General features: G+C 70.6%; 45 protein-coding genes (2 of these 45 only partly in view). 26 read left to right on the forward strand and 19 right to left on the reverse strand.

Annotated elements, in window-relative coordinates:
- Positions 1 to 723: the 5' portion of a tRNA (N6-isopentenyl adenosine(37)-C2)-methylthiotransferase MiaB gene (gene miaB / locus WME98_RS03940; RefSeq protein WP_437950034.1), read on the reverse strand. Its footprint begins 759 nt before the window's first position; only the first 723 of its 1,482 coding nucleotides appear in the window; it begins with the start codon at positions 721 to 723; its stop codon lies beyond the left edge, outside the window.
- A gap of 276 nt (positions 724 to 999) precedes the next feature.
- Here miaB and WME98_RS03945 point away from each other — a divergent pair, with 276 nt between their 5' ends.
- From WME98_RS03945 to WME98_RS03970, 6 genes are all read left to right on the forward strand, one after another.
- Positions 1,000 to 2,835: an AMP-dependent synthetase/ligase gene (locus WME98_RS03945; protein WP_437950035.1), complete on the forward strand. Its 1,836-nt coding sequence runs from the start codon at positions 1,000 to 1,002 to the stop codon at positions 2,833 to 2,835.
- A gap of 149 nt (positions 2,836 to 2,984) precedes the next feature.
- Positions 2,985 to 3,947, forward strand: coding sequence for a prolyl aminopeptidase (pip, locus tag WME98_RS03950; protein WP_437950036.1), 963 nt, complete (start codon positions 2,985 to 2,987; stop codon positions 3,945 to 3,947).
- 76 nt (positions 3,948 to 4,023) lie between these two features.
- Entirely contained in the window at positions 4,024 to 4,593 is a 570-nt protein-coding gene (locus WME98_RS03955) for a hypothetical protein (RefSeq protein WP_437950037.1), read from the forward strand.
- Between the two features lie 593 nt (positions 4,594 to 5,186).
- Positions 5,187 to 6,821, forward strand: a complete 1,635-nt coding sequence (locus WME98_RS03960; protein WP_437950038.1) for a glycoside hydrolase family 43 protein — start codon at positions 5,187 to 5,189, stop codon at positions 6,819 to 6,821.
- A 243-nt stretch (positions 6,822 to 7,064) separates the two neighbouring features.
- Positions 7,065 to 8,129 (forward strand): sensor histidine kinase, encoded by a 1,065-nt coding sequence (locus tag WME98_RS03965; protein ID WP_437950039.1) that lies wholly within the window; start codon positions 7,065 to 7,067, stop codon positions 8,127 to 8,129.
- The gene (locus WME98_RS03970; protein ID WP_437950040.1) at positions 8,126 to 8,881 is read left to right on the forward strand and encodes a LytR/AlgR family response regulator transcription factor; all 756 of its coding nucleotides are present in this window, start codon (positions 8,126 to 8,128) and stop codon (positions 8,879 to 8,881) included. Before WME98_RS03965 ends, WME98_RS03970 begins: the two co-directional genes overlap by 4 nt.
- 7 nt (positions 8,882 to 8,888) lie before the next feature.
- Here WME98_RS03970 and WME98_RS03975 read toward each other — a convergent pair whose 3' ends face one another.
- Both WME98_RS03975 and WME98_RS03980 read right to left on the reverse strand, forming a co-directional pair.
- The gene (locus WME98_RS03975) at positions 8,889 to 9,959 is read right to left on the reverse strand and encodes a serine hydrolase domain-containing protein (RefSeq protein ID WP_437950041.1); all 1,071 of its coding nucleotides are present in this window, start codon (positions 9,957 to 9,959) and stop codon (positions 8,889 to 8,891) included.
- A gap of 145 nt (positions 9,960 to 10,104) precedes the next feature.
- Positions 10,105 to 11,061, reverse strand: a complete 957-nt coding sequence (locus tag WME98_RS03980) for a LysR family transcriptional regulator (RefSeq protein ID WP_437950042.1) — start codon at positions 11,059 to 11,061, stop codon at positions 10,105 to 10,107.
- Positions 11,062 to 11,217: 156 nt separating this feature from the next.
- Here WME98_RS03980 and WME98_RS03985 point away from each other — a divergent pair, with 156 nt between their 5' ends.
- Entirely contained in the window at positions 11,218 to 11,910 is a 693-nt protein-coding gene (locus tag WME98_RS03985; RefSeq protein ID WP_437950043.1) for an O-methyltransferase, read from the forward strand.
- Positions 11,911 to 12,354: 444 nt separating this feature from the next.
- Here WME98_RS03985 and WME98_RS03990 read toward each other — a convergent pair whose 3' ends face one another.
- The gene (locus WME98_RS03990; protein ID WP_437950044.1) at positions 12,355 to 12,561 is read right to left on the reverse strand and encodes a hypothetical protein; all 207 of its coding nucleotides are present in this window, start codon (positions 12,559 to 12,561) and stop codon (positions 12,355 to 12,357) included.
- Between the two features lie 362 nt (positions 12,562 to 12,923).
- Here WME98_RS03990 and WME98_RS03995 point away from each other — a divergent pair, with 362 nt between their 5' ends.
- The 3 genes from WME98_RS03995 (at position 12,924) to WME98_RS04005 (ending at position 17,449) form a co-directional block, all read left to right on the forward strand.
- Positions 12,924 to 15,629 carry a cyclic nucleotide-binding domain-containing protein gene (locus WME98_RS03995; RefSeq protein ID WP_437950045.1) on the forward strand — a complete coding sequence of 902 codons (2,706 nt, stop codon included), beginning with the start codon at positions 12,924 to 12,926 and terminating at the stop codon, positions 15,627 to 15,629.
- Between the two features lie 67 nt (positions 15,630 to 15,696).
- Positions 15,697 to 16,353, forward strand: coding sequence for a pyridoxamine 5'-phosphate oxidase family protein (locus WME98_RS04000; RefSeq protein WP_437950046.1), 657 nt, complete (start codon positions 15,697 to 15,699; stop codon positions 16,351 to 16,353).
- A gap of 595 nt (positions 16,354 to 16,948) precedes the next feature.
- Positions 16,949 to 17,449, forward strand: coding sequence for a host attachment protein (locus WME98_RS04005; protein WP_437313682.1), 501 nt, complete (start codon positions 16,949 to 16,951; stop codon positions 17,447 to 17,449).
- 43 nt (positions 17,450 to 17,492) lie between these two features.
- Here WME98_RS04005 and WME98_RS04010 read toward each other — a convergent pair whose 3' ends face one another.
- Both WME98_RS04010 and WME98_RS04015 read right to left on the reverse strand, forming a co-directional pair.
- Positions 17,493 to 19,004 (reverse strand): OmpP1/FadL family transporter, encoded by a 1,512-nt coding sequence (locus WME98_RS04010; protein WP_437950047.1) that lies wholly within the window; start codon positions 19,002 to 19,004, stop codon positions 17,493 to 17,495.
- A complete protein-coding gene (locus tag WME98_RS04015) occupies positions 19,001 to 22,894 on the reverse strand; it encodes a hypothetical protein (protein ID WP_437950048.1) in 3,894 nt (1,297 codons plus the stop codon). Before WME98_RS04015 ends, WME98_RS04010 begins: the two co-directional genes overlap by 4 nt.
- A gap of 164 nt (positions 22,895 to 23,058) precedes the next feature.
- On the opposite strand from WME98_RS04015, the gene glmU reads away from it, so the two are divergent.
- From glmU to WME98_RS04050, 7 genes are all read left to right on the forward strand, one after another.
- Positions 23,059 to 24,483 (forward strand): bifunctional UDP-N-acetylglucosamine diphosphorylase/glucosamine-1-phosphate N-acetyltransferase GlmU, encoded by a 1,425-nt coding sequence (glmU, locus tag WME98_RS04020; protein WP_437950049.1) that lies wholly within the window; start codon positions 23,059 to 23,061, stop codon positions 24,481 to 24,483.
- Between the two features lie 101 nt (positions 24,484 to 24,584).
- Positions 24,585 to 27,500, forward strand: a complete 2,916-nt coding sequence (locus tag WME98_RS04025) for a monovalent cation/H+ antiporter subunit A (protein ID WP_437950050.1) — start codon at positions 24,585 to 24,587, stop codon at positions 27,498 to 27,500.
- Positions 27,501 to 27,845, forward strand: coding sequence for a Na+/H+ antiporter subunit C (locus WME98_RS04030; protein WP_061628451.1), 345 nt, complete (start codon positions 27,501 to 27,503; stop codon positions 27,843 to 27,845).
- Positions 27,842 to 29,500 carry a monovalent cation/H+ antiporter subunit D gene (locus WME98_RS04035; protein WP_437950051.1) on the forward strand — a complete coding sequence of 553 codons (1,659 nt, stop codon included), beginning with the start codon at positions 27,842 to 27,844 and terminating at the stop codon, positions 29,498 to 29,500. The genes WME98_RS04030 and WME98_RS04035 overlap by 4 nt, the downstream gene beginning before the upstream one ends.
- Positions 29,497 to 29,994 (forward strand): Na+/H+ antiporter subunit E, encoded by a 498-nt coding sequence (locus WME98_RS04040; protein WP_437950052.1) that lies wholly within the window; start codon positions 29,497 to 29,499, stop codon positions 29,992 to 29,994. The genes WME98_RS04035 and WME98_RS04040 overlap by 4 nt, the downstream gene beginning before the upstream one ends.
- A complete protein-coding gene (locus tag WME98_RS04045) occupies positions 29,991 to 30,269 on the forward strand; it encodes a K+/H+ antiporter subunit F (RefSeq protein ID WP_061628449.1) in 279 nt (92 codons plus the stop codon). The genes WME98_RS04040 and WME98_RS04045 overlap by 4 nt, the downstream gene beginning before the upstream one ends.
- Complete coding sequence (locus WME98_RS04050) at positions 30,266 to 30,619, forward strand: Na+/H+ antiporter subunit G (RefSeq protein ID WP_437950053.1); 354 nt, start codon at positions 30,266 to 30,268, stop codon at positions 30,617 to 30,619. Before WME98_RS04045 ends, WME98_RS04050 begins: the two co-directional genes overlap by 4 nt.
- A gap of 166 nt (positions 30,620 to 30,785) precedes the next feature.
- Here the strand turns inward: WME98_RS04050 and ribA are convergent, their stop codons facing one another.
- From ribA to WME98_RS04065, 3 genes are all read right to left on the reverse strand, one after another.
- Complete coding sequence (gene ribA, locus WME98_RS04055) at positions 30,786 to 31,472, reverse strand: GTP cyclohydrolase II (protein WP_437567008.1); 687 nt, start codon at positions 31,470 to 31,472, stop codon at positions 30,786 to 30,788.
- A gap of 272 nt (positions 31,473 to 31,744) precedes the next feature.
- On the reverse strand, positions 31,745 to 32,251 hold the full coding sequence (locus tag WME98_RS04060; protein WP_437950054.1) for a sirohydrochlorin chelatase: 507 nt from the start codon (positions 32,249 to 32,251) through the stop codon (positions 31,745 to 31,747).
- Positions 32,252 to 32,291: 40 nt separating this feature from the next.
- Positions 32,292 to 34,094, reverse strand: a complete 1,803-nt coding sequence (locus WME98_RS04065; RefSeq protein ID WP_437950055.1) for an acyl-CoA dehydrogenase — start codon at positions 34,092 to 34,094, stop codon at positions 32,292 to 32,294.
- A gap of 589 nt (positions 34,095 to 34,683) precedes the next feature.
- On the opposite strand from WME98_RS04065, the gene WME98_RS04070 reads away from it, so the two are divergent.
- Together WME98_RS04070 and WME98_RS04075 are read left to right on the forward strand one after the other, a co-directional pair.
- Entirely contained in the window at positions 34,684 to 36,189 is a 1,506-nt protein-coding gene (locus tag WME98_RS04070) for an FAD-dependent monooxygenase (RefSeq protein ID WP_437950056.1), read from the forward strand.
- A 414-nt stretch (positions 36,190 to 36,603) separates the two neighbouring features.
- Positions 36,604 to 37,515 (forward strand): hypothetical protein, encoded by a 912-nt coding sequence (locus tag WME98_RS04075; protein ID WP_437950057.1) that lies wholly within the window; start codon positions 36,604 to 36,606, stop codon positions 37,513 to 37,515.
- Positions 37,516 to 37,865: 350 nt separating this feature from the next.
- Here the strand turns inward: WME98_RS04075 and WME98_RS04080 are convergent, their stop codons facing one another.
- The 4 genes from WME98_RS04080 to WME98_RS04095 all read right to left on the reverse strand — a co-directional run bounded on the left by WME98_RS04080 (position 37,866) and on the right by WME98_RS04095 (position 44,423).
- On the reverse strand, positions 37,866 to 38,663 hold the full coding sequence (locus WME98_RS04080) for an alpha/beta fold hydrolase (protein ID WP_437950058.1): 798 nt from the start codon (positions 38,661 to 38,663) through the stop codon (positions 37,866 to 37,868).
- Positions 38,664 to 38,915: 252 nt separating this feature from the next.
- A complete protein-coding gene (locus WME98_RS04085) occupies positions 38,916 to 42,107 on the reverse strand; it encodes an efflux RND transporter permease subunit (RefSeq protein ID WP_437950059.1) in 3,192 nt (1,063 codons plus the stop codon).
- Positions 42,104 to 43,414, reverse strand: coding sequence for an efflux RND transporter periplasmic adaptor subunit (locus WME98_RS04090; protein ID WP_437950060.1), 1,311 nt, complete (start codon positions 43,412 to 43,414; stop codon positions 42,104 to 42,106). The genes WME98_RS04085 and WME98_RS04090 overlap by 4 nt, the downstream gene beginning before the upstream one ends.
- Positions 43,415 to 43,586: 172 nt before the next feature.
- Positions 43,587 to 44,423 (reverse strand): hypothetical protein, encoded by an 837-nt coding sequence (locus tag WME98_RS04095; RefSeq protein WP_437950061.1) that lies wholly within the window; start codon positions 44,421 to 44,423, stop codon positions 43,587 to 43,589.
- A 937-nt stretch (positions 44,424 to 45,360) separates the two neighbouring features.
- On the opposite strand from WME98_RS04095, the gene WME98_RS04100 reads away from it, so the two are divergent.
- Together WME98_RS04100 and WME98_RS04105 are read left to right on the forward strand one after the other, a co-directional pair.
- Positions 45,361 to 45,765, forward strand: coding sequence for a hypothetical protein (locus tag WME98_RS04100; protein ID WP_437950062.1), 405 nt, complete (start codon positions 45,361 to 45,363; stop codon positions 45,763 to 45,765).
- Positions 45,762 to 46,799 carry a hypothetical protein gene (locus tag WME98_RS04105; protein WP_437950063.1) on the forward strand — a complete coding sequence of 346 codons (1,038 nt, stop codon included), beginning with the start codon at positions 45,762 to 45,764 and terminating at the stop codon, positions 46,797 to 46,799. The genes WME98_RS04100 and WME98_RS04105 overlap by 4 nt, the downstream gene beginning before the upstream one ends.
- A 38-nt stretch (positions 46,800 to 46,837) precedes the next feature.
- On the opposite strand, the gene WME98_RS04110 is transcribed toward WME98_RS04105, so the two are convergent.
- Entirely contained in the window at positions 46,838 to 47,533 is a 696-nt protein-coding gene (locus tag WME98_RS04110) for a hypothetical protein (RefSeq protein WP_437950064.1), read from the reverse strand.
- A gap of 629 nt (positions 47,534 to 48,162) precedes the next feature.
- Here WME98_RS04110 and WME98_RS04115 point away from each other — a divergent pair.
- Positions 48,163 to 48,345 (forward strand): hypothetical protein, encoded by a 183-nt coding sequence (locus tag WME98_RS04115; protein ID WP_437950065.1) that lies wholly within the window; start codon positions 48,163 to 48,165, stop codon positions 48,343 to 48,345.
- 610 nt (positions 48,346 to 48,955) lie between these two features.
- Here WME98_RS04115 and WME98_RS04120 read toward each other — a convergent pair.
- The gene (locus tag WME98_RS04120; RefSeq protein WP_437950066.1) at positions 48,956 to 50,029 is read right to left on the reverse strand and encodes a hypothetical protein; all 1,074 of its coding nucleotides are present in this window, start codon (positions 50,027 to 50,029) and stop codon (positions 48,956 to 48,958) included.
- Between the two features lie 630 nt (positions 50,030 to 50,659).
- Here WME98_RS04120 and WME98_RS04125 point away from each other — a divergent pair.
- Positions 50,660 to 51,343 (forward strand): HAD family hydrolase, encoded by a 684-nt coding sequence (locus WME98_RS04125; RefSeq protein WP_437950067.1) that lies wholly within the window; start codon positions 50,660 to 50,662, stop codon positions 51,341 to 51,343.
- A gap of 116 nt (positions 51,344 to 51,459) precedes the next feature.
- Positions 51,460 to 52,215, forward strand: coding sequence for a class I SAM-dependent methyltransferase (locus WME98_RS04130; RefSeq protein WP_437950068.1), 756 nt, complete (start codon positions 51,460 to 51,462; stop codon positions 52,213 to 52,215).
- A 268-nt stretch (positions 52,216 to 52,483) separates the two neighbouring features.
- Here WME98_RS04130 and holA read toward each other — a convergent pair whose 3' ends face one another.
- A complete protein-coding gene (gene holA, locus WME98_RS04135) occupies positions 52,484 to 53,545 on the reverse strand; it encodes a DNA polymerase III subunit delta (RefSeq protein ID WP_437950069.1) in 1,062 nt (353 codons plus the stop codon).
- A 96-nt stretch (positions 53,546 to 53,641) separates the two neighbouring features.
- Positions 53,642 to 54,187: a hypothetical protein gene (locus tag WME98_RS04140; protein ID WP_437950070.1), complete on the reverse strand. Its 546-nt coding sequence runs from the start codon at positions 54,185 to 54,187 to the stop codon at positions 53,642 to 53,644.
- A 150-nt stretch (positions 54,188 to 54,337) separates the two neighbouring features.
- Here WME98_RS04140 and WME98_RS04145 point away from each other — a divergent pair, with 150 nt between their 5' ends.
- Positions 54,338 to 55,660 (forward strand): SLC13 family permease, encoded by a 1,323-nt coding sequence (locus tag WME98_RS04145; protein ID WP_437950071.1) that lies wholly within the window; start codon positions 54,338 to 54,340, stop codon positions 55,658 to 55,660.
- Positions 55,661 to 55,693: 33 nt separating this feature from the next.
- On the opposite strand, the gene WME98_RS04150 is transcribed toward WME98_RS04145, so the two are convergent.
- Positions 55,694 to 55,882 (reverse strand): hypothetical protein, encoded by a 189-nt coding sequence (locus tag WME98_RS04150; protein WP_437950072.1) that lies wholly within the window; start codon positions 55,880 to 55,882, stop codon positions 55,694 to 55,696.
- Between the two features lie 299 nt (positions 55,883 to 56,181).
- On the opposite strand from WME98_RS04150, the gene WME98_RS04155 reads away from it, so the two are divergent.
- Positions 56,182 to 56,943 (forward strand): SDR family oxidoreductase, encoded by a 762-nt coding sequence (locus WME98_RS04155; RefSeq protein WP_437950073.1) that lies wholly within the window; start codon positions 56,182 to 56,184, stop codon positions 56,941 to 56,943.
- Between the two features lie 42 nt (positions 56,944 to 56,985).
- Here the strand turns inward: WME98_RS04155 and WME98_RS04160 are convergent, their stop codons facing one another.
- Positions 56,986 to 57,201, reverse strand: the 3' portion of a protein-coding gene (locus WME98_RS04160; RefSeq protein ID WP_437950074.1) for an ArsR/SmtB family transcription factor. The gene runs 327 nt beyond the window's last position; only the last 216 of its 543 coding nucleotides appear in the window; the start codon falls outside the window, past its right edge; its stop codon occupies positions 56,986 to 56,988.

Raw genomic sequence — 57,201 nt, forward strand, 5'->3', positions numbered from 1 at the left:
GACGTCGGCGGCGACGCGCCGGAGCAGCGCCGCGAACTCGCTCTCGTCCGGGTCGTCCGCGCTCGCGCCGGGGGCCCGCGGCAGCGCGCCGAGCGGATCGCGGTAGCTGTTCACGGTCTGGCCGAGGAGGGTGACCTCGCGCGTCCCCGCGGCCACGAGCCCGGCGATCTCGGCGACGATCTCGTCGCTCGGCCGGTAGCGCTCCGGCCCGCGGGTGTGCGGGACGATGCAGAACGAGCACCGCTCGTCGCAGCCCTTCATGATGGTCACGAACGCCGTCGGCGCGGCGCGCGATGCGGGCGGCGGCGACGCCACGAGGAACCGGGGCGCGTCGAGGTCGAACACCGTGCGCGCGACCGGCAGGCCGCCGAGCGCGAGGTCGCCGAGCAGGCCCGGCAGCTCCGGGATGTTGTCGGGCCCGACCACGACGTCGATCGTCCGCAGCTGCTTGAGGAGGCGCTCCCCTTCCTGCTGCGCCACGCACCCGGCGACGACGACCACCCGACCCTCGCCCTCGCGCTTCCAGCGCGCGAGCCGCCCCACCTCGCTCCGCAGCTTCTGCTCGGCCTTCTCGCGCACGCTGCAGGTGTTCAGCACGAGCACGTCGGCCTCGTCCGGGCCGCCGGCCTCGGTGTAGCCGGCGCGGCGGAGCACGTCGTGCATCCGCTCGGAGTCGTGCACGTTCATCTGGCAGCCGAACGTCGTGATCGAATACCGGGGCATCGAAGCGATGCACCCTCTAACAGAAGGGGCCCGAGGCCGCCACCTCGCGCGCCCGGCGCCCGCTCCCGCGTGCCCCCGCCTCCCGCGGCGCGGCGCGGCGCGGCGCGGCGCGACGCGGCGCCCTCCCCGCGCGCGACGCGGCCGGGATCCGCGGACGGATGCGGACGGGCGGGACAGATCCAGCGCTGGCCCGAGCAACGCCGGCGCCGCGCACCGCCAAAAGGACGCAGAGCCGGCCGGGGCATCATGGTAAAAATCGCCCCGGGAGGAGACCCGATGGCGAAACTGGAAAACCTGGTAGAACTGCTCGATCGCTCGCTGAAGCAGCATGGGCCCCAGCCGATCTTCGGCACGAAGACCGAGGGCCGCTGGGACTGGATCACCTATGCGGAGTTCGGGCAGCTCGTCGCCAGGTTTCGCGGCGGCCTGGCGTCGCTCGGCGTCCAGCGGGGCGATCGGGTGGCCCTCATCTCCAACAACCGTGTGGAGTGGGCGGTCACGGCCTATGCCTGCTTCAGCATGGGCGTCGCGGTCGTGCCGATGTACGAGGCGCAGCTGCCGAGCGAGTGGGCGTTCATCATCAACGACTGCGAGGCCGTCGCCGCGATCGTCGCCACGCCGCAGATCTACGGCAAATGCAAGGATCTCCCCGAGAAGGCGCCCTCGCTGAAGCACGTCGTCTGTCTGTTCGAGCCCGCGGGGCCGGCGGACGGCGTCCCCGGCGCGCGGACCACCTCGTACAAGGAGCTGCTCGCCGCGGGCGAGAAGAGCCCGGCGCCCGCCATCCAGCCGACGTCGAAGGACACCGCGTGCCTCATCTACACCTCGGGCACGACCGGCAATCCCAAGGGGGTGATCCTCTCGCACGGCAACATCGCCTCCAACGTCTGCGCCGTGGTGGATCTCATCCCGTTCGGCAGCGGCGACCGGAGCCTGTCGTTCCTCCCGTGGGCCCACTCGTTCGGCCACACCGGCGAGCTCCACGTGATGATCACGGTCGGCGCGTCGATGGCGCTGAGCGAGTCGGTCGACAAGATCGTCGCGAACCTCGCCGAGGTGCACCCCACCGTGCTGATGAGCGTCCCGCGGATCTTCAACCGCATCTACGAGGGCGTGCAGAAGCAGATGACCGAGAAGCCCGCGGTCATCCAGAGCCTGTTCCGCGCCGGGCTGCGCGCCGCGACGAAGCAGAACAAGGGTGAGCCGCTCCACCTCGTCGAGCGGCTCACCCTCGCCGTGGCGGACCGGGTCATCTTCTCGAAGATCCGCGCCAAGTTCGGCGGCAAGCTGAAGTACGCGATCAGCGGCGGGGCGGCGCTCTCGTACCAGGTGGCCGAGTTCGTCGACGCGCTCGGCATCACCATCTACGAGGGCTACGGCCTCACCGAGACGTCGCCCGTCGCCTCCGTGAACTACCCGGGGGCCCGCCGCCTCGGCAGCGTGGGCAAGGCGATCCCGGGGGTGCGGGTCGTCATCGACAAGTCGGAGACGCACGATCCGAAGCAGGGCGAGATCGTCATTTACGGCCCGAACGTCATGATGGGCTATTACAAGCGCGACGAGGAGAACAAGGCCGTCTTCACCGAGGACGGCGGCTTCCGCACAGGCGATCTGGGCTACCTCGACGACGACGGCTATCTCTACGTCACGGGCCGCATCAAGGAGCAGTACAAGCTGGAGAACGGCAAGTACGTCGCGCCGGCCCCGCTCGAGGAGAAGATCAAGCTGTCTCCGCTGATCAACAGCGCGATGATCTACGGCGACAACCGCCCCTTCAACGTGGCGCTGATCGTGCCCGAGATGGCGGCGCTCACCGAGTGGGCGCGGGGCCAGGGGCTCACGTTCGAGTCGCCCGACGCGATGCTGAAGCACCCGCGCGTGGTCGCGCACGTCCAGGAGGAGGTCGACCGGTACGCGGCGGATTTCAAGTCCTTCGAGAAGATCAAGAAGATCGCCCTCGCGGCCGAGGACTTCACCGCCGACAACGGGATGCTCACGCCGACCCTGAAGCTGAAGCGGCGCGTGGCGCTCCAGAAGTACGGGCCCGCGCTCGAGGCGCTCTTCGGCGGCGCGTCCAAGGCCGAGCCGCGCGAGGCCGCGCCGGCCGGCTGAGCGGCCGCCGCCCCCCGGGCCGGCGCGCCCGCCGCTCCCCGCTGTTCCCCGCCGTTTCCCCTCCACGCCCTCTCCCCTCCCGGCGCGCCTTGGCGTAGGCTGACGCGCGCTGGCGCGGGCAGGACGCCGGGTCAACGGACGGGAGCGGCATGACGATGACAGGCACCCAGAGGCGAACGCTGTATCCCGAGATCGAGCCGTACCGCGCCGGCAGGCTCCGCGTCTCCGATCTTCACGAGATCTATTTCGAGGAGTCCGGCAATCCGCGCGGCAAGCCGGTGATCTTCGTGCACGGCGGCCCCGGGGGCGGCACGGAGCCGAAGCAGCGGCGCTTCTTCGACCCGGCCGCCTACCGGATCGTGCTCTTCGACCAGCGGGGCTGCGGCAAGAGCACGCCGTACGCGAGCCTGGAGGAGAACACCACCTGGCACCTCGTCGCGGACATGGAGGCGCTCCGCGAGCACCTCGGGATCGAGCGCTGGCTGGTGTTCGGCGGCTCGTGGGGGAGCACCCTGTCGCTGGCCTACGCCGAGAAGCACCCGGAGCGGGTGACGGAGCTCGTGCTGCGCGGCATCTTCCTCCTGCGGAAGCAGGAGCTCGAGTGGTTCTATCAGCGCGGCGCGAGCGCCATCTTCCCGGACGCGTGGGAGGAGTACCTCGCGTTCATCCCCGAGGCCGAGCGGGGCGATCTGCTCACGGCCTACCACCGGCGGCTCACGAGCCCCGATCCCCAGCTGCGGCAGCAGGCGGCGCGGGCGTGGAGCGTGTGGGAGGGGCGGACGAGCTGCCTGTTCACGAACCAGGAGCTCGTCACGAAGACGTCGGGAGAGGAGTTCGCCCTCGCGTTCGCCCGGATCGAGTGCCACTATTTCGTGAACAAGGGGTTCCTCGCGTCGGAGACGCAGCTGCTCGACGACGTGCACCGGATCCGCCATGTCCCCACGGTCATCGTGCAAGGCCGCTACGATGTCGTCTGTCCGCCGGAGAGCGCGTGGGCGCTGCACCGCGCGTTCCCGGAGGCCGAGCTGCGCATCGTGGCGGACGCGGGGCACTCGGCGATGGAGCCTGGCATCCTGCACGAGCTCATCGAGGCGACCGACCGGTTCCGCTGACGCGCGGCGGCCGGCCCTCTGCTCGGACGGGCGCTCGGACGGGCGCGCGCAGGCCCGCGTGAGGTAGGATGGCGGCATGAGCACCGGAGCGCCCTTCCTGCGAGCCGCCTTCGTCCGCGTCCCCGGCCAGCGCGATCGCATCTACGTGCATCGCCGCGACGGCACCGAGACCTCCTGGGTGTTTCCGACCTACGGGGACCACCTGCCCCACGACCTCATCCACCTCGTGGTGGAGTCCGCGTTTGGCCTGCGCCACGGCTTCTGGGGTCGGGTCGACGCGGGCATGGATCCGGCGCGCATCAACGCCGAGGCGACCCGCGCCGGCGGGGCTGACAAGTACCGCGGCTTCGGCGAGGACCGCCGGGAGCTGCTCCTCGCCGAGGCGCTCGCCAACGCCGGCTGGTACGACCCCCTCGTGTCGAGCGAGGCGCGGCGCGCCTCCATGCTCGAGGGCGCTGCCGGGGCCGGCATCGCGCCGCCGGTCGCGATCACCGAGGAGCGGGTGGCCTCGACGCACGCCGCGCTCGAGGAGCTCCGCGGCCGGTGGCGCGCGTTCGGCGCGACGCCGAAGGGGACGCTGGAGCTCCGCTTCTTCCCGGACGATCCCGAGCGCGGCTTCGCCGAGCTGCTCGCCGCGCTGCGGTAGGGAATGAAGCCGAGCGCTCGGCGCGCCTCATCGACATCCGGCGTGTCCTGATCCGGTGAAGGGCAAGCGCAACCACCCCACCGCAGCCGCAAACATGTGAGCGCTCACATAAGCGACGTCGCTCCGAATCGGCCGAGGGTGGGGCGAGCTCGTGGCCGGAGCGCGCGCTCGAATCGCCGCGCACGAGAGGCGATCCCAGGGCGCCGGCCGCCTGCGGCGTCGAGCGCCGGCCGTCGCTGCGCAGGTCGGCGTCGAGCGCATCGGGCCGGCGATCCGCGCTCGCCCCCTGGTGGCGGGGCGCTCCGGAGGAGCCCGCCAGCGTTGTCCTCCCCACAGGCTCGAGGATCCGGCTCGGGCCGTTCGATTGGGTTTGACACACGAAATGTGATCGTTCACATTTCGAAGGGGAATACTTGTTCTTTGTCCTGGGTGGGTCGCCCTGCGTGCCTTTGCGCGGGCCATCCGCTCATTTGATGGCGCCTCCGTCGAGTCAGCACCAGGGGTGCGGGGCGCCGGCAATTCCGCTCGCGAGAGGATTCAACGTGCGCCTGAACACAACGTGGAACCGAGCAAGAAGCATTACCCTGTCGGGGATGGCGCTGGCCATCGTCGCCGCGATTCCGTCCCTCGCTCGGGCGGACAACCCGATCGTGCAGACCTTCTACACGGCCGACCCCGCTCCCATGGTGCACGAAGGCAGGTTGTACCTCTACACGTCCCACGACGAGGACGTGACGGTGAAGGACTTCTACACCATGAACGACTGGAGGTTGTACTCCACCGTCGACATGGTCAACTGGACGGACCACGGCTCGCCCGCGGGCTACAAGAGCTTCCGCTGGGGGACCGACAATGCGTGGGCGCCGCAGGGGATCGCCAGGAACGGCAAGTACTATCTGTACGTACCGCTGAACAACAACACCGGCGCGAAGATCGGCGTTGGCGTATCGGACAATGTGGCAGGCCCGTTCATGGACCCGCTGGGAAGGGAGCTGGCCGTGGCGCCCGGAGGCGGCAACATCGACCCGACGGTGTTCGTCGACGACGATGGACAGGCCCACATGTACTGGGGGAATGCCAAGCTCCGGCACGTGAAGCTGAACTCGGACATGATCAGCACCTCGGGAAGCATCACCGAGGTGCCGTTGAACGGCTTCACCGAGGGTCCGTGGTTCTACAAGCGAGGGTCGCTGTACTACCTCGTCTACGCCGCCATCGCCGGGAGCGAGAAGATCAGCTACGCGACCAGCAACAGTCCGACCGGGCCCTGGAACATCCGCGGCGACATCATGGACGCCGGGCGCACCTTCACCAATCACGCCGGCGTCGTCGACTACAAGGGGCACTCGTATTTCTTCTATCACAACAGCGCATTGCCAGGCGGCAGTAACTACAAGCGCTCGGTCTGCGTGGAGGAGTTCACGTACGGCGCCGACGGCAGCATTCCGAAGATCACGATGTCCACGAGCGGGCCGTCCGCCGTCGACACGCTGAATCCGTTCAGTCAAGTCGAGGCCGAGACCATCGCCTTCTCGTCCGGGCTCAAGACCGAGGTGTGCACCGACACCGGCGCCGGCATGAACGTCACGTCCATCAGCAACGGCGACTACATCAAGGTGAAGAACGTCGATTTCCTGGACGGCGTGACCTCCTTCGAGGCTCGGGTATCGTCCTCGGCCGGCAACGCGAAGATCGAGCTCCACCTCGACAGTCAGGACGGCACCCTGCTCGGGACGTGCGACGTCTCGGGCGCGTCGTCCTGGACCACCAAGACCTGTGCGGTCAGCGGGGGCAGCGGGAAACACGACTTGTTCCTGAAGTTCGTCGGCGGCAACGGCGACCTCTTCAAGTTCAACTGGTGGCGGTTTACCGGACCCACGATGCCGGGTGACGGGGGTGACGGAGGCGGCGGAGGCGGTGCCGGCGGCAGCGGCGGCGCCGGGGGCGCGATGTCGGGCAGCGGCGGCTCGGCCACCGGAGGCACCGGCGGAGCGACCGGCACCGCTGGCTCGGGCAGCGGCGGCAGCGCCGATCCCTCCGGTGGGCCTGGCAGCGGTGGCAACGACAGCACGCAAGCTGCCAGTGGCTCGGGTGGGAACGACGCGGCCGGCGACGATTCAAGCGGCTCGTGCGCTTGCCGGACGGGCGCGGGCACTCGGAACGGCGGGCTCGCCGCCGCTCTCTCGCTGGTCGCTTCTGCGCTCGTTCTCCGGCGTCGGCGCCGGTAGGCGCTCGCGATCCGGTCGCGGATCACCGCGAACGGCCGGACGCGCCGCGCTCGCGGCGTTGCTGGCGCGTGACGCACGGCGGCGACGAACGTGGGAGCGCCGGTGAGCGCCGTTCAGGGCGCCTGACAGGACACGCGGGGGCACGGCGCCTCTCCTTCGCCGATCGTCGCGCGCGGCGATGACGTTGCGGACGCCACGTTCCCGTGATGTCGTTTCCCACGAACCCATGGCCCAGCCCGGACCATGCTAGCCCAGACGGGTGGCGCCGCGGCGGCGGCGCACGAGCCCTCCAGCCACGGGAAGGCCCACCTCGGCAAGGCCGTGCTGATCACGACAGCCGTGCTCTGGCTGCTCGACTGGGTCAGCACCAGCAGGCTCGACGCCCGGGAGGCGCTGGGGATCGCGGCGTGGGTGTCGGCGGTCCTCGGCGCGCTCACGGCGGTGGCGCACAGGCTCGACACGCAGCGCACGCCGGTCTGGCGGCAACTGCTGACCCTCGCGCTCACGGCCGGGATCGCCAGCTCGCTGATCCACCTCGCCGCCCTCCTGCTCGTCATGGCGCTCCCCGGCTCCTTCGCCGAAGGCCCGCGGCAGACGTTCGGGGCCACCGCCGTCGTCGGCTTCTTCGACGGTGACGCGCTGTTCGGCTTCTGGGCCCTGCTCGTCGAGCTGCCGCGCCGGATCGGCGCCGAGCGAAGGCTGGAGCAGGAGCGACACGCGCTCCGCCAGGAGGCCGAGCTCGCGCGCATCCGCGCCGCGCTCGAGCCCCATTTCGTGCTGAACACCCTCAACACGATCGCAGGCCTCGTGACCGAAGAGCCGCGCGAAGCCCGCGACCTCATCGCGACGCTCGGCGACCTGCTGCGAGACGCCATGCAGGAGTCGCGACGGCACCATCACACGGTGCGCGAGGAGGTGAGCTGGCTCCGGGGCTTCGCTCGGATCCTGGAGTCTCGGCACGTCGGGCGGCTCGCGTTCGAGTGGGACGTGGACCGGTCGGCGGAGGACTGCGTCCTTCCGGCATTGCTGCTGCAGCCGCTGCTGGAGAACGCGGTTCATCACGGCGCGCTCCGTCGGCCGGGCCGCGGCCGTGTCGCCCTGCGGATCGCCGACGACGCGGACCGCTTGCGCTGCACCGTCGAGGATGACGGGCCCGGCTTCGACCCGGGCGCCGCCCGGCCCGGGGGCCGGGGTCTGGACCTGGTGCGGCGCCGCATGGCCCTCGAGTCCGCCCACGCATCGCTGCGGGTCGACGCGAAGCCAGGCCGGACACGCGTCGAGATCGTGTTGCCAAGGAGGAGCGCATGAAGCCCCTGTCCGCCCTGATCATCGAAGACGAATGGCCGGCGCGCAACTTCCTGGTAGAGCTGCTGCGCGACACTGGAAGCTTCGGGGACATCGCGGCGGTGACGAGCGTCGAGGATGCCCGAGAGGTGCTCGAGCGCCCTGAGCTCGGCATCGAGGTCGCGTTCGTCGATGTCCGCCTCGTCGATCGGCCCGGGGATCGCTCGGGGCTCGACTTCGCCCGGTCGCTCGCCGGCCTGGCGAGCCCCCCGGCGGTGGTGCTCGCCACCGCCTCGGCGCAGTATGCGCTCGACGGGTTCGAGCTGGGCGTCGTCGACTATCTCCTGAAGCCCTTCGCGCTCGATCGCGTCACGACGTGCGCGGCACGGCTGCTCGAGCGGCGCCGGCCGCCGACCCATGGCGCCGCGCGGCGGCGCCTGGTCGCCCGGAAGAGCAACAGCCTCGTCTTCCTGGACCTCGATGGCATGTTTGCATTTCAGACCGAGGATCGCCTCACCTACGTCCACCACGTCGATGGTGTATTCTCGATGGACCTCTCCCTCAACGCGCTCGGGGCCGCCCTCGGCAGCCGCGTTTTGCGCGTGCACCGCAACTGGCTCATCGCCCCCGCGCACGTGCAGGGGCTGAGCCGGCTCGCGGGAGAGCTGTTCGTCGAGGTCGGCCCCACGCTCCGCGTCCCCGTGTCGCGCGATCGGGCGCGGGAGGTCCGGCAGCAGTTGCTGGAGAACACCGTGGGCATCCGTCAACCAGGCTGAGCTCGTCCTATTTCGCCGAGAGAACGAATTTGGCCAGCTCGCCCCCGAGCTGCTCGATATCGAACGCGTCGGACGCGTTCGTCCCGAGGATCACGCGGGTGTTCGCCTCCGGGCAGTCCGCCGCGTACCCCCCGAAGCCGAAGTCGCTGCCCCCGGCGTAGCCGTACACCGTCTTGCCCTCGAAGCTCGCGCCCGAGAGGTACAGCGTCCGGTAGGCGTCGAGCGCGGCCGGGGCCAGCACGTCCCCGCCCCAGACGGCGACCAGCCAGCGCTCCAGATCGGAGACCGTCGTGACCAGCCCGCCGTTGCCGACCAGCGACCACGTGTACGGCCACGCGGCCGGGTCGTTACTCCCGAACGTCGATTCGCCGTACCCGATGGCGGTGTCGACCCGCTCCCACACCGGGTCGCCGAAGAAGCCGCTGTGTTGCATCCCGGCCGGCGTCAGGAGCTCGTCGCGCACGTAGTCGGTGAACCCTCGCCCCGAGACGGTCTCGACGATGTCGGCCAGCAACGTGTAGCCCGAGTTCGAGTACTCGACCTCGCTCCCCGGCTCGAACCGCAGCTCCTGCGCGAAGATCCGCCGGCGGGCTTCGAGGCGCGCCATGGGCTCGAAGTCTCCCTCGGTGTCGTGGTACTCGTCGAACCCGGCGCTGTGCTGGACGACTTGCAGGACGGTGATCTCGGCCTTGTCGGCGGGCACGTCGTCGAAGAGGGTAGCGAGCGAGTCGGTCACCCTGAGCTTGCCCTCGCCTTCGAGCTTGAAGATGGCCGCCGCCGTGAGGTCCTTCATGACGGAGCCGAAATCGTACGCGGTGTCGGTGACGTTGGGCACGCCGTCGTCTCGGTCCGCGAGGCCGTAGCCGCGCGCCAGCACCGTGCCCCCGTCCACCGTGACCAGCGCCGATCCGGAGAACCCGGCCATCGCCGCGGCGTCGAGGCGGCGCTCCAGCTCGCCGCGGAGGTCGTCAGGCGCGTCCGGCGTACCGGAGCTCGATCCGCATGCGGGGTTGAGGGCAGCCAGCGCGGTGAGGGCGACGACCCTCGGCAGAGGATCTCGTCGTGTACGGGATGTCATAGGGCAGCCACGTTGCCAGACGACGTGGCGGGATCGAGCGACGGATGACCAGGCAGGGGTTTTGCCCGACGAGGGGCGGGTTCTCCGGTACGAGGCGCGGGGCGGTGCCGGCGGAGCGCGCCCTTGCTGGCGCCGCTCACCGCACCTACCCGCGTCGCGGTCGCCGCTGGCGCTCGCGCTCATGTCTTCGCAGCCCCGTCTCCCGATCGCGAGGAGCGACGCCGAGCTCGCGCACCAGGTCAATGAGCGGCTTTAGCAGGAGAGACGGCGCGTCGGGTCGCCACATCGCGATGTTGAGCATCTCCAGACCGAGATCGCTGACCGGCCTCCAGATCGCGGTGCCGACCGCGAGGAAACGAGCCGCGGGCTCCGCGCCGAAGGTCAATCCGAAGCCGCTCGCCACGAGCGTCAACAGGGCTTCTCCGTCGAGGATCTCCGAAGCCACGTTCAGGGTCACGCCGCGCGCGCGGACGGCGGCGATGATGTCGTCGTACAGACGAGGGTTGCTCTTCCGCGGATCCATGAGCACGGGCTCGGTCGCCAGGTCCTTGACGTTGATCGTGGATGCGGTCGCCAGCGGGTGCTGCTTCGGCACGACGATCCCCAGGCGATGCCGGGCGAGCACGACGCTCTCGAGCGAGGAGTCATCAGGGACGTAGTTCCCATAGCCGAGCGAGATCTGCCCCGCGCCCAGGGCGTCCCACTGCTGGGCGCTGCTCATGGGCACGAGCTCCACGTTGACTCGAGGCGCCAGCTCCCGAAACCGCGAGAGGATCGTCGACAGCGGGCCTATATACGCAGAGCCGCTCTCGAACCCGATCGTGACGGTTCCGATCTGGCCTTCGGCCGTCTCCCTCACCTCTTTGGCCGCAGCGTCCACGTCGGAGAGGATCGTCTTCGCTCTGTCCAGGAGCAGCCGCCCGGCGGTCGTGAGCTTCACGCCGCGCCCCGATGGCTCGAAGAGCTCCGCGCCGATCTCCTCTTCGAGCTGCTGCATCTGACGGCTCAACGGCGACTGTGATACGCGCAGCTTCTCTGCCGCGCGCCTGAAGCTCTCCTCCTCGGCGATGGCGATGAAGTAGCGCAGGTGGCGGAGTTCCATCGGCTTGCTCCTCGATCCCGGGGCTGGCCGCAGCCCTTCATCGATGCTCCATAGGTCTCAAACCGAGCCCAATATTGTCCTGGACGACTCGGTTGTCAAACGGTACCAACCTCACATGGTCATGGTCGTTCATTCAGAAAGAAAGGGAACGCAGACATGAATTCAATCAGCAACGGCCAGGTCGCAGAGGTCCTCGAGCGTCTTCATCAGGAAGCGGAGGCGGCCGACGCGCCGCTGGCCGCCAGCGCCCAGAGCGAGGCGGCCACCCGAGAAGAGATGATCACCCAGGTCCTCGAGGACGAAGCCAGCGATCTGAAAGGCACGTATGACGGGTTCGCGGAGAATTTCCTCAATGTCTCCCCGGAGTTCGGACGTTTCCTCTACATGTGCGCCCGCGCGTGCAAGGCCAAGCGCATCGTGGAGTTCGGCTCCTCGATGGGGGTCTCCACGATCTATCTGGCTGCCGCGCTCCGCGATATGGGCGGCGGCCGCTTGATCGGGACCGACCTCGTGCCCAGCAAGGTCGAGCGGGCGCGGGCGAACGTCGCCGCCGCCGGGCTGTCCGAGTTCGTCGAGCTCCGGGCCGGCGACGCTCGGGAGACCCTCAAGTCTGGCATCGCCGGCGATGTCGACCTGGTGTTGCTCGACGGCGCCTTCACCCTTTATCTCGACGTCCTCAAGCTGCTCGAGCCGCACCTGAAGCCTGGCGCGATCATCATCGGCGAGAACGCGTTCGAGCAGGCCTCGGGCTATATCGACTACGTGCGCGACCCGCGGAACGGCTATCTCTCCCAGTCGCTCCCGTTCGAGGCGGGGCGCGGCAACGAGCTCACGATCAAGACGAGCTGAGCCCCCTGGCCCGAGGCACGCCGAGCCCGGCAGGAACGCCGCACGCCCGCCCTCGAACGGCAGCGGCCGCGCTCTCCGCCCACCCCGGAGGCCCACCGCGAGCTGGTGGCGCGCTTCGCCTACAGCGTGGGCTCGGGCGATCTGCGCGGGCTGGTCGACCTGCTCGCGGAGGACGTCGCGCTCGACGCCGACGGCGGCGGGCGGTTTCCCGGCGCCGTGCTGGCGCCGTTGCGCGGCCGCGAGGCGGTGGCGCGCTTCGTCGCCTCGACTCCGCGGCTTCCGGCCGGCCCTTTGACGGGGCGAACGGCGACGTCAACGGCGAGCCGGCGCTCCTCCTGCGCGGCGGCGCGGACGCCGCGATCCGCGTCGTCATCACGCTCGAGATCGACGGCGGCGTGGTGCGCGCCATCCGGGCGATGGCCAATCCCGACAAGCTGCGGTGGCTCAACGCCAGGCGCGATCGGTGATCGGGGAGATCGGTTTCGATCGGCCTGGCTGCGCGCCCATCGATAGCTCGACGAACGTCCGGCCGAAGATCGTTCCACGGAGCGGCCGGCGGGCACTGCCATCGAGGCATATGCCGCTCTCTTCCTGCGTGGTGGCACTTGATTTTTCTAGGCGGATCGGTGGATCGTACTTCTTGTACGCCACGTCAACTGTCGGTCTTGGGCGGAAATTTCCTGACAGGTCGGAGTCACCTTGTGCGGGCGAACCTCTCACGGTCGCGCACCTCGAAGCTCTCGGCTGCATCCAGTTCGCCGTCTCCGCTCTCATGACCTCAGCACACTCCATCCCCAGGGGGAAGACTCATGTCGTCCGTGTCCGACCGTTCGTTCGTCTCGTTCTCTCCCCGTAGCGCCGTCCCCAGCAACTCCCCCCTTTGGCAGCGCGCCCGCAGGGGCGAGCCGCTGCGGCGAGACGCGGCCCCGCTTCCGTCGCCCATGGAAGAAGGCGTTTCGATCCTTTCCACGCTCCATGAGGCGCCGCCCCGCACCAGTCACAGTCGCGCGCTCGTGCGCAGCAGCCCGCTGCCGCCGGAGGTGCGCGCGATGCTCGAGTCGCGGGCGTTCGGTCGCCCCTTCGATGCCGTGCCCATGGACCTCGACGCGATCGGCGACCGGCTGCCCGCGCTCGCATGCCCGTCCGGCGACGTGGCGTTCCTCGCCTGCGACGACACTTTGGAGGAGCTGAGCTTCTCGGTCGACGGATTGCTCCGCCACCGCAAGCGCCTCGTCTCGGCCTCGGTCGATCCGGGCATTCCCCGCAAGCGCGTGCTCATCCTGGGCGCAGGGCCTGCGGGCCTCATGGCGGCGATTCAGCTTCGGCTCCGGGACCACGAGGTCGTCGTCTGCGAGCAGCGCGAGGTGTATGGCCGGAACCGCCTGATCGGCGTGTACAAGGAGGTCGCGCACCTCATGGCTTCGCTCGGAATGCCCGAGCGCATGACCTACGACTTCTCCGAGTACCGCGGCAAGCGCGGGATCAAGCTTGCCGACATCCAGACCTTCCTGCACGGCGTCGCGCTCAAGCTCGGCGTCGTCATTTACATGGGCGCGGTCGCGCGGCGAATCAGCGCGGCGGTGGTGCGGTCGGGCGAGATCGAGCTGCACTGCGCGGACACGCTCAGCGCGGCCGATACCGCGGTCGGCATGATGCGCTGGCAGCACGACACGATCGCGCGCGTGCGCTCCGGCGTGATGATCCGCTTCGAGTCGATCGTCGAGGCGACCGGCGGGCGCTCGGGCCTGCGGGAGGCGCTCGTGGGGCAGGACAACGTGGTGCGGATTCGCACGCTCGGCCGCGCGGCGGTGGCGCAGGACCCGACGCTCGACTCGTTCTTCGCCGACCCCGAGGACCACACCGCCGAATATGTCGAATCCAATTACGGCTGCCCGCCGGGAATGCGCGAGGCCTTCGCGGCGGCGATCCTTTCGGACGGCCGCGATCAGATTCCCGATTCGCTCCCGTGCTTCGTATCGAACATCGACGCGTCGATCTTCACGCGGCCGATGCAGCGCGCGGACGATTCGCCCGTCCTCGCCTGGCGCGTGGGCGACCGCGAGCTCGCCATTCCGCACGACTGGCTCGTGGTGGAGTGCCGCCTCCCGGACCAGTCCATCACGCGCTACCACATCGAGGGGCCGCTGCCACAGACCTTCGAGTTCGGCGGCAAGCGCCTCGCCACGCGCGACGTGCTCGCGAAGCTGAGCCCCGTGAGCTTGCTGCTGAAGATCCTGTACGCCATGGGCGTGCCGTTCGACGCCGTGGATCGCCGCCGGCTCGTGGACTTCTACCACGAGGAGAGCTCCAGCCGCGATGCGACCGACATCGTCGCGACGTGGGTCGGCGGTTTCCAGAGCCTGCGCCTGGGCGGCGAAAAGCCCGTCTGGTGCGGGACCGTTCCGGGCAACGACGCCATCGAATACGCCATCATCGGTGAGGCGCTGCAGAACGCCTGGTATCGCTTCGGCGTCGGCGTGGACGATGCGTTCGCCGGAGCGACGCTGCTCGCGCAGGGCATGGACCTCGCGGGCGAGGCGCGGCTCTCCAGGGCGCGGCGCTTCGAGCACGTCATGATCGCGAGGAGCGTGCATATCCTTTATCATCTCTTCGCGGTCACGCGGAATACCGAGCAGGGCGTGGTGGGCGCGGTGCTCACCGAGTACTACATGGGCGAGCAGCACGGCGAGGACGTCGCGGATGCGCGGCTGCGCGACGTATCCTCGCAGGGCGCCGAGATGCTCGCCGCCGCCTGTGACGTGTGGACCGACGATCCGGGCTCGCTCGTGGATGCCGCGCTCGACCACCTGCGCGATGGCTGCTGCCGGCGCGTGATGTCGCTCCTCGGCGCGTTCTCGTATCCCGCGGAGGTCCTGGATCGCGCGAGCCTGCCGATGAAGGTGGGCGACCCGCGATGGCGCTCGCATGCGCTCGACACCCTCGCGCCGGCGCTCTCCTCCGAGCACAACGAGCTCGTCGCTCAGCTCTTTACCTCACCCGAGGTCCTGCTGCGCGGCCGGACGCTCTCCGAGCGCCCGCGCGCCGAGCGCCTGGTGGAGCTCGCGATGGGCCGCTACGCGTGGGTGAGCCCGTGGCTTCGCGCCTGCGCGTTGCGCGCGCTCGACCCGGAGTCTGGCGCGGCGCGGGGAGCGATCGAGCGGGCCGTGAACGATCCCGACCCGCTGGTCGCAGAGACGGCGGCCGCGCGGCTGGGCGCCCCGTCGAAGACGGCCGGTTACACGACCATCGACAAGGTCATGGTGCTGCATCAGGCGAGCCTGTTCCGCGCGATTCCCCACCAGGTGCTCGCAGGCGTGGCGGCGCTCCTCACCGAGCGGGAGGTCGAGCCCGGCGAGCGCGTCGTGGAGAAGGGCGAGCTCGGCGACTGCCTTTACGTCGTCGCGTCGGGGCGCGTGCGCGTGCACGACGGCGACCGCACCTTCCAGCAGCTCGGCACGCACCAGGTATTCGGCGAGCTCTCGCTCCTCGACGCGAGCCCGCGCGCCGCGAGCGTGACCGCCGTCGAGAGGACGCGCCTCTTCCGGCTGGAACAGGGCGACTTCTATGCGCTGCTCAGCGAACGTCCGGACATGACGCGGGCGATCAACCGGGCGCTCTGCGCGATGGTGCGCGCGGCGAACGCCGCCGCGAGCGGCGCCGGCTCAGACCGCGATCATGCGCGCGCCGACGCGCGGCGTGTCGCCGTGGAGCTCGAATGAGACGGGGCGCAAGATCGCGCGTGTATCTTCGTATCGGGACGAAGAACGAAACAGAGAGGAGAGAACGATGAGCCGATTCTACGGTGAGCAGCATCGCGCCTTGCAGGAGCGATTCAACACCAGCAAGCTGGCGGACCGCGTCGAACAGCTCGTGGTCCAGCCCGAGGTCACGGACGACAACAAGGCCTTCATCGAAGCGCGGGACATGTTCTTCCTGTCGACGATCGATCACCAAGGCCGGCCCACCGTTTCGTACAAAGGGGGGGCCCCCGGGTTCGTGAAGGTGATCGATCCCAAGACCGTCGTGTTCCCCAGCTACGACGGCAACGGCATGTTCTTCTCGATGGGCAATATCGCGGGCAACGCGCAGATCGGGATGTTGTTCATCGACTTCGAGAACCCGCTGCGCCTGCGTCTTCAGGGGGCGGCGTCGGTGCACACGGACGATCCGCTGCTCGCGGAGTACAAGGAAGCCGATCTCATCGTACGGGTCACGGTGTCGGACGTATGGATCAACTGCCCGCGTTATGTTCACCGGTACACCAAGGTGGCCCCGTCTCGGTACGTGCCGAAGGACGCGTGTGAGACCCCGCTCGCCGAGTGGAAGCGCATCGATCTGATGCAAGACGTCCTGCCGCCCAAAGACCACGGACGGCCCGAACAATCAGGGGGTGTCATCACGATGGGAGAATGGATGGAGAAGGTCAAGGTAGGCGAAGGTTAGGGCGGGTAGCGGGTCCATACGACGGCGACTACGACGCCCGGGCGCCCGGGCGCCCGGTCACCGGGCGCCCGGTCTACCCCGTGCTCGCCCCCCGTGTGCTGGCACCAGACCGAGCAGCCCCGCCGGAGATTGCTGGCGCGCGGAGCTGCGGCGGCGGCGGCGGAGCGGACGCCGGGGTGCGGAGCGGGGCGGAGGTCCCAGGAAACAAGGCTGAGGCCGCCGGCGCGAGGCCACCGCGAAGCTGCCGAAGCCCGGCCCCCCGGCAGGACATCGGGCGGACAGAGCTTCTCGGCGCGGCGGCCGGCGCGCAGCGTGAGGGCGAGCACCTCTGTCGCGCGACAACCCGAGCCACCCGCCGCGGCCTCGGCTAGTACACCGAAGGCCGTATTTCTCACTCAACAACTTCCTGAGCCGCTCTCGCCCTCTCCCGTTCTCCTCGAATTCACGCACATCAAAGTGGATGAGCCCGCTCGATCCCGCGCCCTCGCGTGCAATCCGGTCGAATCTCGTCGGTTTGGGCTCTCTGGCCGCTTGCGATGGAGGGGGTCGGTCTTTAACGTAACCCAAGGGAAGCGTTGATTCCCTGTGGAGGCTTATGGCAAGCAAGGCAGCACGGAAGACGTGGATCCTGGTCTCCGACGCAAGCCGTGCCCAGCTCTATCGTGAAGAGCCTGCGGGCAAGGGCTTTACCCTGCTCGAGTCCTACAGTCACGACGAGAGCCGGGCGCGCGTGCGGGATCTGATGGCCGACGCGCACGGGCGGAAGCCGAACGGCACCCCGGGCGGGAACGGCAACATCAGCGGCGGCGGGGGCGGCACGTACCTCGGCCGGCCCGGCGCGGCGCCCGATACCGATCCCAAGGAGGTCGAGAAGCAGAAGTTCGCCCAGGAGCTCGCGGAGGTGCTGGAGAAGGGTCTCAACGAGCACGCCTACGACTCGCTGGTGCTCATCGCGCCGCCGCACTTCCTCGGCCTGCTCCGCGGCACGGTGAGCAAGCAGGTCAGCAACCGCATCGAGACGAGCGTGGACAAGGACCTGAGCTGGCTGGACGAGCCCCGGCTCACGGAGCGCCTGCGCGAGCTGCGGGCCGTCTAGCGACGCTCGTCCCCCGGCGGCGCGGCGCGGCCGTCACGGCACGTCAGCGCGGCGCCTTCGGCTCGCTCGTCGTCTGCGCCTTCGGCTCGCCCGCCGCGTCCTCGAACGTGTACGCCACCCCGAGCCCGACCACGTTCGCGCGCACGCTGTACGCGCCGCCGTTGATCATGTTCGGGTTCTCCGGCGGATTCCCCTGCACCGGGCTCATCTGCGGGAGCCGCGCCTCCCTCGGATCGACCCGCACGTCCGCGGCGAACGCGTGCGCGTAGGTCGCGTCGAGGCGCCATCGACCGAGGTGTACGCCCAAGCCGAGCGCCGTCGTCAGCTTCGGCGCGTCGATCGTGAGGACCGACACGTACTCGGGCGGGACGGCGCTCTGCTCGAGGCTCACGCCGGCGCGCAGCGCCCACCGCTTGCCGGCGGCCTCGAACGCGTACTCGCCCCCGAGCCTCGCCGAGAACGACGCCTCGAACCGCCGCGGGAGCGTGACCGGAGGCACGCGGAACTCCTCGGGAAAGCCGGCGACGTTCCGGAGCACCACCCCGTCGGGCTCGACCACGACCTCGTCGTGCATGCCCCACCCCTCGACGCCGAGCCCGAGCTCCACGCGCAGGTCCTCCACGGGCCGCGCCTCGACGCCGGCGCGGAGGATCCAGGGCAGATCGAACGAGACGTCGGCGTCCTCGCCCTCCTGGACGGCGCGCTCGAAGACGGGCGCCGCGGGGAGCCGCGCCCGGAAGGTGGCGGGCGCGCGCACCCAGGCGGGCAGCTGGAAGGCCAGGCCGATGCGCCACGCCGGGGTCGGGATGAAGAGCGCCCCGAGCTGGCCCGTCGGCGCCACGATCGGGGCGACCGCGAGCTCGGACTCGATGTCCCACTCCGGATCCTCGGGCGCACAGAACATCCGCTCCGGGACGCACCCGGAGACGATCACGCGGCTGTTGAACGTGCCGACCACCGCGCCGATCCCTGCGCCGAGGCGCCACCTGGGCGACGGCGCGTACGCCGCGCCGACCCCGACGAACGCGAGCGCCGAGCCCTCGAGGGTGAGCAGCGCATACCGCTGCGGCGCCGGCGCGCCCTTCACCTGCTCCGGGTAGCTGGAGAGGGCCGCGTACGGCGTCCACACGCCGCCCCAGACCACCCACCGCGGATCGACCCGGAACGACGCGCCGAGCGTGGGGATCGGCAGCACCGGCGCGCTGCCGGTGACGGGCTCCATCGTCTGCACGAAGCTCGCGGCCGTCGGCTCGCCGGTGTTCGGGTCGACCTGCCGCACGATCGCCTGGCGCGTGTGCTCGCTGCGCCACTCGAAGAGCCCGGCGTCGACCAGGATCTGCGTGCCGGCCTCGAAGACGCCCGCGGGGTTGTAGGCGATCGCCCCGAGGTCGTCGCCGCCGGCGATGTATGCCCCGCCGCGCGACAGCGGGCGGACGCCGCGATCGGTGAAGTACAGCCCGGCCGCGCCCGCGTCGCCCGGGAGCAGCGCGAGCGCCCCGGCGGCGGACGCCGCGGCGAGCGCGGCGCGGAGCGCGGTGTCGTGCGCGCGGCTCACTCGACGGGCCGCTTCCGGAGGATGGCGTAGATCTGCTCGAGCCCGCGGGTCTCGTCGGTGAGGAAGTCCCGGAGCGAGACAAGGACCTGCCGGTAGTCCTCCGCCGCCAGGGGCTCGCCGCTCGCCGCCTCCACGCGGTGCACGTCCGCGAACGCGTCGACGAACACCTCGAGCGGCGCGCGGCCGTCGTCCTTCATCGGCGTCACGAGCCCGGGGAGGACGTGATCCATCGCGTGGTACCGGTCGTACCGGTCGTCGTTGAGCGCCTTGAGCGCCGCGAGCCCCGCGTCGGCCGCGCCCGGGCCGCCGCGGTCGCCCTCCGGGGTCAGCGCGGTCGACGCGGCCTTCAGGACCGGGATCAGGGTGTCCTCGTCGCCGAGCAGCTGCAGGACGTCGGCCAGCGCCGGCAGCAGCGCGCGGAGCGGGGCGTCGTCGGCGCCGGCGTCGAGCAGGTAGGTGAGGAACCGCTCGAGCTCCCGCCGCGCCGGCTCGTGGGCGCGGATCGCCTCCGACACGTCGACCGCCGCGGCGAACAGCGGGTGGCTCACGAGGTCGCTCACCTTCGCGCCGAGCTCCTCCTGGGCCCAGGCGCACCGCCCGGTCCTCTCGCGATCGGGGCAGCGCGCGTTCAGCTGCTCGCGGAGGACGCGCAGGGCGACGGCGCCCATCCTCGGGAGCGCGCGGTTCTTGAACCGGGTCTCCGGCCCCGACCCCTCGACCGCGAGGAGCGCGTCGACGAGCTCGCTCGTGGCCCGCTCCCACTGGCCCTTCCGCGCCGCGGCGTCGGGCGCGGCGCTCTCCGCGAAGCGCGCGTCGATGCCGTTCAGCGCGTCCGCGAGCAGGGTGAACCCGGTGAGCTGGTCCTGGGTCCGACCGTCGGCCCACGTCGCCTGCTTCTTTCCGTGGCGATCGACCATCCCCACGTTGCCCGCGTAGCGGGTGCTGAAGAAGATCCGCGCGAGCTTCTCGATCGCCTGCGCCTTCGTCCAGGTCTGCCGCGGCTCGGCCGCGGCCCCGGGGCCGCGCTGCACCGTCACCGGGGCCGATCGGTCGGCCAGCGTCCGGGCGAACGCCACCGACGACGCCAGGACGTCCTCGGCCTGGAGCGCGTCGGCCATGAGCGGCTCGTACGTGTTGGCCCCCGCCTCCGAGCAGTACGCCGTGTTGGTCGCCGGCGAGCCGGCCTTGATGCACTCCGGCCCGTGCTCCTTGCCCGGCCAGTGCCGGTACGCCGTGCTGAAGAGATCGATCAAGATCGCCTCCCCGGTGGTGTCCGGGGCGACCTCGGCGAACGCCGCCACGATCGGGCTCAGGTACGCGCCGAGCCCGAGCCGCTCGATGAGGAAGGTCGTCCCCGGGTGGCGGATCCGGATCAGGTTCTCCGGGGAGCTGCACTCGTTCACGCCCAGCTCGTTCTTCGGGCAGTGGATCGTGCCGGCCGGCTCGAGCGTCCCCGAGATGAAATCGTTCGTCGTCTCGTTGGTCAGCTCGCGCAGCGGGTCGAGATCGACGAGGTTCGGGAACTCGTCCGAGTCGGCCCCGAAGTAGATGAGCCGGCTCAGCGCGGCCGGCGTGGGGTGGCTCGTCAACCCGTCGATGCCGCTGGAGAACTCGAGCACCGAATCCGGAACGAGGGCCGAGAGGACCGAGGGCTTGATCTTGAGCTCCGCCTTCTTGGGATGCCCCTCGGGCAGGAGGGAGTCGAGGTAGAAGGCCGCCAGGTCGTCGATCTGGAACAGCTCGCACGGCGCATCGCACCCGGGGCACGACACCGAGACGCCGAACACGCTCAGCTCCGTGTCCCGCTTGTTGCACTGCCTCACCCCGGCGGTGTCGTGCATCAGGTGCATCAGCCGCTCCATGGCCGAGCGGTTGTCGCCGATCTTCGGCTTCGTCGGGTCCACCGGCGTCTTCGGATCGGACGTCGATGGCGCCCCGACCGAGAGGTTGATCGCCGGACCGTTCAGGTCCTCCGGGTCGTACGCATACTGATCGCGGTACCTGAGCATCGCCGCGATCGCGTCGCCCGCGTGCTTCGCCCTGCCGTGCGGGGCGAGGAGCGCGTCGCTCGCGAGCGCCTCGACGAGGCGCGGCACGAGCCCCGGCTGCTCGACGGCCCGGTCGAGCACCGCCGCCACCTCGTCCCAGAGCGGCGCCTCGCCGTCGAGCTGCGCCGCCGGCTCCTTGCCCTCGGCGGCCAGCCGGTCGTGCTCCCGGGCGAGATCGCGGATGCGCAGCGCCGCGCCCATCATGCGGGCGAGCTCCGCCTCGTGGTTCTCGAGCAGATCGATCAGCGTGAGGAGGAGGACGTCCGAGTCCTTGTCGGCGAGCACCTGGCCGACCGCGTGCGCGAGGTCGGCGAGCGGCGAGTCCTCGCCGCGGAAGCGGCGGTACGACAGGCGGCCGTCGCGCTCCTCGCACGTCGGGTCCGGCGGCAAGACCGTGTCGGTCCGGAAGTCGTAGCAGGCCTCCTCGCGGTCGCCGAAGAGCAGGATCGAGCCGGCGAGGGCGTACATGAGCCCTTCGTGCTCGGTCTTCCACGGCTCGGGGTCGTCCTTGCGCGCGTACCGGGTCCCGTCGACGAGCGGCACGATCGCGCGCAGCGCCGCGCCGAGGAGCGTCCTCGAAGCATCGACGTAGGCGTAGAGCTCCGGCGAGAGGCGCCCGAAGTCGTCCCGCGGCGGCGGGGTGACGCCGGGGATGGCGAACGGCGGGTCGATCGCGAGCGGCTCGCCGCGCTCGTCGACGAACCTGCCGGAGGCGTCGACGTCGGCGAGCCCGTCCCCGTCGGCGTCGGCGAACGGCGCGGGGACCCCGCCGCCCTGCGGGAGGACCCACCCGCGCCGGTCGCGGCGGGCGACGAAGCTCGACGGCGGCGACGCGAACGCGTCGTCCTCGGCGAGCAGCGCCGCCTGCGCGAGCTCCAAGAGCGTGCGCGGGCGGTTCGGCTGGGCGGTGGGCGCGTCGACCGAGAGCGGCGCCCGCTCCTCCGGCGAGAGCGCGGCCAGCTCGCGCTTGCCGGCCGCGAAGAGCGCCTGGAGCGCGGGCGCCCCCGGGCCGCCGGGGCCGATCGCGTCGAGCGCCGCCACGGTCATCGGGCGCAGGCCCGGGTACGCGAGCGCCGCGCGCGCCGCGCCGAGCCCCGCGTCCGCCGAGCGATACCCCGTTCGCCCCCAGATCCCGGAGAGGGCGCAGGCGACCGCGCCCCCCTCCCCCACCCCCTCCCCTTCCCGGTCGCAGTCGATCGGCGCCCGCTCTCGCCGCGCCTTCTCCTCCCCCTCGACCCGGGCCGCGCTCTCCTCGCTGCCGTGGATGAGCGCGTCGAGGAGCCGCCCCATCCCCTGCGTCGACGCCGGCAGGACCGCCCTCGCCTCCGGGCTCGGATCGAACGGGTTCGCCTCGTAGAGCGGGGCGATCGTCTGCGACAGGCTCAGGAAGGCGTCGCGCAGCCGGATCTTGCCGCCCCCCTCGCCGGCCGCGACGTTGGCGATCTCGACGTCCGGGACCGCGGCGTTGACGGCGCGCACGAGGTCCTTGCGCCACCGGGCCATGGCCTCGACCTTGGCCACGCCGAGCCTGCGCGCCCGCTCCGCCCGCTCGCCGGAGACGGGCGGCAGCAGCAAGATGTCGACCTCGTCCAGGTAAACGCCCGCGTCGTCGTAGTGGCAGACGCGCTGGTACGACGCGCCCGTGTGGTCCTCGTAGAGGCTCGACGCCCCCACGCGGTCGCAGAGCACGCCGAAGACGTCGTCGCCCAGCGTCGCCTTCGGGGGCGCCCTCCGCGCCGTGTCGAGCGGCTCGTGACAGGAGACGGCGACCGCGCCGGACGCGGCGAGCGCAGCCAGCCGAAGCACACCAGCGGCCGAGGAACGCAGCGTACGCGTGCGCATGAGGAAACCTCCCCGAGACGGCGCCAGGGTAGACGATTCCGCCGGAGCCGCGTAGCGCTTCCCGCCCGCGCGGGTGAGGGCGATGAGGACATAGTGCGCGTTTTCCAGGCTCGCCGTGCGCGATGGGGACGGCGGCGGGGCGGAGGGTGATAGGCTCCGGGGCGATGGCGACCGCCCAACCCACCCCGCTCACCGCTGTCGTTCTCGCTGCCGGACAAGGGACTCGGATGAAGAGCGCCCGACCGAAGGTGCTCCACGAGCTCTGCGGCCGGCCGATGATCCACTACGTCGTCGACGCGGCCCTCGCCGCGGGCGCCTCGGACGTCGTGGTCGTCGTCGGCCACGGCCGCGACGAGGTCTCCGCCTACCTGGACAGGGCGTTCGGCGCCCAGGGAAAGAACGTCCGCACCGCGCTCCAGCCCCAGCAGCGCGGCACCGGCGACGCGGTCCGCTGCGCCATGCCGCACCTCCAGGCGACCGCCGAGGCGGTGCTGATCCTGTGCGGCGACACGCCGCTGCTCGATCCGGAGCAGCTCGCGCAGCTCCGCGGGGCGCTCGACGGCGCGGGCGACGCGCCGATGGCGATGCTCACCGCGCAGGTCGCCGATCCGACGGGCTACGGCCGGATCCTGCGCGACGGCGCGGGGCGCGTGATCGGCATCCGCGAGCATAAGGACGCGAGCCCCGAGGAGCGCGCGATCACCGAGGTCAACCCCGGCGTGTACCTCGCCCGCGGCGCCTTCCTCGAGCGCGCGCTCGCCGGGCTGACGACCGACAACGCGCAGGGCGAGCTCTACCTGACCGACATCGTCGCGCAGGCGGCGAAGGCCGGCGGCGCCGCGGTGGTCGTGGCGCGGGACGCCGGCTCGCTCGTGGGCATCAACGATCGCGCGCAGCTCGCCGCCGCCGAGGAGGTGCTCTACGGCCGCATCGCCGACCGGCTGCGCCGGAGCGGCGTCACGATCCGGACGAGCGCCCGCGTCGACGCCGGCGTGGTCGTCGAGCCGGACGCGGTGATCGAGCACGCGGCGGTGCTGCGAGGCCAGACGCGGATCGGCGCGGGCGCGCGCGTCGACGTGGGCTCGGTGCTCACGGACGTGGTCGTCGAGGCGGGCGCCTCGGTGAAGCCGTACACCGTCGCGTCGCAGTCGTCGATCGGCGCCGGCGCGCAGATCGGGCCGTTCTCGCACCTCCGCCCGGACAGCCAGATCGAGGCCGACGCGCACATCGGCAACTTCGTCGAGACCAAGAAGACGGTGGTCCGCAAGGGCGCGAAGGCGAACCACCTCGCCTACCTCGGCGACGGCGACATCGGCGAGGGCGCCAACGTCGGCGCCGGGACGATCTTCTGCAACTACGACGGCTTCCGGAAGCACCGGACCGAGATCGGCCCCGGCGCGTTCATCGGCAGCGACTCGCAGATCGTCGCGCCGGTGAAGATCGGCGCGGGCGCCTACGTGGCGACGGGCACCACCGTGACCCGCGACGTGCCGGCGGACGCGCTGGCGATCGGCCGGGTGAAGCAGGAGAACAAGGAGGGCTACGCCGGCAAGCTGAAGGCGCGGCTGAAGGACGCGGCGAAGAAGTAGCCGGCGCGGCCTCCGGCCCCGGGCCGACGAGGTCGCACCGCAGCTTGAGAACCGCGGGATATGGCTGAAACCGGCTGGGTCAGCCAGTACACTCGCGCGCCATGCCCGCGGTCGCCCTGCTCCTCTTGCCATTTCTTGGAAGCGTGCTCACCGCGATCCTGCCGACGCGGGCGCGGTCCGAGCTCGCGGCTTGCGCAGGGCTCGTGTCGGCCGGCGCGGCGGCCTGGGTCATCAGCCTGTTCCCGCGGGTGCGTGACGGGGGCGTGATCCGCGAGACGATCTCGTGGGTACCTTCGCTCGGCCTCGATCTGGTCCTTCGGATCGACGGGTTCGCGTGGATGTTCGCCGTGCTCATCACCGTCATCGGCGCCCTCGTCTGCCTGTACGCGCGCTACTACATGTCCCCCGAGGATCCGGTGGCGCGCCTATACGCGCTCTTCCTCGCGTTCATGGGCGCGATGCTGGGCGTCGTGGTCTCGGGCAACCTCGTTCAGCTCGTGGTCTTCTGGGAGCTCACGAGCCTCGTTTCGTTCCTGCTCATCGGCTACTGGCATCACCGGGTGGACGCGCAGCGGGGCGCGCGCATGGCGCTCACCGTGACCGGCGCGGGCGGGCTCGCGCTCCTCGGAGGCGTGATCATCCTCGGCCACATCGTCGGCAGCTACGAGCTCGATGTGGCCCTCGCCTCGGGCGACCGCGTGCGCGCACACCCGCTCTACCCAGCCGCGCTCGTCCTCATCTTGCTGGGTGCGCTCACCAAGAGCGCTCAATTCCCGTTTCACTTCTGGCTGCCGCGGGCGATGGCCGCGCCCACGCCGGTGTCCGCCTACCTGCACTCGGCGACCATGGTGAAGGCGGGCGTATTCCTGCTCGCGCGGCTCTGGCCGGTGCTATCGGGGACCGAGCTGTGGTTCTGGATCGTCAGCGGCGCGGGCATGACGACGCTCCTGCTCGGCGCGTACATCGCAATGTTCCAGAACGATCTGAAGCGCGTGCTCGCCTACTCGACCGTCAGCCACCTCGGCCTCATCACGCTCCTCTTCGGGCTCAACAGCTCGCTCGCCGCCGTCGCCGGGGTGTTTCACATCATGAACCACGCGACGTTCAAGGCCTCGCTGTTCATGGCCGCGGGCGTCGTCGACCACGAGACCGGGACGCGCGATATCCGTCGCTTGAACGGCCTGATCCGTTCCATGCCTCGCACCGGCGCGCTGGCGCTGGTGGCGAGCGCCGCGATGGCCGGCGTGCCGCTGCTCAACGGCTTCCTGTCGAAGGAGATGTTCTTCGCCGAGACGATGTTCTTGTCCGCGCACCCCTCGGTGGAGGTGGGGCTCCCAGCGCTGGCGACGCTCGCGGCGATCTTCGCGGTCGTGTACTCGCTGCGCTTCGGCTACGACATCTTCTTCGGCCCGCCGTCGACCGATCTCCCTCGGCAGCCGGAGGAAGCCCCGCGGTGGATGCGGACGCCGATCGAGCTCCTGGTGCTCAGCTGCCTCATCGTCGGCGTCGCGCCGACGATCTCCATCGGGCCATCGCTCGCGACGGCGGCCCGCCCCGTGGTCGGTGGGACGCTCCCCGACTACAGCCTCGCCATCTGGCACGGCTTCAACCCGCCTTTCGTCATGAGCCTCGTCGCCATCTCAGGCGGCGTCGTCGGGTACCTCTGGTTGCGCAAGCATCAGGAGCAGGGGCGACTCCAGGACACGCCTTTCGTCGGACGGCTCAACGGGAGGCGGCTGTTCGAGAGCGCGCTGTTCGGGCTCACGCGCCTCTCGCGGAGGGCGCTTCGGCTCGTCGGGACTCGACGACTCCAGACGCAGATGTTCGCGATCGTCGCGGTCGCGCTCCTCCTCGCGCTCCTCGCGGCGCACGGCGTCCCGCTCGAGTGGGGCGACCGGGACAGGCTGCCCGCGTCGCCTGCGTTCGTGCTCTTGTGGGTCATCGGGGCGGTCTGCGCGGTCGGCGCTGCCGTGATGGCGAAGTTCCACAGGCTGATCGCGATCACGTTGATGGGCGGCGCGGGCCTCGTCACCTGCCTGACGTTCATGTGGTTCTCGGCGCCCGACCTCGCCCTCACGCAGATCGTCGTGGAGGTCATCACCACCATCCTGTTTCTGCTCGGGCTGCGCTGGTTGCCGATGCGCATCGAAGGGATCTCCCGTCCGGTCACGGCCCGCGACAGGGTGCGGCGCGCGCGCGATCTGCTGCTCGCGATCGGCGCCGGCAGCGGCCTCGCCGCGCTCTCCTATGCCATGCTGACCCGGCCGGCGCCGCACAGCATCTCGCCGTTCTTCCTCAGCCGCGCGCTGCCGGAAGGAGGGGGCGCCAACGTCGTCAACGTCATGCTCGTCGACTTTCGCGCCTTCGACACGCTCGGCGAGATCACGGTGCTCGGCGCGGTCGCGCTCACGGTCTACGCCCTCCTGCGCCGCTTTCGACCGCCCCCGGAGAGCATCGAGCAGCCCGAGCAACAGAGAGCCTTGCCGGCCGACGTCGTCACCGACCTCGTGAAGCCGCGCACGGCCGAGGACGCCGCGCGCGGATACATGATGGTGCCGGCGGTCATCGCGCGCCTGCTCCTGCCGGTCTCCGTCCTCGTCGCGGCGCACTTCCTCCTTCGTGGGCACAACGAGCCAGGCGGCGGCTTCGTGGCCGGGCTCGTCATCGCGATCGCGATGCTCATGCAGTACATGGTCTCGGGGGCGCTCTGGCTGGAGGCGCGCGCGCGCCTCCGTCCGGTGCGCTGGATCGCCGTGGGACTGCTGCTCGGGGCGGCCACGGGCCTCGGCGCGCTCGCCGTCGGCTATCCCTTTCTCACGACGCACACCGCGCATGTCAGGCTGCCGCTGATCGGCGAAGCACACCTGCCGAGCGCCACCTTCTTCGACCTCGGCGTGTTCGCGGTCGTCGTGGGAGCGACGCTCCTCACCCTCACGGCGCTCGCTCACCAGTCGCTACGTGCGCACCGGCGACCAGCCCAGAGCCCGGCGTCGTCGACGAGCGAGGGCGCGAGCTAGATGGAGGCCCTGCTCGCGCTCGTCATCGGTGTGCTCGGCGGGTCCGGGATCTGGCTCGTGCTGCGCCCGCGGACCTTCCAGGTGATCATGGGGCTCACGCTGCTCTCTTACGCGGTGAACCTCTTCATCTTCAGCATGGGGAGCATCTTCATCGACAAGCCGCCGCTCGCGCGGCCCGGCGTGCCTGCCGATCTTCAGCACTACACGGATCCGATGCCGCAGTCCCTCGTGCTCACGGCCATCGTGATCGGCTTCGCGACCACGGCGCTCTTCCTCGTCGTGCTCCTCGCTTCGCGCGGCTTCAGCGGCACCGATCACGTGGACGGGACGAGGGAGGAGCCATGACCGAGCGCTTCCCGCACATGATCGTCGCGCCCGTCGTGCTGCCGCTGATGACGGCGGCCCTGTTGCTTCTGCTCGGTGCGAAGCGCAAGCGCGCCAAGTCGATCGTCAACATCGGCGCGGCCTTGGCGGGCCTCCTCATGGCGCTGGAGATCATGCGCGGCGCCGACGCTGGCGGTTCGTCCGGCGCCGTCGGTGTGTATCTCATGTCGAACTGGGAGGCGCCTTTCGGGATCGTGCTCGTCGCGGACCGGCTCTCTGCGCTCATGCTGGTGCTGGTCGGCGTGGTGAGCCTCTGCGCTGCCCTGTACGCGGAGGCCGCGTGGGGTCGCGCGGGCGCGTACTTCCATGCGCTCTTCCAGATTCAATTGATGGGGCTCAACGGCGCCTTTCTCACGGGAGACCTCTTCAACCTCTTCGTGTTCTTCGAGGTGATGCTCGCGGCGTCGTATGGCCTGCACCTCCATGGATCCGGGTGGCCGCGGGTGCGCTCGGGGCTCCACTACATCGCGGTGAACCTGCTCGCGTCGTCGCTCTTCCTCGTCGGCCTCGCGGTGCTCTACGGCGTCATGGGCACGCTCTCCATGGCCGACATCGCCGAGAAGCTCGCGCTCGTCCCGGCGCGCGATCGCGGGCTCTTGCACGCAGGCGCGGCGGTCCTCGCCGTGGCGTTCCTCATCAAGGCGGCGATCTGGCCCCTCAACGCCTGGCTGGTGCCGGCCTACTCGGCCACGAGCGCGCCTGTCGCGGCGCTCTTCGCGCTGATGACGAAGGTGGGCATCTACGCGCTCGTTCGCTTGTGGACGCTGCTCTTCTCCGCGGGCGCTTCAGCGCAGTTCGGGGGGACAGTCCTGCTCTACGCGGGGCTCGCGACCATCGCCTTCGGCGCGATCGGCCTCATGGCCTCCATGTCCCTCGGGCGCATCGCGGGCTTCTCGGTGATCGTGTCGTCGGGGACGCTCCTCGCGTCGCTCGGGACGGGGACGCCCGCGGTGACGTCGGCGGCGCTGTTCTACATGCTGAGCGCCACGTTGGCGGTGAGCGCTCTCTTCCTCCTCGTCGAGCTGGTGGAGCGCATCGGCTCCGATGGACAGCGGCGGGTGCCGGACCTCGACGTGGAGCCAGGCGAGGACACCAACCTCGATGACGAGGAGGCGCCGCTCGTCGCCCGAGCGTTTCCGGTATCCATCGCGTTGCTCGGCCTGGCGTTCATGGTCTGCGCGCTGCTCGTCGCAGGGCTGCCGCCGCTCTCGGGCTTCGTCGCGAAGGCCTCGTTGCTGACCGCCCTCCTGTCGCCCCGAGGGGGCGGCCACGCGAGCGCCAGCGCCCCCGTCCCGCCCGCCGCGTGGCTCCTCTTCGGGCTGCTGCTCCTCTCGGGGCTCGCGGCCACCATCTCCCTCGCGAGGGCGGGCATTCGACACTTCTGGTCGTCGGGCGGGCGGCTCCCGCCCAGCTTGAAGGTCGTCGAGGCAGCCTCCGTCCTCGGCCTCGTCCTCTCTTGCATCTTGCTCACGCTGTGCGCTGAGCCGGTCATGCGCACCACGAGCGCGACAGCCGCGGGGCTGCACTCGCCGAAGGCGTACATCGAGGCCGTCTTGTCGATGAGGCCTCGACCGGGCCCGACGCGCTCCGCGATCGAAGAGGAGGGGGCACCATGACCTTCATCGAGAAGCCCGTGTTCGCGCCGCTCTTGTCCGCCGCTCTGTTCGCGTTGTGGCTGGCGCTCGCGCGCTCGACGAGCGTGGGCCAGGTCGTCCTGGGGCTAGGGCTCGCGCTGGCGGTGCCGCTCCTCACCTCGGCCCTGCGGCTGACGAACGTCCGGGTGCGGCGACCGCTGGTCGTCGCGCGCTTCATCCTGAGGGTCGGCTACGACGTTTTGCTCTCGAACCTCCAAGTCGCCTGTGGCGTGGTCGCGTGGCGATGGCGGCGACCCCAGTCGAAGTTCGTGATCGTGCCCCTCGATCTGCGTGACCCCCTCGGGCTGGCCGCGTTATCCATGGTGACGACCGTGGTTCCGGGCACCGTGTGGTCGGAGCTCGCGCTCGACCGCAGCGCGCTCTTGCTGCACGTGTGGAATGTCGGTGATGAAGGCGCCTTCGTCGCCCATTTCAAGGCTCGCTACGAGGAGCCTCTCAGGGAGATCTTCGAATGAGCGCACTTCTGTCTGGCGCGATTGCCTTCGCGCTCGGCTGCTACGCCGTCGCGTCGGTCCTGGTGGTCGTCAGGTTGATCCGCGGGCCGCGGGCGCAGGACCGCGTGTTCGCGCTCGATTTGCTCTACTTCCACGCGATGCTGGTCATGCTGGTGCTGGGTATTCGTCACCGGAGCGACACGTACTTCGAAGCCGCGCTGTTGATCGCGCTCTTCAGCTTCGTGAGCTCATCCGCGATGGCGAAGTTCATCCTGCGCGGGGAGGTGATCGAATGAACCAGCTCCCCCTCTGGGTCGAGGCGGCGGTCGCTGCGTTGCTCGTGCTGAGCGGCCTGTTCGTGGTCATCTCCGCGTTCGGGTTCCTGCGCCTGCCAGACTTCTTCCTGCGCATGCACCCCCCTGCGCTCGCGTACACCTTCGGCAGCTGGTGCGTGACGCTGGCGAGCATCCTCTACTTCTCGATGATCGAGTCCCGGCCCGTCCTGCACCCGTGGCTCATCATCATCATGCTCTCCATCACGGTCCCTGTGACCACGCTGCTCCTGGCGCGCGTGGCGCTGTTCCGCCGCCGCGCTGCGGGAGCAGCCGACACTCCGCCTCCGCTCACCCTGCGCCGCGACTCCTGAGGGCGGCTCGAGGCTGGAAGACGGCGGTGCGCAGGCGACGATGGGCAAGGTCCGCGATCGGAGGCGGCGAGGCCTGGCGCTGGCGGGCTGCGCGCCCGGCACGCAGGAGCGCAGCCTCGCCGGCGGGGGCTCAGCGCAGGTCGCGACGCATCGCGCCCACCCCCGGCTACTCGGCGTCGCCGGCCGCGGCGCTCTCGGCGGCCGCGCCGTCGCGCAGCGACGGGATGGCGTGGCCCATCCGGAGGCGCTTCGCCTCGAGGTAGGGCGCCGAGAACGGGTTCGCGGGCACGACGGCCGGCGAGCGCGACGAGATGCGCACGCCGAGGGCGCGGAGCCCCTCCACCTTGTCGGGGTTGTTCGTGAGGAGCCGGATCGACTCGATGCCGAGGTGGTCGATCATCGCGGCCGCGGGCTCGTAGCCGCGGGCGTCGTCGGGCAGCCCGAGGATGCGGTTCGCGTCGACCGTGTCGTGGCCGAACGCCTGCAGCTGGTAGGCGCGGATCTTGTTGGCGAGCCCGATGCCGCGCCCCTCCTGCCGCAGGTAGAGCACGACGCCGAGCCCGCGGCGGCCGATCTCCGCCTGGGCCGCCTCGAGCTGCTCGCGGCAGTCGCACTTCAGCGAGCCGAACACCTCGCTCGTGAGGCACTCGGAGTGCACGCGCAGCGTGACGTCCGACTTGCCGCGCACGTCGCCCATGATCAGCGCGACGTGGTCGGGCGATAGCCCCTGCTCGGGGTTCGTCGCTCCCCCCCAGTGGAACACGAGCATCTGGAAGACACCGTGCTTCGTCGGCACGGGCGCCTGCGCGCGAATATCGAGCTGAGGCCGGATCGCCGTCGTCGGGACGTACATCTCGCTCTCCTGGTGAAGGAGTCCTGGGTCTCGTGTCAAGCAAGGAGCGCCGCGTCGAGTTTGCCCGCTTACCCTGCCGATGTCCGGCCACCCCTGAAGGTGGCGTCCATCAAGTAGCGTAAGCACCGGACAGGGACAAGGTAAGCTCTCCAAGATGTTGCTCCGCGGACATGCCGGGGGCAGCTCCGCGGGCTCAGCGGCGCGCGGGCGCGGCGGTGCGCAGGTGCGGGTGCGGGTGCGGGTGCGGGTGCGGTGCGGGTGCGGGTGCCGACCTAGCCGACGTCCCGCGCGAGCTGCGCGGCGAAGAGGCGCGCCACCGCCGTGAGGTCGAAGGGCCATGCGTAGCGGAGGGTGACCGATGGGTGCTCGGCGCGGAGCCGCGCGAGGGCCTCGGGGATCTCCACCTCGGCGTGCACGCCGCCCGGGGTCAGCATCGACGGGACCACCTCGACCTCGGTCGCGCCTCGCTGGACGGCGGTCGCGACGGCCTCGGCCAGGGTCGGGGCGCAGAACTCGTTGTAGGCGACGAGGAGCTCGGCGCCGCCGAGCATCGGGGCGAGCTCGGCGGCGAGGCGCTCGAGGCCGGCGCGGTAGGGATCGTTCTCCGGCGTGCGCGGCCAGGCGCGGACCTTCGCCTCGAGCTCGCGCTCCTCCGGGCTCGGCGCGCTGCCCCCGCCCGCCGCGCGGCGGCCCTCCAGCGCCTTGAGGCGCGTCACGAGCTCGCGCGGGCAATCCGCCGCCGGCGCCCCGTGCCCGACCAGGATGACCACCCTCTTCATTCGATCGCTCCTCTCGAGGCGCCCCGGCGCCCCGCGCCCCTCAGAACCACTCCGGCCGCATCCTCGCGTACGAGTCCTCGCCCGACCGGCAGAGCGCCGCGAGCGCCGGGGCCCGCGGCAGCTCCGTCGAGAACCAGTACTGCGCCGCGCACAGCTTGCCCTCGTAGAAGCCGGCGGGCGACGCGCCCCGGGCCAGCCCCTCGCGGGCCGCCGCGGCCATCGCGAGCCACTGCCACGCGACCACCAGGATCGAGGCGAGCTCGAGGTAGTCCGCGCTGTGCCGCAGCATCCGCTCGACGTCGCCGCGCAACCCCGCCTCGGCGAGGTGCATCGTCAGCTCCCCGAGCAGCGACATCGACGCGCCGAGCCGCTCGCACCACGCGGGCTCGACGCCGGCCCGCCGCGCCCGGCCGATCGTCTGCTCGACCTCGGCGCCGAGCGCCATGAGCGCCGCGCCGCCCCCGGCCACGACCTTGCGGCCGAGGAGATCGAGGCCCTGGATGCCCGTCGTCCCCTCGTGGATCGAGTTGAGCTTCTGGTCCCGGAGCCACGCCTCCGGGAGGTACTCGCTCGAGTAGCCGTAGCCGCCGTGGACCTGGAGCGCGAGGGCGTTCGACTCGAAGCCCTTCTCGGCGGGGAAGGTCTTGGTGATGGGGGTGAGCAGGTCGAGGAGCCGCTGCGCGCGCTCGCGCTCCGCCGGGTCCGCGGCGTGCGCGGCGAGATCGGCGTACCGCGCCGTCGTGGAGACCAGCGCGAGGCTGCCCTCCACGATGGCCTTCTGCCGGAGCAGCATCCGGCGCACGTCGGCGTGCTCGACGATCGGCACCTGCGGCGTCCTCGGATCCTTCGAGCCGAGCGGCCGGCCCTGCGGCCGGGCGAGCGCGTAGCCGAGCGCCTCGTGGTAGGCCGCCGAGGCGGTCGCCGCGGCGTTGACGCCCACCATGATGCGGGCCTCGTTCATCATCTGGAACATGTAGGAGATGCCCTGGTGCGGGTTGCCCACGAGGTAGCCGTGGCAGTCCCCGCGCTCGCCGAAGCTCATCGCGAGGCTCGGGAGCCCGCGCCAGCCGATCTTGTGGATCACGCCGGCGACCTCGACGTCGTTCGGGACGAGCCGCCCGCCCTCGGGCCGCCGCTTGGGCACGGCGAACAGGCTCACCCCCTTGATGCCCGGCGGCGCGCCGTCGATCCGCGCCAGCACGAGGTGGACGATGTTCTCGGCGAGGTCGTGATCGCCGGCCGAGATGAAGATCTTGGATCCGCGGACGAGGTAGTGCCCCGCCTCGGTCCGCTCGGCGCGCGCCTGCACGTCGGCCAGGCTCGAGCCCGCCTGGGGCTCGGTGAGCGCCATGGTCCCGGTCCACTCGCCGGCGTACAGCCGGGTCATGAAGGTGGCCTTCAGGGCGTCGTCGCCGAACGTCTGGATCAGGTGCGCCGCCGCGGTCGTCAGCCCGAGGTAGCCGCACGCGCTCAGGTTGGCCGCCATCAGGTACGCGCCGGCGAGCATCGCGACCACGAGCGGCAGCTGCTGGCCCCCGACGTCGGCCGGCCGCGCCGCGGTGAGCACGCCGAGCTCGATCATCGGCCGGAAGACCTGCTTGAGGGCGGGGTGCACCGCGACGGCGCCCCCCTCGAAGCGCGGCGGCGACGCGTCGACCGGCCGGTAGGTCGGGAACAGCACCTCCCGCGCGAACCGGCGACAGCTCTGGAGGTAGAGGTCGAAGGTCTCCCGCGTGTGATCGGCGAAATAGGGGAGCTCGCAGAGGCGGGGCGCGTCGAGCACCTCGTAGAGGAGGAACTCGACGTCGCGGTCGTTGAGGAGCGGGTTCTGAGGAGCGGTCATTGTGTCGTTTGCCGGGCTTGGCGCACGCTAGGCGCGCACGCAGCGGGATGTCGAGGGGCTTCTCGCGGCGATAGGGCCGGCGAGCGTGGGCGAACGCGCGCGCGGATCACGACGGCGCGGCGCGCAACGCCGTCGGCATCGCGGCGGCGGGTGTCGTCGGCCGCGGAGGAACCCGTCGTCATCCCGGGTGGAACCCGTCGTCAGCCGACGTGGCGCTCCTCGTCATCCAAGGTGAAGCCCGGTAGCCCGCCGCATCGGGACGGCCTGTCTCTACTTCGCCGGGAACGCGGCTGTCCTGATGGCCGTGCTCCCGCGCAGGGGACACCGGCGCCAGCTGTGCGCCACCGGAGGACGGACAGCCTTTCGCCGCGGATCCGCTGACCCACTACGCCGGCGGGAGCAGGCGGGTCTCGCTGAAATTTGCGCGCCGTCGTTCTGTGAGAGGGCACACACAAAACGCTCCGGGAGAGCAACCCCCGCCTCTCTCCACTACCACCGTATGCCAGAGACGGGGGCTTGCGGCAAGCCCCGGGTCGTGCCGTACGGTCGCCGGCCGCAAGCCAGAGATGGCATGCACAGGAGGATCGAAATGCACGACGAATCCGGACGCGGTGTCGCCATGACAAAGCACGCGGTTGTGATCGCCGGAGGAGGTCCGACAGGGCTGATGTTGGCGGGCGAGCTGGCGTTGGCGAGGGTCGACGTCGCCATCGTCGAGCGGCGTGAGAGCCAAGACCTCGAGGGCTTGCGCGCAGGCGGGCTGTACATACGCACGATCGAGGTGCTCGATCAGCGAGGGATCGCCGATCGCTTCATTTCGCAAGGGCAGGTGTTTCGGAGCGCGCCCTTCGCGCGGGGCACTCTCGACATCAGCGACATCCCGGCTCGCCACAACTACTATCTCGGGCTCTGGCAGCACCGCACCGAGCGCATCCTGGCCGACTGGGTCTCCGAGCTGGGGGTGCCGATCTATCGCCGAAGCGAGGTCACGGGTTTCGCGCAGGACGACAGCGGCGTCGATGTCGAGCTGTCCGACGGCCGATCGTTGCGAGCGGAGTATCTCGTCGGGTGCGACGGCGGTCGCAGCCTGATCCGCAAGAAAGCAGGCATCGACTTCCCAGGGTGGGATCCGTCGACCAGCTACTTGATCGCCGAGGTCGAGATGGCCGAAGAGCCCGAGTGGGGCATCCGCCGTGGTGAAAAAGGCATCAATGCGATAGGCAAGCTCGAGGACGGCAAGAGCGTGCGCATGGTGTTGAATGAACCGCCCCTCGCCCAGGGCGACAAGCCGACCCTACGCGACGTCCGCGAGGCGCTCATCGCTGTCTACGGGACGGATTATGGTCTTCGCAGCGCCACCTATATCTCCCGGTTTACCGATATGGCTCGGCAGGCGGCGTCCTACCGAAACAACCGCGTGCTCTTGGCGGGCGACGCGGCGCACGTGCATTCCCCGATGGGCGGACAGGGGCTCAACATCGGTGTGCAGGACGCGGTGAATCTGGGATGGAAGCTCGCCCAGGTGGTCCACGGGACATCGCCGGAGAGCCTCCTGGACACGTACCATGCCGAGCGGCACCCAGTCGGTGCCCGCGTGCTGCGGAACACCATGGCGCTCACCGCGCTCGATCGCGGCGACGATCGCATCGAGGCCTTGCGCGGGATGATGTCCGAGCTGATGCAGAGGGACGCGCCTCGCCAGCAATACGTCGCGATGATGTCTGGTGTGGACATCAACTACGATCTCGGCGAGGGACACCCGTTGCTCGGGCGTCGCATGCCCGATCTCGACGTGGTCACCACGGACAGCCCGCAGCGCGTGTTCGCCCTGCTGCACGATGCCCGACCGGTGTTCCTAAACCTCGGCGAGCCCGGCGCCTTCGACATCACGCCGTGGGCGGATCGGGTCCGGCGAGTCGACGCGCGATACGCCGGCGCGTGGGAGCTCCCGGTGCTGGGCGCGGTCGCTGCTCCCACCGCGGTCTTGATTCGCCCTGACGGCTACGTCGCGTGGGTCGGAGAAGGCACGGACCAGGGCCTCGGTGACGCCCTTACCACCTGGTTCGGACCGCCCACGGCGTCGACCGGCAGTTGACATAACGTACATATAACAAAGTACGATCCACCGTTCCGCCGATAAAACCAACAGAGCCAACGAGGTCACTCGGCTGTTCAATATTGCCTACGCCACGCTGGCAGAGGCCGCAGACCGTCGCGTCAGCGCGACCGAGCTCAGCGGCTGAGGACACTCGAACGACCCGTGCAGGATTGCAGCATGGCTGTTCGATCACCGGGCGCGCGGGGGATCGCGAAGGGCTCGAGCGATTGTGCTGGCACGGCGCGCGCCCGCCGTTCAGCTTGGAGCGCCTCTCGATCCTGGCCGATGGCCGCGTGGGACACCTCCTCCGCAAGCCGAGGCGCAACGGCGCGACGCATCTGGTGATGACGCCGGTCCACGATTGGCCTACCCTCTCTTGCAAGCGCGTCGTAAACATAGGATACTGGTTCTATGAGCTGGATTTTTCCGTTCCCTACAGCGCGGCTCGTCTGCGCGAACATCACCGCCATCAATGACCCCGGTCCGAGTCCCGATACCGCAGGGATGCGGAGCATCTGCGCAACGCCGGCGATGGCCCTGCTTGCGCTGCTGCTTACGGTCGCCGGATGCAGCAGCACCGAGACGGGCGGCATGGATGGAACCGGGGGAGCAGCGCCGGGCGATACCGGTACGCATGACGCCGCGTCGGGCTCGGGTGGCGACGGTGGCTCGGGTGGCGGCGGTGGCTCGGGCGGCGGCGGTGGCTCGGGTGGCGGCGGTGGCTCGGGTGGCGGCGGTGGTGCCGTCGAGGCAGGCGGCGGCGGCGCCGCTCCAGACCTGGCAAGCTATGCGAGCGGGTTGGACAAGCTGTTTATCGATGCCCAGTGCGACCCGTCGACGCCCTTGCCGCTGGCGTCCATGGCGACGTGCAATCATCCGCCCAACACCCAGCACATCGAGAAGCAGGTGACCTTCGGCGGCGACCCGAACACGACGTACACGGTCAAGCTGCGGGTGCGCGGGATCTGGGAGCCGACGGACATCGTGGGGGGGGAGATGCCCGTGAAGCCGTTCATGATCGGCGGTAGCATTGGCCCCAACGATTCCATCAATTACCAGCAATATTCGATTGAGGTGAGCGAGCCGCGCCAGACGTACTGGCTGAACAATTATCAGTACCGCGCTCACGACATTCACAAGGAGGACTACGAGGCGACGATCCAGGTCAACGGCGGCGCCATGGTCAAGGTGGTGATGAACGACGGCAACGAACGCCAGATCGCCAATTGGACCAAGGACTATTTCGAGGGGCTGCCACCGTACGACACGGCGCCGACCACCGGCCAGATGCTGCACCTGGACGTGCTGTCGGTGAGCGAGTAGAGCGTGTCGGCAAACCTGCTGCGCGCCCCGGATCGTCGCTCGCCCTCCCGCTAGACGCCTCTCCCGGCGGCAACGCTGGTCGAGCCGGCCGAGGGCAACGAGCGCCGGCTGGACCACGGCGAGTCCGTTCGGCCCGTTGCCGTGCGCCACCGCCGAGAGCACGGCGAGCTCCATCTCCATCTCCGCCTCCGCATCGGCTGGATCGGTGATCGCTGGGACGACGGCCGGGCCGAGCACCAGCGGCGCTCGAGCTCAGCTGCGAAGGCGCGGGGGTGGAGCTGTACCTGCGGCTGGAGCGTCGCGCGCCTTCGTCAGCTGCAACGATTCGTCAGGCCGAGGCGCACGAGCAGCTAAGCGAGCTCACGCAAGAACGACAGGACCACCTCTCCCAGGCGCTCGGGTTGTTGAAAGGGAAGGCCGTGGCCGGCGTCCTGTACCTGTTCGACGCGTATGCGTGGGTTGAGGCTCCGCAGCTCCGTCGCCATCTCGAGCGTGACGACGGGGTCGCTGTCGCCGATGACGAGCAGGCTCGGGACGTCAATCGCGCTCACCACGCCGCGAACCTCGGGGTTGGGCGGCGTGAGGACGTCGAACGCGGCCATGCGGGTCTTCAGCCTCGCCTCGGCTTGAAGCTCGATGAGCTCGGGCGAGCGACGCGGGTTTCGGGCGCGGGCCTGCGCAACGAGGTCAGACCTCTGTAAGCCGAGGATCTGGCGGTGTTGATCGGCGACGTCGCTGTCGCGCACCTCGCGCTGGCGCTCGGGGCTCAAGAACGTCGGGTCGACCAGGATGAGGCCGCGGATGACCCCCGCCCCTCGACTCGCCACCACCGCGGCGGTCATGCCGCCCATCGAGTGGCCAAGCAGGACCGGACGAGAGAGCCCCAGGCCGCGGATGAGGCCCACGACGTCGCTCGCGTGATCGTCGTACCGGTAGCCGTGGTGCGGCGCGCTCGAACCGCCGTGCCCCCTGGCGTCGGGCATGACGACGTCGAATTCACCTTCGAGCGCCCGCGCCACGGGAGTCCAGCAGGCGCCGCTCCCCATCAATCCATGCAGCAGAACGACGGGAGGCTTGGCGCCTCCAGTTCGGAGGTAGTGGATGTCGACGCCGTTCGTTTCGCAGACTCCGCTGATCCAGGTCGTCATGAAACTGTCCTCGCCTGCCGCAGCTTCGCAAGCGTGATGAAGTGGTTCAGATCGGTAGTGCTCAAATTTGCCCGGAGAGAGTTCACATGAAGGTGGGAAGGCAGGAAGATCATTGATCTTTTCTTCCCGCCTTCCCGCCTTCCCGCCTTCATGTTCAATTTTGAGCACTGTCTTCAGGTTTAAGTACGCGGGAATATCGGCATCGATGCGAGCCCTGCTCCCCGGGCAGCGCCGCGCATCCGACGACCGGCCCTAGCCCTCCGGCGCGGCCGGGTGCGCCGGCCCGGCGGGCGCGTGACGCCCCGCGCGCCGCGCCCGGAGCCGCGCGATGCGGCCCTGCACGTCGTCGGCGAGCACGTAGAACGCCGGCACGACGAGGAGGCTCAGCGCCGTCGAGACGAGGAGCCCGCCGATGACCGCCGCGGCCATCGGGGCCCGGATCTCGGCGCCCGGGCCGAGCGCCAGCGCCGACGGGACCGCCGCCATCAGCGTCGCGATCGACGTCATCAGGATCGGCCGCAGCCGCACCGGGCCGGCGCGGAGCATCGCCGCGCGGGCGTTCATGGCCTCCCCTGCCCCCTCGCCGTGCCCGCGCCGCACCTCGATCGCGTGATCCACGAGGATGATCGAGTTCTTCTTCACGATCCCCATGAGCAGCAGGATGCCGATCATGCTGAAGATGTTGAGCGTGTGCCCCGACAGGAGCAGCGCGAACGCGGCCCCGGCGATCGACAGCGGCAGGATCGTCAGCACCGTGACCGGGTGCAGGAACGAGTTGAACTGGGACGCCAGCACCATGTAGGCGACCAGGATCCCGAGCACGAGCGCGAAGATGAGGCCGCCCATCGACTCGCGGAACGTCACGCTCGCGCCGCCCAGCACCACGCGGTAGCCGGCCGGCAGGTCCCGGCCGAGCTCCTCGACCCGCGCGACCGCCTCGCCCTGCGAGCGCCCGGGCGCGATGTTGCCGAAGATCGAGATGGCGCGCTCGCGGTCGCGCCGCGTGATCGCCTGCAGCGCGGGGAGCTCCTCGTAGCTCACGACCGACGTGAGCGGCACCAGCGCGCCCGACGCGCTCCTCACCTGGATGCGCGCGAGGTCCTCGGGCCGGCTCCGCTGCTCCGCGAGCAGGCGCGCGCGGACGTCGATGCGGCGCCCGTTGTCGTTGTACTTGGCGATGCGCCCGCCGCCGACCAGCGTGTTCAGCGTCGTCGCGATCGACTCGACGCTCACGCCGAGATCCGCGGCGCGCGCCCGGTCGGGCACGATGCGGAGCTCGGGCATGCCGAGCTGGTAGTCGGTGTCGAGGTCGACGACGAGGCCGCTCTGCGCGAGCTCGCTCCGGATCCGCTCGCTGTGCCGCGTGAGCTCGCCCCAGTCCGGGCCGCGGATCGAGAACTCGACCGGGAAGCCGCGCTGCGCCGTGAAGCCCGACTGCGAGAGATCCTGGACCACGGCGCGCAGGCCGGGGTAGCCGTTCAGCTCCTTGCGGAGCACGCCCTGGAGGTCGGCCTGCGAGAGCGACCGCTCCTCGGGCGGCTTCATCGTGATGAACAGGACGCCCGTGTTCACGGCGCCGCCGCCGAAGCCGCCGACCACGGCGAAGACGCGCGACACCGCCGGGTGCTCGCCCACGAACGCCTCGGCGCGCCGGAAGAGCCGGTCGGTCTCCTCGATGTCCGAGCCGACCGCCGTCTGCAGGCGCACGAGGAGCCGCCCCTGGTCCTGCGACGGGACGAACTCCGTCGGGAGCCGCTGCATCGTGACGATCGCGCCGGCGAAGAGGAGCGCGCCGAGCAGGACGACCACCACCGGCAACCGCAGCGCCCGGGCGAGCAGCCAGCCGTAGCCCCGGGAGAGCGCCTCGAAGCCGCGGTCGACGAGCTGCCCGAGGCGGCCCCGGCCCTCGCGCGAGACGTCGAGGATCTGCGCGCAGCGGGCGGGCGCGAGGGTGATCGCCTCCAGGTACGAGAGGAGCACGGCGATGCAGAGGGTCACGCCGAACTGGAGGAAGAAGCGGCCGACCACCCCCTCCATGAAGATGATCGGGATGAAGATCGCGACGACCGCCAGCGTCGCGGCGAGCGCCGCGAAGGTGATCTCGGCGGTGCCCTCGCGGGCGGCGCGGACGCGGTCCTTCCCCCCCTCGGCGTGCCGGTGGATGTTCTCGAGCACCATGATCGCGTCGTCGACGACGATGCCGACGGCGAGCGAGAGCCCGAGCAGCGTGAAGGTGTTCAGCGTGAAGCCGAGGAAGTAGATCGCGGCGACCGTGCCGAGCAGCGACATCGGGATCGCCAGGACGACGTTGATCGTGCTGGAGAGCGAGCCGAGGAACATCCAGCAGACGAGGGCCGTGAGCGCGATGGCCATGCCGAGCTCGAGCTCGATCTCGTGGACCGACTCCTCGATGAACTTCGTCGAGTCGAAGTTCACCCCGACCTCCATCCCCTCGGGCAGGGTCTTCTGGACCTCCGCGAGCGCGGCGCGGACGCCCTGCGCGACCTCGACCGCGTTCGAGCCCCGCTGCTTCCGCACGCCGAGGCCCTGCGCCGGCTCGCCGTTCACGCGGGCGAGCCGGCGGACGTCCTCGAAGCCGTCCTCGATGAGCGCGACGTCCTCCAGGTACACCGTGGCGCGCGCCGACGACGGCGGGCCCGCCGGCTGCGCGGCCGCGCCGGGCTGGGCGGCTCCGTTGGGATCGCCCTCGCGGATGACGATCTTCTTGAAGGTGGCGAGGTCGAGCGCCTCGCCCATCACGCGCACGTTGAGCTCTCGCCCCTGGGTCTCGATGCGGCCGGCGGGGAGCTCGATGTGCTGGCGGCGCAGGGCCTCGGTGACCTCGGCGACGGTGAGCCCCTTGGCGGCGAGGCGGTCTGCGTCGATCCAGATGCGGACGTTGCGCTCGAGGTAGCCGCCGAGGGTCAGCTCGCCGACGCCGGGCACCGTCTGGAGCTTCTCCTTCAGCCGGTAGCGCGCGATGTCGGCGATGATCTGCGGGGAGAACGGGCCGGAGAGCCCGACCCACATGATCGGCTGGTCCTCCGGGTTCGTCTTGGAGACGACGGGCGGGTCGAGGTCGAGCGGCAGCCGCCGCTGCGCCTGGGAGATCTTCGTCTGCACGTCCTGGAGCGCGACGTCGACGTCGCGCGACAGGTCGAGCTCGATGGTCACCGAGGCGCTGCCCTGGCGCGACGTCGACGTGATCGACCGGATCCCCTCGACCTGGACGGCCGCCTCCTCGAGCGGCTCGACCACGTCGTGCTCCATGATCTCGGGGGCGGCGCCCTCCAGGGTGGCGGAGATGGTGATGGTGGGGAAGTCGACGTCGGGGAACTGGCTGATGCCGATGCGCGACACGGCGACGAGGCCGAAGACGATGGTCGCCGCCATCAGCATCCAGGCGAAGACCGGCTTCCTGAGGCACGCTTCGGTGAGGCTCACGGCGCGCTCCGCGTCGAGCTGGCGGGGGAGATCGCCGGCGCCGAGCCGGCGGGCGCCGGCGGTGAGCCGGCGGGCGCCGGCGGTGAGCCGGCGGGCAACGTGGGCGGAGGCGCGCCGGCCGATGCCCCTGGCGCAGCGCCGGCGCCGGCGCCCTCCCCGGCGTGGCCCGCGGCCTGGCCGCCGGGCAGGCTGCCGGGCGTCGCGATGCGGACCTGGGACCCGTCGCGCAGCGCCTCGGCGCCGCGCACCACGAGGCGCTCGCCCACGGAGAGCCCCGACTTCACCTCGACGCGCCCGTCCGCCGTGCGCAACCCCAGCGAGAGCACGCGCTCGCGCGCGGTGGTGCCGTCGACCACGTAGGCGAGGAACCCGCGCTCGCTCGGCCGCACGGCGGTCTGCGGGATCACGGGCGCGTCGCCGCTCGCGCCCACGGGCACGGTCACCTCGGCGAACGTGCCGGGGCGGAGCAGGTCCTTGCCCTCGCCCTGCACCTCGCCGGTCGCGGCGACCATGCGCGTCGCGGGATCGGCCGCGTCGGCGACGTGCGTGAGCTTCGCGGTGTAGGTCCGCGCGTCGCCCTTCACGGCGAACCGCGCCTCCATGCCGGGGCGGACGCGCATGGCCTCGGCGGCGGGGATCTGGAAGCGGAGCAGGAGCGGGTCGCGGCGGAGGAGCGTCGCGAGCACCGTGCCGACGGCGACGTGCTGGCCGGTCTGCACGGTGCGCGTCTGGATCTTCCCCGGGATGGGCGCGCGCACGTAGGCGTCGCGCAGGTTGAGGAGCGCCTGGTCGACGGCGATCTTCGCCTCGGCGACCTGCGCGGCGGTCGTCGCCGCCCTGGAGCGCCACGACGCGACCTCTTCCTTGCTGAAGACGCCCTCGGCGCCCTCGGCCTCGCGCCGCTCGAGGCCGGCGGCGGCCTCGGCCTGCGTGGCGGTCATGCGGTCGAGCGTCGCGCGCGCGGCTCGCACGGCGAGGTTGTACCGGGCCGGGTCGATCTCGACGAGCACCTGCCCCGCCTTGACCTCGTCGCCTTCCATGAACCGCACCGCCTCGACGACGCCGGCGACGCGCGTGGTGAGCTGCACCTGCTCGAACGCCTCGACGGTGCCGACGGCGGGCACGGCGTACTCGACGCGCTCCGCCGCGACGGGCGCGACCTCGACCGGGAAGCTCATCGCCTGCTTCCCTGGTTTGCGCCCCTGCTCGGGCGAGGCCTCCTCGCCCTTCTTGCAGGCCGGAGATCCGAGGAGGGCGAGGCCCGCCACCAGGGCGAGCGCGGCGACGCGGAAAGGTTGGAGCGCCATCGAGTTGGAGGAGTAGCGCAACTCGCGGCGGTGTGCGCGTGCTTCGGCGCGGGCGGCAGGCCGCGTCACGAAGGCCGCGGGCGCGCTGCGGAGGGGCGAGGCGCTGCGGGGTCGCGGCGCTCTGGAGGGGCGCGGCGCTGCGGGGGCGCGGCGCTCTGGAGGGCGCGGCGCTTCAGCCGAGGAGAGGGCTCTCCCCAGACCCCTTCGCCGGCGCGCTCTCAGCCTTCGCCGCGTCACGGGCGGCCTTGGCGCGGCGCGCGGCGGCGCGACGGCGGCGCTCGTAGCTGCTCGTCACCTCGCGCAGCACCTCTGGATTCCGCTGGAACACCCGCGCTGCGGCCTTCCGCACCAGCGCCATCTTCTCCTGGAGCAGCCTGAGCAGCCCGTTGCGGATCCGGGTCGCCTCCTTGACCTCGGAATCGGCCGGCGGCCGCGCTGCCGGCGCCGCGGCGAGCGCGCGCGCGAGCTCCTTCGCCTCGGTGATGAGGGCGACGTCGAAATCCTCGTCCACCTCCGCGAGCCGGTCCTTCAGCGAGCCTGCGAGGCCGGCATAGTCGCTCAGCGCCTGGTGCAGCGCGCTGGAGCGCTGGCCGATGTCGGCGTGGAACTCCTGGATGGCCGCGAGCTGCGCGTCCGCGGGCTCCTCGACCCCGTCGTCGAGGAGGAACTCGAGGGCGGACTCGATCTCGTCGAGGACGAGGCGCGCGCGCTCTCCGTAGTCGACGACGACGGGATCGACGAGCAGGAGCAGCTTCGTTTGCGCCTCCTGGACCGCGTACACCAGAGAGACGATCTCCTCACCGGTGCTCTCGGGCAACCGCGCCTTGACGCGCCTGAGGCCCGGCAGCGCGTCCGTGGGATTCCAGTGCTTGTTGAAGAATCCGGCGACCTGACCTGCCTCCTTGAGGGCGACGTCGTAAGGCACCTTGAGGGGGTTCTCCGTCTGAGCGGCGGCCTTGGCCTGGTCGCGCCAGCGGTCGTAATGAGTGTTGTTCTGCTTCTTGGGCATAGCATGAGGCTTACGCGGAGGGAGACGGTCTGGGAAGGTGCCCGAGGGGTCGCGAATGTGCTGTCGAGCCGGCAGGAGCAGTTCAGCGGCGCCAAAATTATTCAGATCGCGTGCAGGTCACACGTTCAGACGGACACGGCTCTCGCCGTATCCTCCGGGTGAGGTGCCGGGGATGGACTCCGGAGCTGAATCGGCGGGCAGCACGCGCGAGAGATACGACCCTCCCCGCGTCGGAGGGCTGTCAGCGACTGCCGAGGGCTCAGTTCCTCTCGCCACCTCGCCCTTCCTCTCCCGGAGCTCCCCCAGGCGTCGGGGCATAGCGAGATTACACGCCGCGACGGATGCGGGTCGACGCCCGTATGCCGACGCCGTGTTGACGCTCCCGGTAGATGATGGGTTGGGGCCGCTTTTCGCTCACGCAGGATGATGGCTCGCCCACGCGCGCGATGGCCATCGCCCGCCCATCCGGTGCCCGGAGCCCCCGCCGGAGGCTCCGTCCGCCCATCGCCCGCGCGACGCGGCCGCCGGGGCGCGCAGGGCGCGTCAAGGGCGGCGCAGCCGCCGAGCCCTGCGAGGGAACCCTTGACGCGTCCGAGCACCCCGGCACGCTCAGGACGCGATGGGCCGACCATCACGCCCGTGACCGAGGCCCGCTCACCGTCGCGATGGCCATCAGCCAAACCGAGCGCGAGAGCATCAACCAGCTTGATTCTCAACACGCCGGAGGCAACGAACAATCCTCCGAGGACGTCCCCGCCGAGCCGGCGAACGGAGACGGCATCGAGCTGCCGCTGCGGGCCTCGACCCCGCGGCGCGGCCGACCGGCCCTGCCCATAACGTCGGCTCGATGCCGTTGAAGACAGAACTGCGACCGAGACCACCTGTTGACTCCGCTCATTCGCTGGGGCAACGCTCCGCTCATCCGGAAGGAGGAAAGATGGGGGACGGTCTGAGGGCGAAGGTGAGCGCGCTCGTGCTGTGCGGCGGGGTCGGATTGATGCTCGCATCGGCATGCGATTTGTCCTACACCTGCGACACACTGGAGCCGGGAGGCGCGGGTGCTGGATACCCGACAGGATCCGCGGGAGCGGGAGATTACCCGAACAACGACGAAGGCGAAGAAGACGGAGCCGAGGAGATAGGTAGCGCAGAGCTCGCGATGGCGGGTTCGTGCTCGCCAAGCAAGACATGTACCGATATGTTCACCAACTGCCAGGGCAAGGGCTGGCCTTGCACGCGCATCATCGAGGGACGTAAGACTCTCTGCGCCATCTGCCGGCGCGATTGCCAGCTCGAGAAGAGTTACTCATATCGCGAGTGTTACGATTGCGGGTTTGAATGAACATGAACGGCCATCCAATGCTTCGCGCAGGAACGCACGTCGCCTTCGACACACGGACGGCGGAGCGTCTATCGCACATCGGCGCAACCAACTTGGTACGCTCGTCCGATTGCCTAATTATAGGACCGAGCCGCCGGGACGCCGTGGAGCATGCGCGGTCGCGCGAGGCGTGGTGGAACATAGGCGAAGAGTGGGATAGGCTTTATTCGTCGGATGTCCGCTGGGAGCCCCCGGTCGCCGTATGGGTGTCGGCAAGCCTTCACGAGCGGGTGAACCTCTGGAGGACCTGCAGCTGGTTGCGTCACCTTGGGATACCGCACAGCGATGTATTTCTTCTCGACTTTGAGCCAGTTCCGCTGTCGAGCGCAGCGAGCCGTGAGGTTTTGACGCGTCCGTTCACCTCTTCGGAGTCCGTGTCTGATCATCCAGATGAGGTCCTCCTCGAACGCATCGCAAGTGCGTGCCCGTGGCCGCGCGAGCGGCACGATCGTGCCGTTGGCCTCTGGGACAGCTACGTGGACGAGAACCCGTTGCCATTCGTTGAAAGCTGCATCCGTGGCGTTGAAGGATTTCCAGAGCTCGCCTCCTTATGGACACTTCTCTCTTGCTTCTTTCCAAGGAAACCCGCGGATGGCTCCCTACGCCTCAGCCGGTTCGACGCGCTAGTTTTTGCCCTCCTCTCGACGGAGTGGAAGACCCCGTTGGCCTTGGTCGCCCACGAATCGGAAACGCAAATGAACCTGTGGCATCTCCTTTCCTGTACGGGAGATCTGTTCCTCCCGCAGCGGCTGGAGGACTGGGCAGGGCACGACTCAAGCGCGACCGTGGAGCGCGCTCCTGGTCCGAAGCCGCCTCACGCTGGCTACCCGATGCTCTCGGAGGTCTACCGCCTCACCGAACGTGGGGTGCAGATCCGAGACAAGGGGCTCGATCAGCTCACGGATGCGCCACGTCTGCCCATGGCCGGAACCGAGGCGTACGCGGCATCATCCCCCTGGGTGCTCCTCGAAGATGGACGGCTCACTCGGCTGTGACGGCTCACGCCGTCGAACGCCTGGCGCGGGGCGCAGAGCTAATTGCAGGGAGGACAGTCCCCGCCGCAGTCTGCGTCTTCCTCTTCCCCATTCCGCCGGCCGTCGCTGCACGTTCTCGGTTGACACGTGCCAGCGAAGCAAACGCCGCTTTTGCAGGTCTCGTCTCCCTTGCACTTGTAGCCATCTGCGCACGGGTAGCAGCCGTAGCCGCAATCCACGTCGGTCTCGTTGCCGTTCTGCACTCGATCAAGACACCTGTCCACCGAGCATACCCCATCAGGGCCGCACACGCGCGTGATGCAGTCGTACTTGTCGTTGCACGGCAGGGTCACCCTGCATGGATCGCAGCGGCCGCCGCAGTCCGTGGAAGTTTCACCGATATCGGCATCAAGGTCGCCGTTCTTGCATTTCAGAGGCGTGCAGTTGCCATCAGAAGAGCAGTACAGCGTCGCGTCCGCGCAGTCCGCATCGTACAAGCATGCGACCTCCTTTCCATAACCGTTGCAGAACCCGGAACCAGAAGGCGAAGGGGAGGGTGCCACATGCTTGTTGATGGGTCCCGTCGGCTCACAGACGTCGTCCGTGCACGGATTGCCGTCGTCCCACACATCATCCAGGTCGCGCTCGAAGACGCGCCGCCCGTCACGACACAGGACGAGCTCACAGTCGCCTCGATACTGGCTTCTCGACACCTCGAACAACTCGATCTCGCAGGCACCTTCGATGCAGTCCATCTGACTGCATCTCGGGTCCATGTCGTATGGCAGCGCGCAATCCGCGGCGGTTCTGCACTCCGGCGGCGGAATGTAGGGGAGCGGCGGGCTGTCCGAGCAAGCGAGCCAGAGCGATGCAACCAATAGCGCCACCAGTGTGGCGGCGAAACTTCTCCTTCTATTCATAAGCCCTCAACATCAGACGTCCAGGGGTCGATATAGAGTGGGCACGCGGCGCAGAGTCCACCGCAGTCGACGCCTGCCTCCTCGCCGTTCATGATCCCGTCGCCACAGGTCGCAGGGCGGCACAAACCGTCTACACATACACCGCTCTTGCAGGATTCGTGCGAGTTGCACCATTTGCCAAAATCGCAAGCAGGACATGATGGCGCACCGCAGTCGACATCTGTCTCAACGCCGTTTTGTACGCTGTCGTGGCACGTGGGCAGCGCGCATTTCTTCTCCGCTGTGCATACATGGTCGTGGCAGTCCTCCGAGGTCAGACATGCTTGCCCTGCGGAGCATGGGTCGCACGCCCCCCCACAGTCGGTCGCCGTTTCCCCGAAGGGAGCGTCAAAATCCCCGTCGACGCACCACTGTGGGACACACCATCCGCGCTGCGAACAAGCCACGGAAGACGGATTCCCGCAATGTTCGTCGGTCAGGCACTCAACCAGATGTCCCTTGCCATCGCAGCGCCCGGAGCTCTCCTCGGCCCTCCCCGCCTCTCTCGGGCGGTGAACGCCGACGCCCTGCGCACACACATCGACCGTACACTCGTTGCCGTCATTGAATACGTCGCTGTCGTCGAGCTCGGCGACCACCCGCCCTGACTCGTCGCACCGGAGGCTCACGCAGTCGCCGATCCGCTGGTTCTGAAGCTGCTCCGGCAAGGCGAGCCTGCAGACGCCGTCGACGCACACGGCCTCGCCGCAGCGCGGGTCCACGGGCTTAGGACAGTCCCGAGGCGCCTCGCAACGCATGGCGTTGCACTCGTCAATGGGCCGGCACTGCCGCTCGCAGCGATCTCCCTCGTCCTCCTTCGCGCCAGGTTCGCAGCAGCTCTCCTCACCAGGGCTCGGACACCGGCAGAGCCCGTCGATGCACTGCGTTCCTGTCCTGTCGGGGTCGCATTCCTCCGTCGACTCGCACGTGGGCTCTTGCTCCACGTCGACGTAGGCGTCACCGCTGCAGGCCGCCCAGAGGAGACTCGCGAGGAGCACCGCGCAGGAGGCGCACAGACGCCGCTTCCACATGCGCGGCACGCTACCAGGCCTGCTCGCCCTCGGGATCACGGAGATTCATGGCAGGCGTCGAATCACGCACGCACATCGCATTACGACGATCGCCATCGAATTCTCATCTGAAGTGAACGATCACGCAGAGCATCGGGCGAGAGCGGCCCCCCGCTCCCCCGGAGCCCGCCGGCGCGAGGCCGCACCGCTACCACCCGAACGAGAGCGCCGCGCCGGGGGCGCCCCCGACGGCCCCCACGCGGATCGTCGCCTCCGGCGCGAGCAGGAACCCCGCGGCCACGGCGCCGCCGGCCGCGAGGCCAGCCCCGATGAACGCGCCCACCGACAGCCCGGTGAACGTCCTCGCGCGCCCGTCGGCCTCCGCGTAGGCGTCGCACGCGGGCAGCCCCGGCCGGCAGCGGAACGCCTCCCAGCGCGCCCGGACGAAGGCGGCGTCCCGATCGCCGGCCGCATCGTTGGCCTCCGCCACCGAGACGCCCCCGACGACGGCGAGCGCGACCGACGTGGCCGCGAGCCCGCCCACGGTCCACCACCGCAGCGCTGGATCGCGCGCGGCCCGAGGCGGCGCCGCGCCCAGCGCCGCGCCCGTCTTGCTCGTCGGAGAAGCGGCCGCCTTGCTGGTCGTGCTCGTCGATGGACGCGCAGGCGCCTCCGCCTCCGCGCGCCGCAGCACCAGCCACACGGTCCGCTCGCCGCCCGCGTCGACGGCGGCCGGCACCTCGACCTGCCGCCCGGCGAGCTGCGCGCCCACGCGGTGCTGGCCGGGGGCGACGTAGACCGGGTGCGGGAGCGGGGAGACGCCGACCTGCCGCCCGTCCACGAGCACGGCCGCGCCCGGCTCGCTCACGCGCACCTCGATCGCCCCGACGTGCCGCCGCGCCTCCGCGAAGTTCGCCCGCGCCAGCTCGTAGCCCTCCTTGAAGCCCGGCGGCACCCAGATCTTCGGCGCCTCGGGGGTGCCGACCATGTCGAAATAGATGGCGAGGAACTCCGCCGCCATCTGGAAGTCGCGCAGCCGGAACGACAGCATCCCCACGCGGAACGCGTCGGAGGCGCTCCTCGTGAGCCGCCACAGCGTCAGGTGGATGTCGCGCGCGTCCGCGATGCGCCCTTGATCGACGAGCCGCTTCGCCTCGTCGAGCATCTCCTGCTCCGGCCCGGTCGACGGGCGGCGCCGCGGGAGCGGCTCCGCCGCCGCCGGCGCGGCGCACGAGAGCAGCAGGAGGACCGCGGGGATCGGGCTTCGTGGCGAGCGTCGCATGGTCTTGTCTCCCGGGCACCCTCCGCGCAACCGGCGCCCCGTGCAGTTCGCGAGGTGCTCGCAGGCGCCCTGTCCCTCGATCGGCGTCGGCGACCTGCACGAGAGCCCGAGCAACGCGATCTCCCGCCCTCGGCGGCCCCTCTTAGCAGAGATCGCCGCGCGATTGCGCTAGAAGCGATCGACAGGCACGCAGACGCCGCGCGAGCCGCGCATTACGTCGAACGCTCTTTGATTCTCTATTTTCGTGCATCGACGCGCAAAAACAGCCTCTGTGTGTCCGGGTGACCACCTCCCCTGTCCGGGCGGCGCGCCACGTGTCCGGGTGACCGCCTCCCCTGTCCGGGCGGCGCGCCACGTGTCCGGGTGACCGCCTCCCCTGTCCGGGCGGCGCGCGACGTGTCCGGGTGACCGCCTCCCCTGTCCGGGCGGCGCGCGACGTGTCCGGGTGCGGTACCCCTCTTGAGATCTCCGGACCTGCGAGGGCCGGCACGGGAGGCGAGGCGTGCTCATCCGCGCCGTCGCGCCCTGTCGGAGGGGCGTTCTGACGGCCCCCCGCCGCGCCTCCGCGCTCGCCCTCGGCCCCACGCCTCCGCGCTCGCCCTCGGCCCGCGCCGCATCTACCATGGGGACATGCGCCCCACGGTCCTCCTCTGGGACATCGACGGCACCCTGCTCTCCACCGGCGGCGCAGGCCGGCGCGCCATGGAGCGCTCGTTCGACCGGTTTGCCGGCCGGCCCGACGCGTGCGAGGCGTTCTCGTTCGCCGGCATGACCGACAGGGCCATCATCCGGGCGGGGCTCGAGGCGCTCGGGCGCGAGGTCACCGAGGGCGCCATCGACGCGCTCCTCGCGATCTACGTCGAGATCCTCGCCGAGGAGATGTCGCTCGCCGGCGAGACCCGGGTCCACCACGGCGTCCTCGACGCGCTCGACGCCGCCGCCCGGCGGGCGCGGTGCGCCGTCGGCCTCGGCACGGGGAACGTCCGCGCGGGGGCGCAGGCGAAGCTCACGCGCGTCGGCATCTACGAGCGGTTCGCGTTCGGCGGCTTCGGCTGCGATCACGAGCTCCGCGACGAGCTCCTGCGCATCGGCGCGGCGCGCGGGGCGGCGCGGCTCGAGGCGCCGCTCGACGCGTGCCGCGTCGTGGTCATCGGCGACACGCCCAAGGACATCGCGGCGGCCCGGGCGATCGGCGCGGAGTCGATCGCCGTGGCCACCGGCACCTACGCCCTCGCGGAGCTCGAAGCCTGCGCCCCGACCCACAGCTTCCGCGATCTCCGGGAGAGGGGCGTGCTCGAGGCGCTGCTCGGATAGCGCCGCTCCCCCGATCGAAAGATCCGCCGATCCGCCAACAAACGACGCCCTTCAGCGGCGGCGCCGCTCGCGCTACGCATCGAGCAGGGCCAACGAAGCGGAGGAGCGTGGGACCGATGATCGACATGGTTGGAGAGATGACCGACCGGCTGCTGGCCGATGCGGGCCTCGGCGCCGGCATGCGCGTGCTCGACGTGGGCTGCGGCGCCGGGGATGTCTCGTTCCGGATCGCGCAGCTCGTCGGCGGGCAGGGGCAGGTCGTGGGCATCGACCGCGACGCGCGCCCGCTCGCGGCGGCGCGCGACCGGGCGCGCGAGCTCGGGCTGCAGAACGTGACCTTCGCGGAGGGGGACCTCGGCGCGCTCGCGCCCGAGCACGGCCTCTTCGATGCCGTCGTGGGCAGACGCGTCCTGATGTACCAGCCCGACGCGGCCGCGGCCGTGAAGAGCCTCTCCCGCGCCCTGCGCCCCGGCGGCCTGGTCGTCTTTCAGGAGCACGACGCCAACATGGTGCCTGCGAGCCTGACGCCGCTGCCGCTTCATGAGCGCGCGCATCAATGGATGTGGCGAACGGTGGAGCGCGAGGGCGCCGACATCCACATCGGCTTCCACCTCGCCGCCGTGCTCGAGCAGGCGGGCCTCGACGTCGTGCGCGTGCGCGCGGAGGCGATCGTGCAAACGCCGCGGGCGTACCACCGCACCGCCGCGATCATCCGAGCGATGCTGCCGCGCATCGTGCAGCAGGGCGTCGCCACCGAGGCGGAGATCGACGTCGACACGCTCGAAGAACGCCTCGCGGACGAGCGGACGAAGGCGAACACCACGTACGTGAGCGACATGGTCTTCGGCGCCTGGGCGCGAAAGCCCGCCTGATACCGCATCGCCCAGCCTCTTCCCTGTTCATGAGAGGAGGAACCACAGAGGGCACAGAGGGAACGAGGAGAGAGGAGAAACTATTGTCCTCTCTTCTCTCTCCTCTGTGCCCTCTGTGCCTCGGTGGTTCAAATTCTTCTCATGGCGGAGCCACGTACGAACTCGGGCGACGCGAAACCAGGCATCGCGCCCCGGCCTCGTTCGGCGGCTCCTCGTCCACGAGGGCGGGCCCCCGCGCATACCCGATCTCGCCGCCGCGGCCTGCCGCTCAGCGCGCGCACATCTCGATCAGCATCGTCTCCAGCACCGCCTGCGCCGGGCGGCGGCTGCTCTTCAGCGCCAGGTCGGCCTCGGCGAGCAGGCGCATCCAGCCGCCGAGCGCGCCCCTCGGGAGCTGGCGGATGGTCTGCGCCACGTCGTTCACCTTGTAGGGGGCCACGCCCGCGCGCTGGGCCGCCTCGGCCTGGCTCGCGCCCCCGGCGAGCGCCGACTCGAACTTCACCATCTGGCGGACCGACCACGACACCGCCCCGAGCAGGCGCAGCCCCCCGTCGCGCGGGTCGTACGCGTCCGCCAGCGCCGCGAGCGCGCGATCGAGCCGGCGCCGCCCGAGCGCGTCGATGAGCTCCCAGACCGTGCTCTGCCGAACGCGGATGACCACCTGCGCGATCGCGTCCTCGGTGATCGGCTGCTTCGGCCCGACGTACAGCGAGAGCCGCTCGATCGCGTCCACGACGTAGCCGAGCTCCGGCCCGGCGAGCTCGGCGAGCTGGTCGGCCACGTCGCTCGAGATCGGGTTGCCCTTCTCGCGGGCCATCGACGTGATGAAGCCGGGCAGGGCGCGGCGGTTCAAGGGCTCGCACGAGACGAGGAAGTCGCCCTTCTTCGCCGACGTGACGAGGCGGCGCTGGCCGTGGAGCTTCGCCGCCACGAGCACGAGGACCGCGCTCGGCGACGGCGCCTTGGCGTACTCGGCGAGCGCATCGAGCGGGCTCGCCTGCTTCGACGCGCCCCGTTTACCTCCCGCACCGCCCGCGCCGCCGCGCTCGTCGTCCCCGTCGTCGCCGTCGGCGTCGTCCTTCTTCTCCCAGCGCTCGACGCCGCGGACGAGCACGAACCGGCGCGGGGCCATCATCGGGAGCATCCGCGCGGCGCCGAGGATCGACTCGACGGGCGCGTCCCCCGCGGTGAACTTGTCCTCGTTGAACCCGGCGATGCCCCCCTTGGCCGCCGCTTCCCGGATCGCGCTCACCACGCGATCGACCAGCCAGCGCTCCTCCCCCATCACGAGGTAGACCGGGCGAAGCGCGCCGCTGGTCGCTTCCTTCAAGGCTTGGTCAGGCGTCACCGCTCCGGCATCGGGCGTTCAGGCGGGTGCGTCAAGGGCGACGCGCGCGGCCCCCTGCCCCGGCGGGCCCGGCCCCCGTCACGGCAGCGAGAACGGGACGTCCACGCGCACGCTCGCGCCGGGCGGCTCGACCGCCACCGGCGGGAGCGCGGTGGCCAGGCAGGCCGTCACGTCGGGGCGCGACGCCTCGCGGTCCTCGATGATGCCGCGCGCGATCTGCCGGCCCTGGGCGTCGAACGTCAGGTTGAAGACGTACTTCACCTCGCGCGGCGCCGGCCGCGCCGCGATCGCCGGCTTGTAGCAGCGCTCGACCAGCGCCGGGCGGCGCGCCTCGAGCGCCCGCGCGGCCTGCCTCGCGACCTCCTCGCGCGGCACGGCCGGCGCGCGCTGCGCCGCCGGCGCGCCCTCCCCCGGCGCGCCCTCTCCCGGCGCGCGCTCTCCCGACGCGCGCTCCGCCGCCCCGGCGGGCGGCGCCGGCTCGCCCCGGTGCGAGGCGTCGCCCGCGGCGGCGCGCGAATCCGGGGCGACGGCGGCCGGGCCGTGGCGCAGGCCGAGGTAGACCGCGGCGGCGATCATGGCGCTGCCGAGGAGGATCGCGGTGGGGGTCGAGAGCTGCCTGCTCATGCCTTGGCGTTGCCACGGAGCCCGGGAGAGCGCCCCGCCCGCGCGCCGCTCCGCGGCCACCGCTGCTTAGCCGGAATGCAGGCCGGCGGCGAGCGCGGCCCGCGCCGCTCCGTTTGACACGCGCGCGCCCGGCCGCTCTGATGCCGCGCCGTGTGGTCCGTCCTGCTCGTATTCGCCGCGACGTACATCCTCATCGCCGCGCGGCGCCTGTCGATCTTGCCCATCGGGCGCCCGGCCGGCGCGCTCGCGGGCGCGTGCGCCATGGTCTTCCTGAGCGCCATCGAGCCCGGCGCCGGCCTGACGCCGCACGAGGCGTTCGCGGCGGTCGAGCCGAACACCATCGGCCTGCTGCTCGGCATGATGCTGCTCTCGGCGTCGCTCGACCTGGCGGGGGTGTTCGAGCACGCCGCCGCGTGGGTCGCGCGGCGAAACCTCTCGCCGGTCCGCCTGCTCTACCTGGTCACGCTGGGCGCCGGGCTCGCCTCCGCGGTGCTGCTGAACGACTCGGTCTGCGTGATGCTGGCGCCGCTCGTCGACCGGACCGCACGGCGCGCGGGGCTCGATCGGGTGCCGTACCTGCTCGCGCTCGCGATGGGCGCCAACGCCGGCAGCGCGCTCACGCTCGCCGGCAACCCGCAGAACATGCTCGTGGGTCACCTGTCCGGCATCTCGTACCGCGCGTACCTGCTGGAAGCCGGCCCGGCCGCGCTGATCGGGCTCGCCGTCACGGCCGTGACGCTGCACCTCCTGCTCCGGCGCCGCATCGCGGTGCAGGCCCCCGCATCCGCGACGCCCGCCCCCGCGCCCGCATCCGCGACGCCCGCCCCCGCGCCCGCATCCGCGGCGCCCGCCCCCGCATCCGCATCCGCGGCGCCCGCGGCGGCGGGGGACGCCCGGCCGAGCGCCCTCGTGCCGCTCGCGTGCATCGCGGTCGTGTCGGTGCTGTTCGTGCTGGGCGCGAACCTGGCGTGGGCGGCGATCGGCGGGGCGACCGCGGCGATCCTCCTGCACCGGCGGGACGCGACCGGCCTGTTCGACCGGGTCTCGTGGACCGTGCTCGTGTTCTTCGGCGCCCTCTTCATCGTCGTGGCGGGCCTCCAGAAGACCGGCATGCCCGAGCAGGCGCTGCGCGCCGCGAGCCCCTACCTCCCCGCGGGGCCGACGATGGGCGTGCTCGGGCTGGGCATCGCGATGCTCGTCGGATGCCAGATCGTCTCCAACGTCCCCTTCATCCTGCTCGCGGAGTCGTACATCCGCAGCCAGCCCGATCCGCACCTCGCCTGGATCGCGACCGCCGTCGTGTCCACCCTCGCCGGCAACCTCACCCTGCTCGGCTCGGTGGCGAACATCATCGTCGTGGAGACCGTGGGCGCCGAGCGCGAGATCGGCTTTCGCTCCTACGCCAAGGTCGGTGTCCCGGTGACCCTGGCCTCGACCGCCGCGGCGCTCCTCTGGCTCCTCCTCGTGCGCTGAGCCGGACCGCGGCCGTGCCGACGAAGCGCCGTGTCAATCGCAGCCCGCATGCTCCCGCGGCCGCTGGAGGCGATGCCGCACCGCAGCGCGGCCGAGTCGACGCCGCTCGCGCGGCCGGCGCCGCACGTCGAGCCAGGCATGGATCAGCGTGATCCCCACGGCCGCACAGAACACCGGCCCCATGGCGAGCATCACGAGAGGGCGCAGGGCTTGTCGCATCATTCGTGGTTTCATGTGTCCCAGCGTACGATGCTCAGAGGTCGATCAGTAGCGCATTGCGTTGAAAAACTTCACTTCTACGGTGAGAAGATTCACATTACGACGCAGCAGCACGACAGGATGACGGAAAAATCTTGTATTGCTGGACCCCAGTCGATACCACCTGCGGCGACCGATCCTGGCCCACTGCGCGCGGCGAGCGGCTCCGCGCGGGAGGGAGGCTCCCGGAGGCGCGCTTGCGCGGCCGATCTCCTTCGCGGCGCCGGGCGATCCGCGGTCACGCATCCCCTGGAGAGGCCTGAATGGTGCACGATCTATCGAAACGAGTAGCCCTGGTCACCGGCGCTTCCCGCGGCCTCGGGGCGGCCATCGCCCGCCGGCTCGCGGCCGCCGGGGCGCGGGTGGCGGTGAACTACTTCGCCGGCCGCGACGGGGCGGAGCGCGTGGTCGAGGACATCCGCCGGGGCGGCGGGGAGGCCGAGGCGTTCCAGGCCGACGTGCGCGACGAGCGGGAGGTCCCCCGCCTCGTGGACGAGGTGCAGGCGCGCCTCGGCCCGATCGAGGTGCTCGTGCTGAACGCGACGGGCCCGCAGCCGCACGTGACCATCGACGAGCTGACCTGGCAGCACTGCCTCGATCAGCTCGAGTTCTTCGTGAAGAGCCCGGTCCTCCTCGCGCGGTCGGTGGTCCCCGGGATGAAGGAGCGCCGCGCGGGCCGCATCATCCAGATCGGGTCCGAGGTCTTCGAGCAGGGCGTCCCCGCGTTCTCCAACTACGTCTCGGCCAAGGGCGCGCAGCTCGGCCTCACGCGCTCGTGGGCGGTGGAGCTCGGCCCGCACGGGATCACCGTCAACCTGGTGGCGCCCGGGTGGGTCCCGGTCGAGCGCCACCTCAGCGAGGGCGCGAGCCAGGCGGCCATGGAGGGCTACGCGGCCGGCAACCCGCTCCGGCGCCTGGGCACGCCGGACGAGATCGGCGACGCCGTGGTCTTCCTCGCGTCCGACGCCGCCAGGTTCATCACGGGCCAGAAGCTCTCCGTGAACGGCGGCAGGACCCTGGCCTGACCGGCCCGGTCGGCCCGCGGCCGAGGGCCCGGAGCGCCGCCCTCAATGCCGCTTCTTGCGCTCCGCTTCCTCGACGGCCGCGGCGTGGAAGGCGCCGAGGACATCGTCCCAGAAGCTCTCGACATACGCCCGCAGCGCGCTGAGCCCCTCGCGGTCGACCTCGTAGAAGTTGTGGCGACCGCGCTTGTGGCACCGGAGCAGCCCGGCGTCCTCCAGCACGCGGAGGTGCTGCGACACCGCGGGGCGGCTCACGCTCAC

It is taken from the genome of Sorangium sp. So ce296 (assembly GCF_051529605.1).
Classification (GTDB): Bacteria; Myxococcota_A; Polyangia; order Polyangiales; family Polyangiaceae; genus Sorangium; species Sorangium cellulosum_D.

What these genes read in the sequence shown, in the direction of transcription:
- WME98_RS04140 (WP_437950070.1), bottom strand. Translation starts at nt 54,187, where the DNA reads ATGAGCAGGCAGCTCTCGACCCCCACCGCGATCCTCCTCGGCAGCGCC.
- WME98_RS04015 (WP_437950048.1), bottom strand. Translation starts at nt 22,894, where the DNA reads ATGCGCACGCGTACGCTGCGTTCCTCGGCCGCTGGTGTGCTTCGGCTG.
- WME98_RS04120 (WP_437950066.1), bottom strand. Translation starts at nt 50,029, where the DNA reads ATGCGACGCTCGCCACGAAGCCCGATCCCCGCGGTCCTCCTGCTGCTC.
- WME98_RS04030 (WP_061628451.1), top strand. Translation starts at nt 27,501, where the DNA reads ATGGAGGCCCTGCTCGCGCTCGTCATCGGTGTGCTCGGCGGGTCCGGG.
- WME98_RS04040 (WP_437950052.1), top strand. Translation starts at nt 29,497, where the DNA reads ATGACCTTCATCGAGAAGCCCGTGTTCGCGCCGCTCTTGTCCGCCGCT.
- WME98_RS04045 (WP_061628449.1), top strand. Translation starts at nt 29,991, where the DNA reads ATGAGCGCACTTCTGTCTGGCGCGATTGCCTTCGCGCTCGGCTGCTAC.
- WME98_RS03965 (WP_437950039.1), top strand. Translation starts at nt 7,065, where the DNA reads ATGCTAGCCCAGACGGGTGGCGCCGCGGCGGCGGCGCACGAGCCCTCC.
- WME98_RS03955 (WP_437950037.1), top strand. Translation starts at nt 4,024, where the DNA reads ATGAGCACCGGAGCGCCCTTCCTGCGAGCCGCCTTCGTCCGCGTCCCC.
- WME98_RS04050 (WP_437950053.1), top strand. Translation starts at nt 30,266, where the DNA reads ATGAACCAGCTCCCCCTCTGGGTCGAGGCGGCGGTCGCTGCGTTGCTC.
- WME98_RS04130 (WP_437950068.1), top strand. Translation starts at nt 51,460, where the DNA reads ATGATCGACATGGTTGGAGAGATGACCGACCGGCTGCTGGCCGATGCG.
- WME98_RS04070 (WP_437950056.1), top strand. Translation starts at nt 34,684, where the DNA reads ATGCACGACGAATCCGGACGCGGTGTCGCCATGACAAAGCACGCGGTT.
- WME98_RS04000 (WP_437950046.1), top strand. Translation starts at nt 15,697, where the DNA reads ATGAGCCGATTCTACGGTGAGCAGCATCGCGCCTTGCAGGAGCGATTC.
- WME98_RS04125 (WP_437950067.1), top strand. Translation starts at nt 50,660, where the DNA reads ATGCGCCCCACGGTCCTCCTCTGGGACATCGACGGCACCCTGCTCTCC.
- pip (WP_437950036.1), top strand. Translation starts at nt 2,985, where the DNA reads ATGACGATGACAGGCACCCAGAGGCGAACGCTGTATCCCGAGATCGAG.
- WME98_RS03985 (WP_437950043.1), top strand. Translation starts at nt 11,218, where the DNA reads ATGAATTCAATCAGCAACGGCCAGGTCGCAGAGGTCCTCGAGCGTCTT.
- WME98_RS04115 (WP_437950065.1), top strand. Translation starts at nt 48,163, where the DNA reads ATGTTCGTCGGTCAGGCACTCAACCAGATGTCCCTTGCCATCGCAGCG.
- WME98_RS04095 (WP_437950061.1), bottom strand. Translation starts at nt 44,423, where the DNA reads ATGCCCAAGAAGCAGAACAACACTCATTACGACCGCTGGCGCGACCAG.
- WME98_RS04100 (WP_437950062.1), top strand. Translation starts at nt 45,361, where the DNA reads ATGGGGGACGGTCTGAGGGCGAAGGTGAGCGCGCTCGTGCTGTGCGGC.
- WME98_RS03945 (WP_437950035.1), top strand. Translation starts at nt 1,000, where the DNA reads ATGGCGAAACTGGAAAACCTGGTAGAACTGCTCGATCGCTCGCTGAAG.
- ribA (WP_437567008.1), bottom strand. Translation starts at nt 31,472, where the DNA reads ATGTACGTCCCGACGACGGCGATCCGGCCTCAGCTCGATATTCGCGCG.
- WME98_RS03975 (WP_437950041.1), bottom strand. Translation starts at nt 9,959, where the DNA reads ATGACATCCCGTACACGACGAGATCCTCTGCCGAGGGTCGTCGCCCTC.
- WME98_RS04110 (WP_437950064.1), bottom strand. Translation starts at nt 47,533, where the DNA reads ATGGACTGCATCGAAGGTGCCTGCGAGATCGAGTTGTTCGAGGTGTCG.
- WME98_RS04005 (WP_437313682.1), top strand. Translation starts at nt 16,949, where the DNA reads ATGGCAAGCAAGGCAGCACGGAAGACGTGGATCCTGGTCTCCGACGCA.
- glmU (WP_437950049.1), top strand. Translation starts at nt 23,059, where the DNA reads ATGGCGACCGCCCAACCCACCCCGCTCACCGCTGTCGTTCTCGCTGCC.
- WME98_RS04155 (WP_437950073.1), top strand. Translation starts at nt 56,182, where the DNA reads ATGGTGCACGATCTATCGAAACGAGTAGCCCTGGTCACCGGCGCTTCC.
- WME98_RS03970 (WP_437950040.1), top strand. Translation starts at nt 8,126, where the DNA reads ATGAAGCCCCTGTCCGCCCTGATCATCGAAGACGAATGGCCGGCGCGC.
- WME98_RS04065 (WP_437950055.1), bottom strand. Translation starts at nt 34,094, where the DNA reads ATGACCGCTCCTCAGAACCCGCTCCTCAACGACCGCGACGTCGAGTTC.
- WME98_RS04080 (WP_437950058.1), bottom strand. Translation starts at nt 38,663, where the DNA reads ATGACGACCTGGATCAGCGGAGTCTGCGAAACGAACGGCGTCGACATC.
- WME98_RS04060 (WP_437950054.1), bottom strand. Translation starts at nt 32,251, where the DNA reads ATGAAGAGGGTGGTCATCCTGGTCGGGCACGGGGCGCCGGCGGCGGAT.
- WME98_RS04075 (WP_437950057.1), top strand. Translation starts at nt 36,604, where the DNA reads ATGAGCTGGATTTTTCCGTTCCCTACAGCGCGGCTCGTCTGCGCGAAC.
- WME98_RS04150 (WP_437950072.1), bottom strand. Translation starts at nt 55,882, where the DNA reads ATGATGCGACAAGCCCTGCGCCCTCTCGTGATGCTCGCCATGGGGCCG.
- WME98_RS04105 (WP_437950063.1), top strand. Translation starts at nt 45,762, where the DNA reads ATGAACATGAACGGCCATCCAATGCTTCGCGCAGGAACGCACGTCGCC.
- WME98_RS04090 (WP_437950060.1), bottom strand. Translation starts at nt 43,414, where the DNA reads ATGGCGCTCCAACCTTTCCGCGTCGCCGCGCTCGCCCTGGTGGCGGGC.
- WME98_RS04025 (WP_437950050.1), top strand. Translation starts at nt 24,585, where the DNA reads ATGCCCGCGGTCGCCCTGCTCCTCTTGCCATTTCTTGGAAGCGTGCTC.
- WME98_RS04035 (WP_437950051.1), top strand. Translation starts at nt 27,842, where the DNA reads ATGACCGAGCGCTTCCCGCACATGATCGTCGCGCCCGTCGTGCTGCCG.
- WME98_RS03960 (WP_437950038.1), top strand. Translation starts at nt 5,187, where the DNA reads ATGGCGCTGGCCATCGTCGCCGCGATTCCGTCCCTCGCTCGGGCGGAC.
- WME98_RS03980 (WP_437950042.1), bottom strand. Translation starts at nt 11,061, where the DNA reads ATGGAACTCCGCCACCTGCGCTACTTCATCGCCATCGCCGAGGAGGAG.